Origin of the sequence: Flavobacterium magnesitis (assembly GCF_041729735.1) — a bacterium.
In the GTDB taxonomy this organism is placed as follows: Bacteria; Bacteroidota; Bacteroidia; order Flavobacteriales; family Flavobacteriaceae; genus Flavobacterium; species Flavobacterium magnesitis.
In genome coordinates this window covers 1-57,671 of the sequence record NZ_JBCFQK010000005.1, presented here as the reverse complement: position 1 = coordinate 57,671, position 57,671 = coordinate 1, and the positions used below count along the sequence as shown (strand labels likewise).

Genomic DNA, 57,671 nt, shown 5'->3' with positions numbered 1-57,671 from the left:
TCCTTTGGTTTTTTCAGGAACTTCATCTGATGGCAATTCGCTAATAAAAGCATTGGCAATCAGCATGGAGTTGATCATTTTTCCTTTGGCATAACCAGGATGCACGCTTTTTCCTTTGAAGGTAATTTTGGCTCCAGCCGCATTAAAATTTTCATATTCTAATTCGCCTATTTGGCTTCCGTCCATCGTGTAGGCCCATTGTGCGCCAAATTTCTCTACATCAAAAAAATGTGCTCCGCGACCAATTTCTTCATCAGGAGTAAAACCAACCTGGATTTTTCCGTGTTTAATTTCTGGATTTTTGATAAGGAATTCCATTGCAGTCACAATTTCGGTAATTCCGGCTTTATCATCCGCACCTAGTAGTGTTGTTCCGTCAGTTGTAATCAGGGTTTGTCCTTTGTATTGCAATAAATCTTTGAAATAATTAGGAGATAAAACGATATTTTGTGCTGCATTCAATACAATGTCTTTTCCGTCGTAATCTTTTATGATTTGCGGTTTTACATTGGCTCCCGAAAAATCAGGCGAGGTGTCAAAATGAGAAATAAATCCAATAGTTGGAACTTCGTGTTCTACATTACTAGGCAAAGTTGCCATAATGTAAGCTTTGTCGTCAATGCTAACGTTTTGCATTCCAATTGCTTTTAGTTCTTCGACTAATTTATTGGCCAAAACCCATTGTTTTTCGGTACTTGGAGTAGTTTCTGAATTCGGATTGGATTCGGTATCAATAGTTACATAACTAATAAAACGATCGATGATATGTTGCATAAAGTGGTATTTGTATGGACTGGCAAATATAGAATTAATTTAAAGCTTAATACGCTAAGCTTTATTTCATATTTTCTAACATTTGAATTATTTTGTCTAATTTCTCTGTTTCAATTGAATTGAGTTTTGCTGCTAAAGCTTCAATTTCTAGTTTGGCTTCTTTGTTTGTGGTATAATCTTCCTGTGCCTGAATGCGGTCTCTTTCACTTTGACGGTTTTGAGCCATCATAATTATAGGTGCTGCATAAGCTGCCTGAGTAGAAAACAAAAGATTGAGTAGAATAAAAGGATAAGCATCCCAATGCTTGAAATAAGCAATAAGATTCAATCCCATCCAAACGATCACAAATACGGTTTGAATGATTATAAAGCGCCAAGAGCCCATTCCTTTGGCTACTGAGTCAGCAATTCGGCTTCCGAATTCAAGGCTATCATAATGTTTTTGATGCCAGTTTTTATTAATTTTCATTGTTTTATATTTTTTGTTTAAAAATAGGAAGACTTTGGTTTAAAAAAGAAATTTTCTTTTACCTGTGTCTAAGAATGTAAAATTTTAAATAGGCTTATAAAAAAACCGCAAATTCATCAATTAATAATTCCAATTTTAATGGAATTAATTGATGAATTTACGGTTGAACTTGAGTTGGATTAAATTTAATCTCTCAATTTACTTAATTTTTCTTTTGCTTTGTTGAGGTCTTCATTAAGTTCATTTATTTTAATTTGTTGCTTACTGATTCTAATGTTTTCTTTTTCAATATCAGTAGAACTTAGTTTTCCTCTTAACTTTTTCTTTTCAAACTTTTCTTTTGTGTTAATCAGTCTCTTTTCTTCTTTAGAAATTTTAGTTTTTATTTTATTAACTGATTTTTCTCCAGAAAGGATTTTGTCTTGTTGTTTTCTAAATGCTTTTTGCTCTTTTTCAAACGCTTTTTTTTCTTGTTCTGTTTTTTGAGCTTCTTTAAATGCTTTTTTCTCCTCTTTCATTTTAGCTTTAAGCATTTTAGCTTCTTCTTTTATAGCTTCTTTTTCTGCTGCAGCACTTATTGCTGTTCCAACTCCAGGAGCTACATTAGTGATAGTGTCATTGGTTGTTGTGGATTGTATGCTTTCAGTAGTGTTTTGAGCAAAAAAAAGTTGAAAACTCGAAAGCAATACGGTAGTTAAAATTAATTTTAGTTTCATAATAATGTATTTTAAATTGATGAAAAATGATTTGTAATTAATCATTAATGGTATACAAGTTAAGAAAAATCGTTGTAAAAAAGTAGTCTTTTTTTGAATATAACAGCAAGAAAAGAGGAATAGTTGTATAAGTGGTTGTATTCTAGTTTCTTGTGTTTGGGTTTTAGAGTGTTTTGTAAAATATTTAACTACTGTTTATTAAGCTTATTTCATCATTTGGATATCAAAATCATATTGGAAGTTATAATTTTTTAATAAATATTTAATTATCCATTAGATAATTCTATTTTTGCACCACAAATTAAATTCCTATGTATAAACTGCTTATCCGACCGCTATTTTTTTGTTTTGATCCAGAAAAAATACATCATTTTACATTTTCTTTGGTCCGTATTACGTCTAAAATTCCTGGTTTTTCAGCCATTTATAAATCACTTTATTTAGTAAATGACAAAAGATTAGAAACGGAAGTATTTGGATTGAAATTTAAAAATCCTGTAGGTTTAGCTGCTGGTTTTGATAAGGATGCTAAATTATATAAGGAATTGTCCAATTTTGGTTTTGGTTTCATCGAAATAGGAACTTTAACACCAAAAGGTCAGGAAGGAAATCCAAAAACACGTTTGTTTCGTCTTAGAGAAGATTCGGCAATTATTAACCGAATGGGATTTAATAACGGTGGTGTTCTGGAAGCAGTGGAAAGATTGAAATCAAATCCAGGAGTTTTAATTGGTGGAAACATTGGTAAAAACAAATTAACTCCAAACGAAGAAGCTACTTCAGATTACGAAATCTGTTTTGATGCTTTGTATGATTATGTGGATTATTTTGTAGTGAATGTGAGTTCACCAAATACACCAAACTTACGCGCTTTACAAGATAAAGAACCTTTGACGCAATTGTTGCAAACGCTACAGAATAAAAATGTGGCTAAGCCAAAACAAAAACCAATTTTATTAAAAATTGCTCCCGATTTGACTGATGAGCAGTTATTAGATATTATTGATATTGTAAATGAAACAAAGATTGCAGGTGTAATTGCAACCAATACTACTATTTCCCGCGAAGGTTTACAATCAGAAAACAAATCGGAAATGGGCGGATTGTCAGGAAAACCGTTGACGAAACGTTCTACTGAAGTGATTCGTTTTCTTTCGCAAAAAAGCAATAAGGCTTTCCCAATTATTGGAGTAGGAGGAATTCATTCTGCTGCTGATGCTATCGAAAAATTAGAAGCTGGAGCTAGTTTGGTTCAACTATACACGGGCTTTATTTATGAAGGTCCAGCCTTAGTAAAAGCCATCAATAAAAAGATTTTAAGTCGTTTGTAATTAACGACTGGATTATAACGCAAAGACTCACAAAGAAAATTGTTAAGATTCGCTAAGTTTTTTTGTTTAAAACGGATTGTTTTTTGACTCTGTGAACTTTGCGAAAACTCTTTTTTAAACTTTGCGGTAAAGTTTTTTAAATTTCTTTGTGTAGCTCTGAGGTTTCTTTATGAATCTTTGCGTAATAATTTATCAAAGCGTAATTCTTCAATAGAGTTACGTTTTTTTTGTTGATTCTAAATTTTGCCACTTTGCAAGTTTTAGTATCTTTGAAATCTATGGAGCCAATAAAAATTATAGAATGTCCGCGTGATGCTATGCAAGGTATTAAAAGCTTTATTCCTACAGAGATTAAGGTCGCGTATATTCAGTCTTTATTGCGGGTAGGATTTGATACGATTGATTTTGGAAGTTTTGTTTCGCCAAGAGCTGTTCCACAAATGCAGGATACGGCTGCGGTTTTAGACCAATTGGATTTATCCCAAACCTCCAGTAAATTATTAGCCATTATTGCCAATACTCAGGGTGCTGAAATGGCGGCTCAATTTGAACCCATCCAATATTTAGGTTTTCCATTTTCGATTTCAGAAAATTTCCAAATGCGAAATACCCACAAAACTATCGCTGAATCTATTGTTAGTTTACAGGAAATTCTGGAAATTGCTGATAAGAAAAATAAAGAAGTCGTGGCATATTTGTCTATGGGCTTTGGAAATCCTTATGGAGATCCTTGGAATGTGGATATTGTGGGCGAGTGGACTGAAAAATTGGCAATTATGGGCGTAAAAATACTTTCGCTTTCGGATACTGTGGGAAGTTCTACACCAGAAGTGATTCAATATTTGTTTTCGAATTTAATTCCGAAATATCCTGAAATTGAGTTTGGTGCTCATTTGCATACTACTTATGATAAATGGTTTGAAAAAATAGAAGCAGCACATCAGGCAGGTTGCCGAAGATACGATGGAGCAATTCAGGGTTTTGGTGGTTGTCCAATGGCTAAAGATGAATTGACGGGTAATATGCCTACTGAAAAATTATTGTCTTATTTTACAGCAAACAAAGAAAAACTCAATCTGAATCCATTGAGTTTTGAAAGTGCTTACAATGAAGCTTCAAAATTGTTTAATCACTTTTATTAAATTATACTAACTTATTTTAAATAGCGTTTTAAAGCTAAATCCATTTGAAATCCCCCGATGAAAAAATATCTAAATAGGCTTATTGGTTTTGTTCTCCTTATCGGCTGCAGTTTTTCTTGTTCCAGCGATTTAGATTTTGATCAGGCAAATGATTTGAAATTGAAACCAACTTTTGTAGGTAACTTTAGTTATTTTGATGCTCCTGCTACAGCATTTGTTGCTAATGATGGTTCTGAATACGATTTAGCCTTTGATAATCAGGATTTTGATGTGTTTAGAGATAAATATCTAAATGATTATTTGCAAAGAGCCGATTTTTATTTCGAAATAAACAACACAATTAATAGAGCATACACTTTAACGATTATTTTAATGACTGAAAATGATGAAGCTCTGACTACCATAAGATTTAATGTTCCTGCTTATTCAGGAACTCCTAATACGATTACCAGAACAGAAATTTTTGAAAATGCCAGATTGGATTTGCTAAAAAGTACCAGAAAAATGGGCTTTCAAATTGCTATGGCTCCTGGTCCAGCTTTGGATAAAAACAGCACAGGAAATTTAATATTGCGTTCTAATGCAACAGCTTATTTGGAAATACAATGAGAAAAATACTTTTGATTTTAGGATTATTCCTTGCTATAAATTGTTTTTCTCAGAACAAGCAAATTTTATATAATTTCACTTCCGTTCCGCAGTCGTTGATGACTAATCCGGGTGTCGATTTCAAGTATAAATATTATTTTGGAGTTCCGTTGCTTTCGGGAATGTCTTTTAAAGTAGGTACAACCGGATTTTCTGCTTATGATTTGTTTGCCAATGATGGAGTCGATTTCAATCAGAAATTACGAAATGTAGTCTATTCCACAACCAGACGGGATCATGTTGCGGTAAACGAGCAAATCGAGATTTTTAATGGTGGAATCAAATTAGGAGATTGGCTAGAAAATAAAGGTTATCTGTCGTTTGGTTTGTATCAGGAATTTGATTTATGGAGTTATATGCCGAAGGATTTAGCTATTTTAGCTTTGGATGGAAATCAAAATTACATTGGTAAAACTTTTAATTTATCCGATTTGAATGTAAAAGCCGAAATGCTGTCGGTATTGCATTTAGGTTATCATAAAAATGTTTCCGAAAAATTCATAATAGGAGGAAGAGCTAAAGTTTATTTTAGTGGTTTCAATGCCACTTCTACCAATAACTCAGGTTCGATAACTACAAGACTTTCAAATACTACAATGTACGAGCAAGAAATTAATTCGGATATGAGGTTAAATACTTCGGGGATTTCAAAATATATTGCCGATGATTATGATGGCGATGTAGCAACTGACGTTAGAAAACAAGTTTTATTAGCTGGAGATTTAGGTTTGGGATTTGATCTGGGATTTACTTATTATCCTAAAAAAAATACTCAAATCACAGCAAGTATTCTGGATGTTGGTTTTATAAGACATACCAAAGATGTTGAAAATTTTACCTATAGAGGTTATTATAAATACGAAGGAATCAACCCTAATTTTACCGATATAGATAATCCTGACGGTGTGTATAGCGATTTTAAAAAGGCAGTTAAGTTAGATACTTTATATAATAAATATACCACTTGGCGTCCCATCAAATTGAATGCTTCCTATCAATATTCGTATGGAACTCCTTCTGATGATGATTGCGTTTGTATAACAGGAGATAAGCGTTATAAAAATGCAGTAGGAGCACAACTTTTTGTAATGAGTACACCAAGAGCGCCCATAACAGCGTTGACGGGCTTTTATCAAAGAAATATTTCAAACCAATTTCAGGTAAAAGCAACTTACACACTGGATTCCTATTCTTATACGAATGTGGGATTGGGATTATCGGCTAATCTGGGAAAGTTCAATATGTATTTTATGGCTGATAATTTATTAGAATATCGAGACGTGTCTAAAGCCAATAGTCTTTCGTTTCAATTTGGTTTTAATTTTATTTTCGCAGATAGTAATGAACCTTCATATTGATACTGTTTTTATCATAAAAGAATCTCATACGCTATTGTTACCTAAAAGTTAATGTTAAATTAATTGGATTCTGAATTATAAAAAATCAAAATAATTTGCTATATTTGCACGCAATTCAACTAGAAATTGCAACATGATAGCACACAACTCCAAGATTATCGGCGAAGGTTTAACTTACGATGATGTATTATTAGTTCCTAATTACTCACATGTGCTTCCTCGCGAGGTGAGTATCCAAACAAAATTTTCAAGAAACATAACACTTAACGTTCCTATTGTATCTGCAGCTATGGATACCGTAACCGAAAGTTCTATGGCAATTGCTATGGCACAAGAAGGAGGAATTGGTGTTTTACATAAAAATATGACAATTGAGCAGCAAGCTGCCAAAGTTCGTAAAGTGAAACGTGCCGAATCAGGTATGATCATAGATCCAGTTACTTTACCACTTACTGCTACTGTTGCTGATGCAAAAGCAGCAATGAAAGAATACGGTATTGGTGGAATTCCAGTGGTTGATGAAAATCAAAAATTAAAAGGAATTGTTACTAACCGTGATTTGCGTTTCGAAAAAAACAGTATTCGTCCTATTGTTGAGGTAATGACTAAGGAAAACCTGGTTACAGTTGCTGAAGGAACTTCGTTAGAACAAGCTGAAGTTGTTTTACAAGGACACAAAATCGAAAAACTTCCTGTAATAGATAAAGACAATAAATTAGTGGGTTTAATCACATTTAGAGATATTACTAAATTGAACCAAAGACCAAATGCTAATAAAGATAAATACGGACGTTTGCGTGTAGCTGCGGCTTTGGGAGTTACTGCAGATGCGGTTGAAAGAGCTACAGCTTTAGTAAATGCGGGTGTTGATGCTGTAATTATCGATACAGCTCACGGACACACTAAAGGAGTGGTTGATGTTTTAAAGCTAGTTAAAGCACAATTTCCTGATTTAGATGTAATCGTTGGAAATATCGCTACGCCAGAAGCAGCTCAATATTTAGTTCAAAATGGAGCTGATGGAGTAAAAGTAGGAATTGGACCTGGTTCAATTTGTACTACTCGTATTGTAGCTGGTGTTGGATTTCCTCAGTTTTCAGCGGTTTTAGAAGTAGCTGCTGCAATCAAAGGTTCAGGAGTTCCTGTAATTGCTGATGGTGGAATTCGTTATACAGGAGACATTCCTAAAGCTATTGCTGCAGGTGCTGATTGTGTGATGTTAGGTTCACTTTTAGCTGGAACAAAAGAATCTCCAGGAGAAACTATTATTTTTGAAGGAAGAAAATTCAAATCTTATAGAGGAATGGGATCTGTAGAAGCAATGCAAACAGGTTCTAAAGATCGTTATTTCCAGGATGTAGAAGATGATGTTAAGAAATTAGTTCCAGAAGGAATTGTAGGTCGTGTGCCTTATAAAGGAGAATTGAACGAAAGTATGTTACAATTCGTTGGTGGTCTTCGTGCCGGAATGGGGTACTGTGGTGCTAAAGACATTGCGACTTTGCAGGAAACAGGACGTTTTGTACGTTTAACTTCAAGCGGAATCTCTGAAAGTCATCCTCATAACGTTACAATTACGAAAGAAGCTCCAAATTATTCCAGATAATTTCAAAGCTTAATCCATATAAAAAAGGCTGTTTAAAGTTAAAACTTTGAACAGCCTTTTTATTTTTGGTTTGAGATTTTTAATTTAAGATAATTGTCAGGCGTCATAACACTTAAAGAACTGTTTTTGTAGTCTTTTGTGTTTCTTGTGATTATGATGTCAATTTCTTTATTGAGTTCTGCTGAATAATTTTGTAAGGCATCTTCAAAATCTTTAAATTCTGAATGGAGGGCTTGTATAATAGAGTGTTTATCAATTACAAGAATTTCAGTAATTGAAATAAGTAGCTTTAATTTTTCTATTACTTTTTCATGTTTTGCCGTTTGTCTTAACAGATAATACACATTGCTAATAATTACAGGAGTTACAAATCCGGTAATTTCTTTAGATTCGCAAAGAGACAAAATTTTGGCCGCATTTTCCGAAAAAGGAATTCTGTCAAAAAAGAAATCAAGTATTACATCTGTGTCAATTAAAATTTTCACCATAAATTATAAATACTTTTTATTTAAAATCTTAGCTAAATCTTTTTTGTAATCATTGTTTTCTGGAGTATTGAAAGAGCCTTTTAGTGATTTGACTATAGGTGTCAATTCAATATCGCTTTGGGCTTCATCTTTAGTTAATGCTTTTAGATAATTTTCAATTAAATCAGATAAGCTGCGTTCTTTTTCTTTGGCGTACTTTTTAGCCTTTTCAATTACAGATTGCTCGATTGTTAATGTTAGCTTAGTATTCATGATGCATTATTTTTATTAAACTCAGAATTACAAAGTTAAGTATTTTTTAGCACGTGTAAAAATGTTTTTAATCACACGTGTTAATCATATTTAGGAGAAAAATTAATCTCTTCTTTATCCTTTGTTTTAGTGGAAGTTCGAATCTCTTTTAAGCAAGCTCCTTTTTCATCTTTTGTGATACATTGTATTGCAATTTCGTCTACAGTTTTATCTTTTTTGTCTTTGATAACAATTTTAGAAAGCTCGTTGTTCTTGTAATCATAATATTGAGTGTGGAAAGGAGTAAAGTTATCCACTATTTTAGCAATAGTTCCATTGCGATTGTAATGATAAATAGCTTCATTTTCCTTGTATTGCTTTTTAGTGTAGCAACTAATGCGTTCGCGTTGATTTGGTTTCCAACGGGTTTTACAATAATAAGGTTCTTTGTCAGGATATTTTTCTACTACAAACCATAATTTCTTTTCAGTTTCTTGTATTAGATTACCTGATGCATCTACTGTTTTAGAGTATTTAATGCGGCCGTTTTTTGTAAAAATGATTTCCTTTTTCTGTAAAAGCTTTTTCTTATTGTTTACTATTGAATACTTTTCTTCAATGGCTGATTTTATACCTTTAGGCAGTAATTGTTTGTCAATATATTTTTTTGTAGCACAGGATTGCAATGCTAAAACAACGATAAAAAAGAATAAAGTTCTCATAATCATAAAGCTTAGTTATGACTAATTTAAGGATTTAAACTTTTTAAATCAAAAGTTTATAGCATTTAGGTGTAGGTTTTGGTTAATAGAATTATCAAAAAAACAATTTCAACTAACGAGTTAATTTAAGTAGATTTGGTTTAGAAATTAAATCAATTCAAAATACAATCCTTTAGATACATAAAAACATGAAAAATAGAATAGCTAGCATCTGTATCCTTTTGTTGACAATGGGTTTTAATGGATTTGCACAACAAGCGGTTCCAAAAGTAGAATTAACAGAAAAAGAAAAAACACTAACCACACAATGGCAGGGCAAACGCGTAGCTTTTCTGGGTGATTCGATGACTGACAAACGTCGTGTGGGAACTACTTATGTGTATTGGGAGTATCTAAATGAATTACTAGGAATAGAATCTTTTGTATATGGAATTAGCGGGAATCAATGGGATGCCATTTACAAACAATCCTTGAAGTTGTATGACGAAAAAGCAACGAACATTGATGCAATTCTGATTTTTGCAGGTACAAATGATTATATGCACAATACACCTTTGGGTGAATTTTTCACTGAAACAACAAAGGTAACTAATTTTAACGGCAAGCAAGTAACACGTAAATACCGAACTCGAATTCTGAATGATTCGACTTTTTGTGGACGAATTAATAAAGCCATGTCTTATCTAAAGAACAATTACCCGCAACAACAAATTATTATTATGACACCTATTCATAGAGGATTTGCTAAGTTTAACGATAAGAATGTACAACCTGACGAAAACTTCGCTAACGGACAAGGATTGTATATTGATTCCTATGTTGATATTTTAAAACAAGCGGCTTCTTATTGGGCAGTTCCATTGATTGATTTGTATTCTACAAGTGGATTGTTTCCAATGGCTGAGGCACAATTACAATACTTTCATAAAAAAGATACAGATAGATTACATCCTAATGCATTGGGCGATTATCGTCTGGCAAAAACCATTCAATATCAATTATTAGGATTGCCTTCCGGTTTTGTTAGTGAATAAGGGATATGCTTTTTTTGATTCTGAAATTTTCAAAACGAGATAAATTATTCTAAATTGATAATCGCTGCAAATGAGCAATAGTTTTACTAATTTTTATAACATCGCTTTAGTATGAATTCATTTGATATAATTTTATAAAAACTATATATATGATTGAAGCAAATTATACTCTAAAAATTACTGATATAAAAAGTCAGATTGATACGAAAAATTTAGCCAAAAATTTAGAATTAAAATCGCTCGAAGATTTTTATGATTTATGTATATTTAATTCTATAACCTCATTAGATTTGGATGTTGTAATTGATGGATTTCTAAATTCAAAACATGATTGGCAAAATAAATTTTATGCAAGATCTATGATTTTGATTCTAAATGAGCATTTAGAAAAAATTCATAATCTTATGAATTCTAAATTTTATAAATTTCTTTCATCAAATAGAGTTTTCAATAGTTTGGAAAATGAAATTGTAGAAAGTAAAAAATCTTATAAAGACCTTAATAGACGTAAATCGATGTTAAGTAATTTAAGAAATAACACTATTGGCCATCGAAATGAAAATGGAGAAAGTTTTTATAATTCAATTAATAATTTGGATTTACAAGAAATTTTTAATTTGGTATTAGATACACAAAAAATTCTATCAAAATTTACTGATTTATCTACTCATATAATCAAAATAATTGCTGAGGAATTTCAAGAATTTTATAAAGAAATTAAGTCTAAAAAACTTTAGTCTATTAGACTATATAACATAAAAAGCACACCCTTATATTTCAATTTCAAACCTAAGGGTGTTTTTGATATGATAAAGAATTAAACTTTAGCTTTTTGTTTCAAATTGTTTGGATAAAGTAGGTTCGTTTTTATTCATCATTTTAGTGATGGTAATGTGCATCCAAACCAGACAAATGATAGAAAACAACAATACAAATAACCATGAACTTGACCAAAGTCCGGTGTATTCCAGTAAATAACTAAAGATGATAGGACCAAAGAATCCACCAAGTCCACCAAGTAATCCAACCATTCCACCTACAACACCTACTTCGTTAGGGAAATATTCAGGGATGTGTTTGTAAACGGCAGCTTTACCAATTCCCCAGGAAATACCAATTAAAACTACTAAAATCAGATACACCCACATATTGGCATCAAATTTAATTTTGGTGATTCCTTTGGCGAGTAATTCTTTTTTAGCTACGTTTTGGTTTTGGGTTACAATGACTTCTTGCCAAGAGGTTTTACTTGGAAAAATACCCATTCCATCGCTAGCTATTTCTTCTTTGGCTTTTATAGGAATAGCGGTTTCGCCTATTTTAATATTCGTTGCTGAAACTTCAGTAACTACACCTGCTTTTTTCGACATAATTCCAGCACCAGCTGTAGTGATTTCCATTTTTGGAACCATTAATAAAGCACTAAATAAAACCGATGTTCCCAATACCCAATACATTACTTTTCTAGCACCGTATTTGTCTGATAAGTATCCACCAAAGGCACGAATAACTCCAGATGGCAAACTGAATAAGGTAGCAAACATTCCGCCCATAACTAAGCTGGTTTGATACACATTCATAAAGTTAGGCAACAACCATTGAGAATATGCCACAAAACAACCAAATACTAAGAAGTAGTAGGCTCCAAAACGCCAAACGCGAACATTTTTTAGCGTAGAAAGCATTTGTGGAATTGTTTTAGTTGATTTTTCTAATTTTTTATTTTCGGCAAAAATGATAAAGAAAACGCCAATAATCAATAAGGCGGCTCCGTAGATAACAGGCAATGTTTTCCATCCGTTTTCGGGATCGTCAATAGCAAAATGATTCAATAGGGAAGGAGCAATAAAGGTAGTAATAGCAGCTCCGGCATTTCCCATTCCGAAAATTCCTAAAGCTCTACCTTGCCATTCTTTTGGGTACAAAATAGAAGTATATCCTACGCCCACAGCAAAACTAGTTCCTACCATTCCGAATAAAAAACTTAAAACGGCAAACATTAAAAAACTATCTGCCAGCGGTAAAAGAAAAAGCGGAATAGAACATAAAAGTAATAATGAGGTAAATACGTATTTCCCACCATATTTATCGGTTAGAATACCTATTGGCAAACGCATAATAGCTCCGGTTAAAATAGGAATTCCTAATAACCAGCCTACTTGTACCACGCTCCAGTTAAAAATTCCTTTGTCTACTAAGTAAGTTACTAACACACCATTTAATGTCCAGCAAGCAAAACATACTGTGAAGGCCAATGTATTGAGAAATAACATTCGGTGTGATTTTGATAGGGAGTTTGCGTTTTTCATAAAACTTATATTTTTCAACAAATTTAAGTACTATAAACGGGTAAAAAGCTGCGAAAACGCAGTTTTTATAAAATAATTAAGTATAAATACGTATTTTAATTACGTATTTATTTCAAATTCTCTTTTGCTGTTGATTATACAGATTTTCGCAGATTAAAAAATATTAGATTATTCTTTGAGTGCTTTGCGAAAACTTTGTGCCTTTTGTGTTTAAAATTAGCCACAGATTGACACGGATTTAAAGGATTAGATTATTCTTTAAGTGCTTTGCGAAAGCTTTGTGCTCTTTGTGTTTAAAAAGGCATAAATAAAAAATCCTGTTTTCTAGTAACAACTAAAAAACAGGATTGATATAAAAAGTGTATTATTCGAAACCAATAAAACTTGGATTCTTAAATCAACGAATATTCGGTAGCTTTATTAGAAAGTTCCATCAGGTTTTTTACTTTCAGTTTTTTCATTAGGTTAAAACGGTGTACTTCGGCAGTACGTTTACTGATTTCTAAAGCTTCGGCAATTTCTTTGTTTCCTTTTCCAGATAATAATAAGGTAAGGATTTCTTTTTCTCTTTTAGTAATCGTCAGGTCTTCAGCAAGTGTTGGTTTTGGTTCCAAAGAAGTAGAGCTGCTAGTCAACTGATTGATCAAAATAGACGAAATGTCTCCAGTAAAATATTTACCGCCATTAGCAACAGAATGTAATGCTTTTAAAAATTCTTCTTTACTAGAACCTTTTAGTAAGTAACCATCGGCACCTGCTTTAATAGATTTTAAAACATATTCTTCCGATTCGTGCATCGAAAGCACAATAATCTTTACGGGATTGTTCAGGTTGCGTAATTTTTCAACCACTTCAATACCGGTATGATGTGGCATTCTAATGTCTACAATTAATAAGTCAGGATTTGTTGTTGTAACAATTTCTAAAGCTTCTAATCCATCCGTTGCTTCACCTACCACAACTATGTTTTTCTCGCTTTCTAAAAGTGATTTGATGCCATCTCTAACAAAAAAATGATCATCAGCAAGGACAACTCGAATCGTTTGGTTCATAACTTACTTATTTTTAAGAATATAAAATTTACGTATTTAATCTAAATTAGCGCAATATACGTATTTTTTACGTATTTTATTTCAAAATTAAATGGGAATATTAAAAGTAATTCGGGTTCCTTCGCCAGGAATGGAGTTGATAAATACACGTCCGTTAATGTATTGCACTCTTTCTTTCATGAATAATAATCCCATTCCAGACTCGCTATTTCGCTTTTTTTCTACTGCCGTAACATCAAATCCTTTTCCGTTGTCATCCACCGTAATACTAAGTATTTTGTTGCTGTGGGAAAGTTGTACAATAATATGCGAAGAATTGGCATACTTGATTGCATTATTGATGGCTTCCTGAGTAAGACGGTAAATATTGATTTCGATTAAAGAATCCAGTCTTTGGTCAAAATCCGTTTTATTGTAAAATTGAACATTTTTACCCGTTAGTTTTGCCAGTTCCAAAGTCAGTTTAGCAATCGAAGAAACAATGCCGTGATCGCTCAATTCCGGAGGCATCAGGTTGAAGGTTGCGGTGCGAACGCCTTTTATAATATCTAAAGAAAGTTTCTTTAAATATTCTATTTTTTGAGCTGATTTTTCTTTGTCGTCCAGATTGATGCTTTCCAGACTAAACTTCAATCCCGTTAGCATTTGCCCAATTCCATCATGGATTTCGCGCGCAATTCGGTTTTGTTCGTTTTCCTGGTTCTCAACAATTTTACTCGAAATGACTTTTTGCTGATTTATTCTTTCAATAATGTTTTCTCTATTCAATCTTTCGACTTCTAATTCGGCATTTTTTCGAACCGTAATATTGAAACAAATCACTAATAATTCGGATTCTTCTTTTCTAATTCGAACAGGAATCATCGACATATCCAACCAAAGCATATCGCCATTTCTATCGGTTGTATTTAACTCGCCTTGCCAGCCGCTTCTTTGTTTGTCAGCAATAATTTGGTCTATGGCTAATTGCTCTTTTTCTATAGTTGTTAAGGCTTGAGAAAAACTTTTATCAGTATCAAATGAAGGATTGTATTGTAATAATTTAGAAAATTTTTCACCCATGTGAATGATTTTTCCATGTGGACTAATTCGGCAATACAGCAAGGTGTTTTCCATTGCATAGTTCAAAGACTTTAATTCTTTTACTGAATTTTCTTTGATAATACTGATAGCTTCGGTATCACGAGCCAGTTTGATAGCTCTTCTTTCAGAAGACAATAATTTGAAAATTAGAACTTCAATTTTCTTATTGGTAGGTTTAAAAATAAAAAAGAATTCCAGTAATAAAATCAGTAACGTAAAACTTAAAATTCCGTATTCAATGTTGCGTTGTTTCGTTACTTTTTCTAATGCTTCATACTCGTATTGACTTACAATAAGATTCATTTTAGTAACAAATAGCGCTACATTATCCAGTATAACCTGAACTTCTTGTTGGTTTAAAGTTTGAGAAACTTTTTTTTCTCGATTGTCTAAGTACTTTCTAGTTGCACGCTCAATAGCGTCAACATTAGGTTTTACTGCATTGAAAAGTTTTAAAAGACGCGGACTCTTGGTTTCGGGAAAATTAATACTGTCATTTCCTTTTTCTAATGCAAAATGAGTGAATTTCCAGAGTTCCAGCGTTTTTTTTATGTTCGAAATGGATTCTGCTTCATTTGAATTATCAGTTGAAGCATTTAAGATCAGGATTTCTTTGGCTAATTTTTGACTAAACATTCTTTGTCTCCCCGAAATATTGATTAATCGGGAATCATTAAGTTGGCTGCTGATGTTGTACTGGATAAGCAACTGACTTAGCAGAATGGTAATAGCAATAGTAATTAAAGCAAATAAATACATTTGCTTTAATTTTTTAAAATTAAGATTTTCAGAAAACGCTTTGGCTTCTTTTATCATAATGGAAATGAATTACAATCCAAGAGCGTCTTTTATCAATTGAAGATTTTCGTCAGTATAGCTTATTTTTAAAGCGGCCTGATGTCCTTTTTCAGACATTTTATTCCAGGTTTTTAGAATAATATTTTTGAGCTTTTCGGTATCGTGTTTTTGTACAAATGGCTCAAGATAAAATTCTAGGAACACTAAACAAATTACATCTTCAAGGAGTTGTGTTTCTTCGTCTTTTTTAAGTAATTTTTTTTCGATAAGAAACGAAACCCGATCAATAAATTCTTGGGAATATCCTACTGAAGCTAAGATTTCAGCAGTAGTTTTGGCGTGAAATTTTTTCAATTCTTCACGCCATTTGAGATAACCCACGCGATCCATTGGATAGGATTCTCTGGGCATTTTCCAACGACAAATGTGTTGTGCTTTTGCCGCAATTTGAACTTCTTCTGAAGCGTTTGGATGAAAATCCAACAGCCTTTCATACATTCTATTCGAATACAATAATTCTTTTGGGTAAGATTTCGATTGAAATATCTCACTATTAGGATCTTGTGCATTTTCTGCATCAATCCTTGCGCTGGCGTTTTGGAATGGCGTAAGTATCATTTGGAAAAGTATATTTTCAAAGATACATAATTATTCTAAAAACCCAACGAATACTTCGTTGTCCACCACTTTTACAGGATAAGTTGCAATAGAAAAATCGTCTCCATTTAAGTTAGAACCATCCACCAGAGAAAATGTTTTTTTGTGCATTGGACAAGCAATTTTAGGAACACCATCTGCTGAACCTGTCATTCCTCTTGATAAAACCATTTCCATTTTATGCGGACAAGCGTTTTGACAAGCGTACCATTCGTTTCTTCTTTCGAAATTAAAAACAGCAATTTGTTTGTCTTTGTATTTGATACATCCCCCTCTGTTACTTGGAAAGTCTTTGATATTACCAGCTTTAAACCAAGTGGTTACTTCATTTACAGTAACCGTTTTGTATTTGTCTAAAATATTTTCCATGATTTATCTTTTTTTCTCATTTCCAATTCCTCTCAAAGAAAGAGTAATTGAAATTGAAGTATTATTTTTTTTGTCTTAACTTGAAAATTACCAAGCTTTTGGCATTTTTTGATCTCTTAATCCCACATATTCAATGTTGTCATCTTTCTCATCAGAGTTCACAAAGTGACTGAAACGTTTCATCAATCTTGGTTTTTCTAATACTTGTTTCCATTCGCATTCAAATGTTCCAACTAGTTGTTCCATTTCTGCTTCTAAGGTTTCACAAATTCCAATACGATCATGGATAATTACTTCTTTTAAATAATCTAATCCTCCGTCTAATTTTTCTAACCAGGTAGATGTTCTAACCAATGGTCCAGCCGTACGGATGTAGTACATTAGGAAACGATCCATATATTTGAATACGGTTTCTTTATCGATTTGTTCGGCTAAAAGTACAGCGTGTTTAGGATTTGCTCCACCGTTTCCACAGATGTAAAGATTCCAGCCGCCTTCAACAGCAATTACTCCAAAATCTTTTCCTCTTGCTTCGGCACATTCTCTAATACAAGCAGAAACGCCTCCTTTTAGTTTATGAGGAGAACGAATTCCTCTGTAACGGTTCTCTAATTCGATAGCAAAAGTGGTACTGTCATCCATTCCGTAACGACACCAGGCATTACCCACACAACTTTTTACAGCTCTTAAAGATTTTCCGTAAGCGTGTCCGCTTTCAAAACCATTTTCGATAAGAATTCTCCATATTTCAGGTAAATCGTTTAAGGCAGCGCCAAATAAATCCACACGTTGTGCTCCAGTAATTTTTGTATATAAATCAAATTGTTTCGCTACTTCGCCAATTACAATTAGTTTTTCTGGCGTAATCTCACCACCTGCAATTCTTGGTACAACCGAATAGGTTCCGTTTCTTTGAATATTAGCAAGATACCTGTCATTAGTATCTTGTGTTGTAACGTGTTTGTTTGCTGTATCGTTGTAAATACTAGAGAAAATAGATGCTACTAAAGGTTTACAAACTTCGCAACCATCTCCGTTTCCGTGATGATCAATCACTTCATAGAAATTAGTGTATTTGTTGATTTTTACCAAATCAAATAGTTCTTGTCTGGTATGATTGAAGTGCTCACAAATGCTTTCTTTTACTTCTTTCCCAATTGATTTTTGAGCTGCTTTTACTAAATCAGCAACCATCGGTTTACAACCTCCACAACCTGAAGTGGCTTTGGTTTGTTTTACTACATCACCAAATGTATTTGCAGTTCCGTCAATAATTGAACAACAAATAGCGCCTTTAGTTACATTTTCGCAAGAACAAATTACAGCAGTATCGGGTAAATCAGAAGCACTTCCAAAAGTAGAAGCTTCTCCGCCTCTTGATCCCAAAATCAAATCTTCTGGGTTAGGAGGCAACGCCATTGCATTGCTGTAAATTTGGAATAATCCGTTGTAATCACTTGCATCACCTACCAGAATTCCTCCTAAAAGGGTTTTTCCGTCTTTGGTAACATTGATTCTTTTATATATTCCGCTAAACTTATTTTCATAAACAATAGCAGTAACAGTATCATTTTCGATAAAAGGATCTCCAAAACTCGCTACTTCAACACCAATTAATTTTAATTGAGTTGACATATCGATTACTTCTCTCATTGTTTTGTCTCCGTTCATGATCTGCTCTGCCGCAACATCAGCCATTTCATATCCTGGAGCCACAAGACCATAAATCATGTGATTGTAAAGTGCCACTTCACCAATTGCGAAGATATTAGGATCAGAAGTTTGCATTTTGTTGTCTACAACAACTCCGCCTCTAACGCCTACTTCAAGTCCGCAAACTCTTCCTAGTTCATCACGAGGTTTGATACCTGCCGAAATAACCAGCATGTCTACTTTTAGCAAATCATCGCCTTCAAACATCATTCCTGTGATGGCGTCTTCACCAGCAATGTATTGAGTAGATTTATTCAAATGAATACCAATACCCAATTCTTCAATTTTTGATTGAAGCATATCACTAGCACCTTTATCTAATTGTCTTGGCATCAATCTCGGAGCAAATTCTACAACATGAGGATTTAATCCTAAATCACGAACTGCTTTTGCTGCTTCCAGACCTAATAATCCACCACCAAGAACTGCTGCTTCTGTAGCTCCGCTTTGTTTGATTTTTTTAGCATAAGCCATAATCGCATCCAGATCTTCAATTGTTCTGTAAACGAAAACACCTTCTTTGTCTACACCTTCAATCGGCGGAACAAAAGCTGCTGAACCTGTAGCTAAAACTAAGTAATCATACTCATGCGTTTTACCTAAGTGCGTATGTATGGTTTTAAGTTCTCTACTTATGTCTGTAATTAATTCAGAAGTATTTAGTATGATATTATTTTCTTCATACCAGTTTGAAGTTGATAATGATAAATCTTCAGCAGTCTTACCAGCAAAGTATTCACTCAAGTGAACTCTATCGTAAGCGCGTCTTGGCTCTTCTCCAAATACGGTAATTTGGTAATTTTCATGTCCTTGTTTCGATATGAATTTTTCACAAAATTTATATCCCACCATGCCGTTTCCGACTACTATTACTTTTTTCATAATATCATTATTAAGTATTACGAAGCAAATATACGTATTAATACTTATTTTTAATACTTAATTTTAGTTTTTTGATGTTAATTGAGATATTATGAAAACTACGGGTATAAAATGGATAATGTGTAAAAAACAGTCGAAGTTTTTTTTGTTTTTTAATCAATTTTTAGATAGTTGTTTGGTTTGTCAATGGTTTTTACCGTCTAAAATGAAAAAATAGCAACTAAAATAGCAACTTAATGTTGTGAAATAGAAAAAGCATCAAGAATAAGTACTTTTAGATACTTATTTTGATGCTTCAGTTGAAAAAAATAAAAAAGCTTTTTTTACGTAAGATTACTTAATGGGTTGGAAGTATTTTTTTTGAAACCAAAAGGCAACATTTACTAATGCAATTAAAGCTGGAACTTCAACTAATGGACCAATAACTCCAGCAAAAGCTTGTCCACTATTGATTCCAAAAACACCAATAGCTACAGCAATGGCTAATTCGAAATTGTTTCCTGTAGCTGTAAAAGCAATCGCTGTACTTTTAGAATAGTCAGCGCCAAAATATTTTCCAATAAAGAAACTTATCACAAACATTAGACTGAAATAAATAACCAGTGGAATAGCTATTCGCACTACATCCATTGGAATTTGAACAATAAGTGCTCCTTTTAAACTAAACATAATGATGATTGTAAATAATAACGCAATCAATGTGATAGGAGAAATAATGGGAACAAATTTATTTTGGAACCAATCTTCGCCTTTTAAGGCTATTAAACTGTATCTACTAATTACTCCTAAAGCAAATGGAATTCCTAAATAAATCCCAACACTTTCTGCAATTTGTGCTATGCTAATGTTGACTTCAAATCCGTTATAACCAAAATAGGGAGGAAGTACAGTGATAAAAACATAGGCATACACGCTGTAAAGCAATACCTGAAAAATACTGTTTAAAGCAATAAGTCCAGCGGCATATTCTCTGTTTCCATCGGCAAGGTCATTCCATACGACTACCATAGCGATGCATCGGGCAAGTCCAATAAGAATTAGTCCAATCATGTATTCTGGATAACCATTTAGAAATAATAATGCTAAGGAAAACATTAAAATGGGGCCAATAATCCAATTCAAAATTAATGAAGCACTTAGAACTTTGACGTTTTTAAATACTTCGCCCATTTGTTCATATTTTACTTTAGCTAGTGGAGGATACATCATTAAAATAAGTCCTATAGCAAGCGGAATATTAGTTGTTCCGCTTGAAAAGGAATTGATAAAGTTACTGCTAGACGGAATAAAGTTTCCAATACCAACTCCTATTGCCATGGCTAAAAAGATCCAAAGCGTTAGAAAACGATCGAGAAAGCTCAGCTTTTTTCTAGAAGCAGCGGGTGTGCAATGATTTATTGACATGATTATTTTTGAATTTGTGAAAACACATAAAAAAGTTCTGTACCAATTTGAATGCTTCTTTCTTCATATTTTTCAGCTTGTTGCGGAGTATTATCAAAAGCTTTTGGATCTTCAAAAGTAATTGGAATACGCTTTTCCGCTCCAGCAATAAAAGGACAACCTCCATCGGCTTGTGAACAAGTCATGATGGCTGCAAACTCAGATTGTGGATTAAACTCAGAATCAAAGGTTTTAGAAAATCCAATGATTGGATGTGCGTTTTCAGTATATTTTATTGCATAAATAGGATTGTTTCCTTCAGCAATAGTTTTAATTTGGAATCCTTGTTTGGCTAAAGTTTGAGCCGCCATTGGGAATAAAGCTGTTGCCTCAGTTCCTCCAGAATAGCAAAATACATTTTTGATGTCGTAATAAGTTGCGGCAGTTTGTGCCCAAACTTGAGACAAATGACTTCTTCTGGAATTGTGCGTGCAAATCAGGTTTAGTCTTATTTCTTGTTTGTTATTTGCTTTGGTCTGAATAAAATCAATTAAAGGCTGTAAAACTTGTTTGCGTTCTTCGGATATCGTTTCGAAATTAAAACTATGAATTACTTTTTCAATTTCTGGAAATAGTGCAGTTTGTGTTGAAGTCATGTTTTTAGTTTAAAATTTATTGGATAGATGTTTACTTTTTTTGTTGATGCAATTAACAACAGCTTCCTCCTGGTGCACAGCAGCTGGTTTCAGTATTCTTATCAGGTAATTTTTGTTTGGATGGTGGAATTCCACATTGATCTTCTGCTAAACAAGCGGTTTGTTTGTTTAATAAAGTAAAATCTTTTCCGTTGAATCCTAAATCGTATTTTCCGATGGTTTCAGTTTGGTATTCTACTTCTATTTCGAAATCTTCAATTCCTAAAACTTTTTCAGAAAGTGTAATGATATCCAATAGTTTTTTAGGTTTTAAACGGTGTTCAAAATCATTGGCATTCCATAATTGGAAATTAACAACGGTTTCTTTTCTCACAACTCCGCCGCAATCAATAAAGTTTTTAGAAATTAAGCCGACTTCGGTTACGTGAAAATGTTCAGGAACATAAGTTCCGTTTGGTAATACAAAAGCAACTGTTTCTACGCTGCTCAATTGATTTTTAATTTCTGATAATTTCATTTTGTACTAATTTAAAAATTAACAACATTCATTTTTCTTATTCTCTAAATAGGTATTTACATGATTAAAAAAGAGCTTTATTTTATTAAAACCTTCTTCATTCAAGCAATAACAAATTGCATTTCCTTCAAAGTTTCCTTTAATAAGTCCTGCGTTTTTAAGTTCTTTCAGGTGTTGCGAAATAGTAGGCTGGGAGAGTGGTAACTCATTTACAATATCACCACAAATACAGCTATCTACTTTTATAAGATATTCTATAATGGCAATTCGTGCCGGGTGACCTATGGCTTTTGCTAAAGTCGCCATTTCGTTTTGTACATCGGTAAAGTGTTCGGTTTTAGTCGTTCCCATCGTTATATTTTTATATTGCAATATTACGATATAAAATTTAGTTATCAACTTAATTTTTCAAATAAAAAAACTCCTCTAGAAATTATTTATTTCTAGAGGAGTTTTTTCTGTATCGTTAAGTTAGTTAAGTTATATAAGTGCTTTTGGAATAGCATTAAAACCAGTTGATTTGACAATGTTTTCTATTTCTTCAACACTAATCAATTTATCAGTAAATACGGTAAATTCTTTTGGGAAAACAGAGTGGTTAATTTGTACTTGTGTTATGCCATCCGCTTTTAGAAGTTTGTTTTTTATTTCAGTTAGTTCTGTTTCGTGATTAGCATTAGTCCCAAAAACTTTACCGTGTTCTCTTGGGATAATATTATCTGTCAATAAACTCATGATATATGTTTTTAAATGAATACTATTATTGCTATTTAAATAGCTTTTCCATGTTAAATTTAAACATTTATCTTGGCTATTGATTTAAATACAATCTCAAGCTTTTGTTAATTTTTTTAATAACTGAATACTAATTTAAGTATTGAATCAAAAGTATTAGCTCATAAAATTAAAAAAGCCACAACGGGTTTAATGTTGTGGCTTTAATAGTTTAAAGTATGTAGTTATTAATCATTATAAACATTTGAACCATGTTCGTGAATATCTAATCCGTCAATTTCTTCTTCTTTAGTTACTCTTAATCCCATTAATTTTTTAAGAACAAAAAGTACAATAAAAGAGGTTACGATAGCCCATGCACCAATTGCAACAACTCCTGTAGCTTGAACTCCTAGTTTTTCAAATCCACCTCCGTAAAGTAATCCACCATCAGTAGCAAAAATACCTACTAATAAAGTACCTAAAGCTCCACAAACTCCGTGTACTGAAACTGCTCCAACTGGATCGTCAATTTTAAGTTTTTTATCGATAAATTCGATTGAGAATACTACAGCAATACCACAAATTAATCCTATGAAGAAAGCTCCAACAGTATCTACAGCAGCACAACCTGCAGTTACACCCACTAATCCAGCTAATACACCATTTAATGTCATAGAGATATCTGGTTTTTTGTAGATAATCCAAGTTACAAACATAGCAGCTATTGCTCCAACAGCTCCAGCTAAATTTGTTGTGATAAAGATTCCAGCTACAGCAATTGCATTGTCTCCAGAGATAGCTAATTGAGAACCTGGGTTAAATCCAAACCAACCCATCCATAAAATAAATACCCCTAAAGCTCCTAACATAATGTTGTGACCAGGAATTGCATTTGAAGTTCCGTCAGCATTGTATTTTCCAATTCTAGGACCTACCATTGCAGCAGCAACTAATGAAGCCCATCCACCAACAGAGTGTACTACAGTTGAACCAGCAAAATCAGTAAAGCCCATTTGAGCTAACCAACCTCCACTGTTCCATACCCAGCTTCCTGAGATTGGGTAAATTACTAAAGTCATTAAAAGAGAGAAGAATAAATAAGTAGTAAATTTAGTTCTTTCAGCAATAGCTCCAGAAACAATTGTAGCAGCAGTAGCAGCAAAAACAGTTTGAAAGAATAAACTGTGCATATCAGCAGCAGTGTCAAAAATCAAACTTGGAGTTCCTATGAAACCACTAATTGAATCTCCGTACATTAATGAGTAACCAAGTACCCAGAAGGCAATGCTACCAATACAAAAATCCATTAAGTTTTTCATTATAATGTTTCCTGTGTTTTTTGATCTTGTAAAACCAGCTTCTACAAGAGTAAAACCAGCTTGCATGAAAAACACTAAAATTCCGCAGATTAATACCCACATTAAGTCTAATACAGCATTCGTATCCATAATATATATTTTATAAGTTAATTTTAAAAAATGATTTAGTTAACAGCGTCTGTTCCTTTTTCTTTGGTTCTAATTCGGTAAGTTTCCGTGATATCAGAAACAAATATTTTTCCATCTCCAACCATTCCTGTTTCTGCCGCATTTAAAATAGCGTCAATGGTTCTTTCTAAAAAAGGATCTGAAACTACTATCGAAATATATCTTCTTTGGATATCTGTAGTACTGTAAGTGATTCCTCTGTATACGTGTCCCTCTTTTTCGTTACCAACTCCGGTAACGTCCCAATAGGTAAAAAAGTTAACCTCAATTTGGTGCAATGCTTTTTTTACATCCTCAAATTTAGATTTTCGTATCACTGCTTCGATTTTTTTCATAATAAATGGGTTTTAAATTGATTTATGGTAAAAGTTTTTTATTGTTTCTTCTTTTTAAGTTTTAATATTCAGTTAAATGTTTTTATGGTTTTTGTAAAAGTTATTTCTGTTTTTGAATAATTGTTAGTGATTTTGTTTTTTTGTTATTGATAATGGCGAATTTATTAACTTTTGCTTTAAAAATATCAAAGAATTAGTATTTTTTGCTAAAAAACCGAAAGAATTGTCAATTACCGAAAATCAAATCAAAATAATGTGTAATATTTATTTTCGGCAATTGAATTTTGATATATTCACAAATATATTTTAGTGCATACCCCTTAAAAAATAGGGTTAATTTGTATTTATGTATATTTATTTGTGTTTTTGGTTCAATTTTAACCTTATTTTTTGTTTTAAGGTGTTGAATTGATGGATATTTGTGTTTTGTGTTAAAAAAAATAAAACAAGAGAAGGTTTGAAATAAAAATAACAGAGGCATTATTTTCTATTACTTAAAGTGGAATAGCTTAAAGCTAAAAAGAAAGATAATTAGGTAAGAATAGCATGCTTAAAGCCATTTGTATAAAAAAACAAACCCTTTTAGTCTAAACACTAAAAGGGTTTGTTATAAAAGTATGTTTTTAAGAGGATAGGCTATAATTTAGGCATATTAGAAACAAGGGTTTCGATAAATTTACTAATTGGACCTTTTACCATCATTGCCATCATGGGATTAAAGCTTCCTTCGAAATTTAATTTTACTGAACTTGAATTAGCCGAAACACTTTCAATATTAGTTATTAATGTAAAAGGTACTTTATCACTAGCTGAACCAAATACAATTTTGTTTGGAGCCGATTTCTCAGTTACTTTCAGTTGTATTTCAGGCATTCCTTTTAAACCAAAGAGAAAAGAATCATCTCCAATAACTTCAAACTTAGCAATGTTTTCAGGCATTAATTTCTCGAAATTTTTCATATCGGTTAATAAATTAAATAATTCATCTGCCGATTTTTCAATGTTAACCTTTGGACTTTCTAAGTTCATGATTTTATTTTTTTAATTGCTATCTACTTGTCCCCATGTAGAAGGAGTAACGCTCCATTCTCTTAAAGTGCTTTCTTCCTTTTCCGTAATGTATTTTTTAGCTACAGCTAAATTCAAAAGATTTTGATAATTACTTAAAGTATATAAATCCAGTTTTGCATTTTTAAAGTTTTCTTCGGCCACATCAAAACCATAAGTAAAAATGGCAGCCATACCTTTAATATTAGCTCCTGCAGCACGCAAAGCTTCAACAGCAAGCAAACTACTGTTTCCTGTACTGATTAAATCTTCAACCACAACTACATTTTGTCCTTTTTGCAAGAAACCTTCCACCTGGTTTTGACGACCGTGTTTTTTAGGTTCTGGACGTACATAAACAAAAGGTAATCCCATGCTTTCGGCAACAAGCATACCTATTCCGATAGCTCCAGTTGCAACACCAGCAATAACTTCTGGTTTTCCAAATTGTTTCTCAATATTTTTTGCAAATTCATCTCTTATATAATTTCTTATTGTTGGAAATGAAAGTATTAGGCGGTTATCACAATAAATAGGTGATTTCCACCCTGAAGCCCATGTAAAAGAATTTTCAGGATTCAATTTAATTGCATTTATTTGTAAAAGCAATTCGGCTGTTTTTTCGGCTGTATCTTTATTAAAAATCATAGTACAAATGTATAAAGTTTTTGTGAACGACAAACCACTTTTTTTGACAAATAAAATCTCTAAAGAGACAGATTTTCAGCTGTTTTTATTGGAAAGTATTGATATAAAGCAAATTATAGTCAAAATATTTCAAAATAAAATTCAAAAAGCCTATCTCTACCATCCTGATGAAAAGGAGATTATGAAAACCTTGAAAGCTAAAATCCCAGTGAATAAAGCGGGTGGAGGGTTAGTGTATAACAAAAAAGGGGAGGTTTTGTTTATTTTTCGAAATGGAAAATGGGATTTGCCCAAAGGGGGTGTCGAAAAGAAGGAAGAGATTGAGCAAACTGCTATGCGCGAGGTGGAAGAAGAGACAGGTGTAAATCAATTAAGAATTATTAATAAACTGCAAAAAACCTATCATGTTTTCAAGCGTAACGGGGTTTATAAATTAAAAATAACCCATTGGTTTGAAATGTTTTCAGATTTTGAAGGCATACCTAAAGGACAATTAGAAGAAGGAATTGAAAAAGTAGCCTGGATTCATCCCAATGACATTCCGGAAGTTTTGAAGAACTCTTATGAGAATATTAAATTGTTATTTGAAGAAGATAAACAGTTAAAAATCTAATTATTTTGTTGTAATAATCATTCTTTTTACTGTTCCTGAAATATAATTTTGAGTCAAACTCCTAGTTTTTTTCATACAATTTTGCTTTTTAACTAAATATAGGAATAATTTTTGTTATTTCAAATGGGTAAATTTATTTGATCAAAGTCTTTTTGATATTAGATAATTTTTTAAATATTTTGGTATTAATATTAAAAACAAAAAATTATGAAAACATATAAAATAGCTATTGTATTCTTGCTTTGTTTTAATGTTTTAATTGGATTTTCTCAGGAACAAACAAGAAGACAACTCCGAAATGAAAAAAGAGTAGAGAAACAAAAAGAGGTTGAAAAACTCATTAATGCTAAAGAATTTCAATTTGTTGCTCGAAATTTAAATTCGCAAACTTTTCAAATGATTGATTTAAGTATTATTCCCAATTTTATCCAGTTTAAACCTGATTTTATAAAAAGTGAAATGCCTTTTTTTGGCAGAGGATTTAGTGGATTAGGTTATGGTGGCAGTGATACAGGATTAAAATTTGAAGGAAAACCAGAAAAATTTATAGTAAAAAAGAAGAAAAAAGGATATCAAATTGATGTTGAAGTCAAAGGACAGCAGGATTTTTTTAATATCACACTTTCTGTACTATTTGAAGGAAGTAGCACACTAACCATCATTAGTAATAATAGAGAATCTATTTCTTATTTTGGTGAAATATCGCCATTAGAAGAAGAGAAAAAATGATATGCACAAAAAAACGTCCCGATTTTTCGGGACGTTTTTTATACCTAATTGCAACAAATTATATTAAAAACAATATTTGTTTTCGGCAATAATTTTAGCACTAATAGTTCTTCTAATTTCTACAATGTTGGGCATATTCGTGTACTTAGTATAACGTCTCAATCCCATTAACATCATGCGTTGTTCATCGCCTTCGGCAAAAGAAATGATGCTTTCTTTTCCTTTTTGCGTAATAATATCGACTGCTTTATAAAGATACAATTTAGCCATTGCAATTTGTTCTTTAATATTGGCTTCTCCTTCTTTTTTAGCTAATTTCTCTGTTCTTAAAATAGTAGATTCAGCCATGTAAATTTCGATTAAAATATCAGCCGATGCAATTAACAATTGTTGGTGCTCGTCTAAATCAGGACCGTATTTTTGAACAGCACCACCAGCAACCATTAGAAATGCTTTTTTCAATTTGCTAATCATTTCTTTTTCTTCAGAAAATAATTCAGAATAATCAGGAGTTTCAAATGATGGAATTCCCATTAAATCTTCTTGTACTTTTGAAGCAGGACCTAATAAATCCACATGACCTTTCATGGCTTTTTTAATCAACATTCCTACTGATAGCATTCGGTTGATTTCGTTAGTTCCTTCGTAAATTCGGGTAATTCTGGCATCACGCCAAGCACTTTCCATAGGAGTGTCTTCAGAGAATCCCATTCCTCCAAAAATTTGAATTCCTTCATCAGAACAATTTTGAATGTCTTCAGAAACCGCTACTTTTAAGATAGCACATTCTATAGCAAATTCTTCCACGCCTTTTAATTCGGCTTCCTGTTGTGAAGCACCTTCGCTTTCGCGAATGGAAATCCGTTCTTCGATACTTTTGGCTGCTCTATAAACCGCACTTTCACCTGCGTAACAGCTAGTAGCCATTTCGGCTAATTTGTATCGAATGGCACCAAATTTTGAAATTGGAACATTAAACTGTACTCTTTCATTCGAATATTTAGCTGATCCAGTAATAATTCTTCGTTGTGAATCCAAACAGGCTGCTGCCAATTTAATACGACCCACATTCAGTGCATTCATCGCAATTTTAAAACCATTTCCCCTTTCGGAAAGCATGTTTTCTACAGGAACTTTGGTTTCATTAAAAAACACTTGTCTTGTCGATGAAGCACGAATTCCTAATTTATGTTCTTCTTCATTGGTAGAAATACCATTTTCGGGATTGTTTTCGACAATAAAACCAGTGATGTTTTTATCATCTTCAATTCGGGCAAAAACAATGAAAAGCGAACAAAATCCAGCATTGGTAATCCACATTTTTTGTCCTGTAATTTTGTAATGAGTACCATCTTCAGATAAAACAGCTTTTGTTTTTCCAGAATTGGCATCGCTTCCAGCACCAGGTTCAGTAAGGCAATAAGCACCAAACCATTCGCCTGAAGCTAGTTTTGGAACGTATTTTTGTTTTTGCTCCTCTGTTCCGTATAATGTAATTGGTAACGTTCCAATTCCAGTATGTGCACCAAAAGCACTAGAAAATGATCCTGTTGCACCTGAAATGTAATCACAAACCAAAACCGTATCGACAAATCCCATTCCCATTCCGCCATAGGCTTCCGGAACAGAAATGCTCAAAAGTCCGAGTTCGGCAGCTTTATGCATACATTCAACAGTAAAAGCAAAGTCCTTTTTTTCAAAGCGATCTTTGTTAGGCCAAAGTTCTTTGTCAACAAATTCTTTGACCATGTCGCGCATCATTTTTTGTTCTTCAGAGAAATCTTCCGGAATAAAAATGTCTTCGCATTTTGTCTCTTTAACTAAAAACTGACCACCACGAGTCGCGTTTTTTTCGATTGTATCTGCCATGGTTTCTACTTTTTGTATGTTTTTAATTTATGATTCATTATCTTGTACGTCTAGTATCTTGCTTCTTTCCTCTTTGATCTTCCTAAAGCAATTCAAAAATCCCTGCTGCTCCTTGTCCTGTTCCTACACACATGGTTACCATTCCATATTTATTGCCACGGCGTTTCATTTCGTCGAATAATTGAACGGATAATTTTGCTCCAGTACAACCTAGAGGGTGACCTAATGCAATGGCACCTCCGTTTACATTTACAATATCAGGATTCAAATCTAATTCTCTAATTACAGCTAAGGATTGTGAAGCGAAGGCTTCGTTTAATTCGATTAAATCAATGTCTTTTAATTGCAACCCCGCTTGTTTTAAGGCTTTTGGAATGGCTTTTACAGGACCAATTCCCATGATTCTTGGTTCTACTCCAGCTGAGGCGTAATTAACCAATCGAACTATAGGTGTTAGGTTTAATTCTTTCACCAATTCTTCGCTCATAATTAAAACAAAGGCAGCACCATCACTCATTTGAGAAGAAGTTCCTGCTGTTACACTTCCGTCAGCAGCAAAAACTGGTCGTAATTTAGCTAATGCTTCTAACGAAGTATCGGCTCTAGGCCCTTCGTCTTTATTGACTACATAAGATTTCGTTTCTTTCTTACCATTCGCATTGACAAAAGTTTGTTCAATAGTAATAGGAACAATTTGGTTGTCAAATTTGCCTTCAGCTTGCGCTTTCAATGCTTTTTGATGTGAATGATAACCAAATAAATCCTGGTCTTCTCTAGAAATATTGAATTGTTTTGCAACGGCTTCGGCTGTTAGTCCCATTCCCCAGTAATAATCTTCGTGACCAGCTTTGGCAACGGCATAATCTGGAGTAGGTCGGTAACCTCCCATTGGGATAAAACTCATGCTTTCGGCCCCACCAGCAATAATACAATCTGCCATTCCCGATTGGATTCGAGCAGTTGCCATTCCGATGGTTTCTATACCTGAGGCACAATATCTATTTACGGTAACTCCTGGAACATCATTAATTTCTAATCCCATTAAGGAAATTAATCGTCCAAAATTCAATCCTTGTTCGGCTTCTGGCATAGCGTTTCCTACCATGACATCATCGATTCTTTTTTTGTCGAAATCAGGCAATTCATTCATCATGTGTTGAATGGTTTCTGCTGCCAATTCATCAGGGCGTTTAAAACGGAATACACCTTTTGGAGCTTTTCCAACTGCTGTTCTGTATGCAGAAACAATATATGCTGTTGTGTTTTTCATAATTCTTATTATTTTGATATTTTACAGTTCGCTCCTACGGAGCTAAATTTAATTTCAAATTATATTTTTATAAACAGTAAGCCTCTACGAGGTTTTTTTAGTGCTTTTTCTATTACGGAACTGTTTTGTAAAGATTTTAATTAGTATCATGTTCTTTTTTGCTCCTATTTATTTGCCTCGTAGAGGCACACTGTTTGTAGCATTAAGTTGCGAATTTGTTGATGAGCTCCGTAGGAGCAACCTGTTTATTATTCGATCCATTCAAATAAATATTTTTCCTCATATTCAATTTCAAATTTTTCTAAAAATGCAAGATACTCTTCTTTAAATGTTTGTTTTTTATGATGTTCTTCTTGGTTTAGAATATATTTTATCACATTGTCTAAATGGCTTTTTGAATAAGAGAATGCTCCATATCCTTCTTGCCAATTGAACTTTCCGTTAATCCATTTACTGTCATTAATAAATTTTGATGAACCAGCTTTTATATCTCTCACCAAATCCGATATTGTGATGTTTGGTTTCAAACCAATCAAAATATGAACGTGATCTGGCATTGCAAAAATGGCTAATAACTTTTGTCCTCTATTGGAAACAATACCTGTAATGAATTTATGTAATTCTTCACGGATTTCTTTAGTAATAAGGTTTTCTCTTCCTTTTACTGCAAAAACAATTTGGATATAAATTTGCGAATAGGTGTTTGCCATAAATTCGTTTTTACAGGTCGCTCCTACGGAGCTAAAACTAAAATTATATTGTTTTTCTATAAACAGTTGACCTCTACGAGGTCATTGCTTTTTGCCAAATCTTTAATTTTTCAAATTGATGATTTGATCTTGATACTTAATTCTCAAATCTTAATTCTTAAAAACTAATTTCTCAAAGGTTTCCCAGACTTTAACATATACTGAATACGCTCCATTGTTTTTCTTTCAGTACAAAGAGACAAGAAAGCTTCTCTTTCTAAATCGAGTAAGTATTGTTCAGAAACTAATGTAGGTTCAGATAAATCGCCTCCAGCCATGACATAAGCTAGCTTGTTTGCAATTTTTTTATCGTGTTCTGAAATGTATTTTCCAGCAAGCATTTGGTCGGTTCCTACTAAGAACATTCCCAAAGCTTGTTTTCCTAAAACTTTGATATCATTTCTTTTGATAGGTTGAGTGTAACCCGCTTCAGCCATTAATAGGGCATGTTTTTTTGCTTCGGCAATTTGGCGGTCTTTATTCACTACAATAATGTCTTTTCCATATTGTAATAAACCAGTATCAAAGGCTTCATAAGCGGAAGTTGATACTTTTGCCATAGCAATGGTCAGGAAATATTCCTGTAAAGTATTGAGTTCTACATCGTTTTTGCGGAATAAATCGGCGGCACGTAAAGTCAATTCTTTCGAACCACCGCCACCAGGAATCACACCAACACCAAATTCCACCAATCCCATGTAGGTTTCTGCGGCAGCAACCACTTTATCGGCATGAAGACTCATTTCGCATCCACCACCAAAAGTCATTCCGTGTGGTGCAACCACTACAGGAATCGAAGAGTAGCGCACACGCATCATGGTATCCTGAAACATTTTGATGGCCATATTTAATTCGTCGTATTCCTGTTCTACAGCCATCATGAATATCATTCCGATATTGGCACCAACCGAAAAATTAGCAGCTTGATTTCCTATAACTAATCCGGAATATTCTTTTTCGGCTAAATCAATTCCTTTGTTGATGGCTTGCAATACATCACCACCAATAGTATTCATTTTCGATTTGAATTCAATATTCAAAATTCCGTCGCCCAAATCTTCAATGATAGCACCACTGTTGCTCCAGACTTTTTTGCTTTCACGAATGTTATTCAGAATAATAAAAGCATCTTGTCCCGGAACTTTAGTTTGCGATTTGGTTGTAATATCATAGAAATAAGTAGCACCTTCTTTTACAGAATAAAAACTGTTGCTTCCTGAAGCCAACATCTCATTTACCCATGGAGCAGGAGTATGACCTTCGGCTTTTATTATTTCGATTCCTTTTTCAACCCCAATGGCATCCCAAATTTCGAATGGACCGTTTTCCCAGCCAAAACCAGCTTTCATAGCATCGTCAATTTTATATAATTCATCAGAGATTTCAGGAATTCTATTGGAAACATAAGCCAATAATGCGGCGAAACTTTTTCTGTAAAATTCTCCCGCTTTATCTTGTCCTTTTATTAAAACTTTAAAACGGTCAATAGGTTTATCAATGGTTTTTGTGAGTTCTAAAGTAGCAAACGAAGCTTTTTTAGCTGCACGATATTCTAAAGTATTTAAATCCAATGAAAGAATATCTTTATCTACTTTTTTGTAAAAACCTTGTCCAGTTTTGCTTCCAAACCATTTATTCTCCACCATTTTGGTGATGAATTCAGGAAGTTTAAACAATTCATGTGCTTCGTCTTCAGGACAGTTTTCGTAAATTCCATTGGCAACATGAACCAAAGTATCTAAACCTACTACATCAACAGTTCTAAAAGTAGCCGACTTTGGTCGTCCAATTACAGGCCCAGTTAATTTATCGACTTCTTCAATAGTCAGATTCATTTCTTTTACCAAGTGAAACAAACTTTGGATTCCGAAAACTCCAATACGGTTTCCTATGAAAGCAGGAGTATCTTTGGCAATAACCGAAGTCTTTCCTAAGAATTTTTCTCCATAATTATTCAAAAAATCCAATACTTCAGTCGAAGTTTTTGGTCCTGGAATAATTTCGAATAATTTTAAGTAACGCGCCGGATTAAAAAAGTGTGTTCCGCAAAAGTGTTGCTGAAAATCATCGCTTCGTCCTTCACTCATAAAATGGATTGGAATCCCAGAAGTATTTGAAGTCACTAAGGTTCCTGGAGTTCGGTATTGATCGATTTGTTCGAAAACTAATTTTTTGATGTCCAAACGTTCTACCACAACTTCTATAATCCAGTCTACATTAGCAATTTTTGCCATATCATCCGTGGTATTTCCAGTGGTGATTCTACTAGCAAATTTTGTACTGTAAATAGGGGAGGGTTTTGATTTTAGGGAATTAGCCAAATGCTCATTGACAATTCGGTTTCTAACTACTTTACTTTCCAGAGTGAGTCCTTTTTTGCTCTCGGCTTCAGTAAGTTCTTTTGGAGCAATGTCCAAAAGCAATACTTCGACACCGATGTTTGCAAAATGAGAAGCAATTCCTGAACCCATGATTCCTGAACCGATTACGGCAACTTTTTTAATTGTGCGTTTCATAAGTTGTTACTATTTATTTTTATCTGAATTTGTTATCGTTACTAATGAATTATTTTTTGTCTTTTTCAGTTATAGCGATTCCATTTTCTCTATTTTCAGATGGGTTAAATATTTCTTTATCTTGTATTAATTTGTTGATGGTTTCGGCAACTTCTATGAAGTTTTCCCATTTTTCATCAGAGATATGTTTTTTAATACTTTCATTAAATTGGATAACGGTACTTTTAGATAAGGCTCTTTTTTCTTTTCCTTGATCCGTTAGGTAAATTAAAACACCTCGACCGTCATTTGGATTTTTCTTTTTAATGATTAATCCTTTTTCTTCCATCGATTTTAATATGCGAGTCAGGCTTGTGGATTCCATTCCCATTTTTGGACCTAAAGCAGTAGATGGAGTTCCTTCTTCTTTGTCAATACTTAATAATGTAAAGCCAGTTGCCATTGTAGCTCCATATTTAGTAGCTTCTTCATTGTACATTCTGGAAATAGCTTGCCAAGTCGCTCTTAAAATATAGTCTATCGTTTTGTTTTTCATGTGGCATGCTTATTAAGTTTCTGGCATATAGAAAATCATTTTTTTTTATCATAATCATTTTATTTTAGTCTAAAAATTATGATATTAGCATTGTTGTTGTTTCAAATATAAGAAATAATAGTATGCACGCATAATAAAAAACCGCTATTTTTTTGTTAAATAATGGTTTCGGCGTAAAAAAAAGAGATTGTTTCATACTGTATGAAACAATCTCTTTTTTAGTTAAGAAATAGGTTTTATTTAAACACTATATATTTTTTGATATAAATCCTGGTATTTTTCTAAAACGTTTTTACGTTTCAATTTAAGTGTTGGTGTCAATTGTCCACCATCAATAGACCAAATATCAGGAGTAAGTTCAAAACGTTTTATTTGTTCCCAATGACCAAATTTAGGATTAATAGAATCAATTTCCTGTTGGATTCGGGCAATAACTTTTTCGTTAGAAACGATACCCTTGTGCGATTTATCTAAGTCAATTTTATTCTTTTTAGCCCATTCAATTATAAAATCAAAATTAGGTTGGATAAATGCAGCTGGCATTTTTTGACCTTCGCCAATCACCATTATTTGTTCTATAAAACGTGATTGTTTCATTGTGTTTTCAATAAGCTGAGGAGCAATGTATTTTCCACCCGAAGTTTTAAACATTTCTTTTTTGCGATCGGTAATTTTTAAAAAACCATCTGGATCCATATTTCCTATATCTCCAGTATGGAAATAACCATCGGTAATGACTTCATTAGTCAGTTTTTCGTTTTTGTAATAACCCATCATTACATTAGGTCCTTTGCAAAGAATTTCTCCGTCTTCGGCAATTTTTACTTCAACATTATTAATTACTTTTCCAACAGTTCCAATTCGGAAACCATAATTTCTCATGTCATTTACAGCAATTACAGGCGAAGTTTCGGTTAAACCATAACCTTCCATAACTGGTATTTCAGCGGCGGCAAAAATTCGAGACAAGCGAGTTTGCAAAGCAGCACTTCCAGAAACCATAACTTCTAGTTTGCCTCCAAGTCCTTCCTTCCATTTGCTGAAAATGAGTTTTCTGGCAATTTTAAGTTGGAATTCATACCAGAAACCATTGGCTCCATACGGTTCATATCGTAAGCCTAAATCAATTGCCCAAAAGAATAATTTCTTTTTAATTCCGGTTAGTTCTGCTCCTTTAGCATAAATTTTATCATATACTTTTTCGATTAATCTAGGAACAGCAGTGATTACATTGGGTTGGACTTCTTTTATGTTTTCTCCAATTTTCTCTATGGATTCTCCAAAATAAATGGATACACCATAATATTGGTATAAGTACAGTACCATTCTTTCGAAAATATGACAGATAGGTAAAAAGCTTAAAGCCCTGCTTTTTCCTGCTTGGAAAGGAATTCTAGGAGCACTACCCAAAACATTTGAAACAATATTTTGATGTGAAAGCATCACACCTTTAGGATTTCCAGTTGTTCCAGAAGTATAAATTATAGTAGCTAAATCTTCGGTATTGATGCTGTTTTTTCGGGCTTCAACTTCATCTTGATTATTTTCGTCTTCTCCAAGTATTAATAATTCATTCCAGTTTTTGCAATTGGTAATAGTATTAAAACTGTAAACTTCTTTGAGATGAGGTAACTTGTCTCTAACTAAATTTATTTTTCTTAATACTTCTTCATCAGAAACAAAACAATAATTTGCTTCACAATGGCTAAGAATATATTGATAATCGTGTTCAGAAATAGTAGGATAGATAGGAACAGTTTGTGCTCCAGTTTGCAAAACACCAATATCAACGATGTGCCATTCAGGTCTATTATTAGAGGAGATAATGGCAATTTTATCGTCTTTTTTTATTCCCATTCGCAACAATGCTCTGGAAATACTATTGGACTTAGCAATATATTCTTGCGTAGATATTTTTACCCAAACACCATTTTGCTTTGAAGCTAAGGCATCTGGAATAGAAGTAAACTCATCCTGTTGATGGTACGGAAAGTCAAAAATTCGGGTGATTGAGTTCATGGCTATAGTTTTGGAATGCTATGCAAAATAGGAAAAAAATATTGAAGTTTTATTTTTATATCATAAAAAAATGCCATAAAATAAATTTAATTGTAAGATTATGAAGCTTATTTTTTTAGGCCTTTTTTAATTTGTTAACTATTTGATAGAGAACAGTTATTATTTTTTTTAGTATTTTTATTAATTGAAGGACTGTTTGCAAAAATAGAGTTATAGCTTTTATCTATCAATAATTATTTTTAAATAGATTTATTGTTGGTAGATTAGCATTTCGAAATAAAAAATAAAAAAACAAATAATTATGGAAAACACAAACAATTCAAGCGGTGGTGGAAAATGTCCGTTTTCAGGAAGTGCTCCAAAACAAAGTGCAGGTAATGGAACGCAAAACCAAAATTGGTGGCCTAATCAGTTAAAAGTTGATATTTTACGTCAACATTCATCAAAATCCAATCCAATGGATGAAGAATTTGATTATGCAGAAGCATTCAAATCACTAGACTTAGAAGCGGTAAAAAAGGATCTACATGCTTTGATGACTGATTCTCAGGATTGGTGGCCAGCAGATTTTGGACATTATGGACCGTTTTTTATTCGTATGGCATGGCATAGTGCAGGAACATACCGTGTGCAAGACGGACGAGGTGGTGCAGGTTCAGGCCAACAGCGTTTTGCTCCTTTAAACTCATGGCCTGATAATGTATCTTTAGATAAAGCACGCCGTTTGATTTGGCCAATAAAACAAAAATATGGTAATAAAATTTCCTGGGCTGATTTAATGATCCTTACCGGAAATATCGCTTTAGAGTCTATGGGATTCAAAACATTAGGTTTTGCTGGTGGTCGTGCTGATGTTTGGGAGCCGGACATGGATGTATATTGGGGTTCCGAAAAAACCTGGTTAGGTGGAGATATCCGCTATGCACATGGTTCTCATGGAGTAGGTGGAGACGGTGTGGTTGCTTCTGATGACGATGCAGATGGGAAAGTTCATTCTCGTAAGTTAGAAAATCCTTTAGCTGCTGTTCAAATGGGATTGATTTATGTAAATCCAGAAGGACCAGACGGAAATCCAGATCCTGTTTTAGCTGCCCATGATATTAGAGATACTTTTGGTCGTATGGCAATGAATGATGAGGAAACGGTGGCATTAATTGCTGGTGGTCATACATTTGGTAAAGCACACGGAGCGGCTTCTACTGATCATGTAGGTAAAGAACCTGAAGATTCAGGAATTGAAGAACTAGGTTTTGGTTGGAGTAATAGTTTTGGAACAGGTAAAGGTGCTGATACCATTAGTTCTGGTCTTGAAGTTACCTGGACGAGTAAACCAACAGAATGGACGAACTTATTTTTCGAATACTTATTAGATTTTGATTGGGAATTAACAAAAAGTCCTGCTGGGGCTCATCAATGGGTGGCTACAAATGTTGGCGCAATTACTCCAGATGCACACGATCCAAACAAAATGCATCAACCAACGATGCTGACAACCGATTTATCTTTACGATTTGATCCAGAATATGCTAAAATATCAAAAAGATTTCGCGAAAATCCAGATCAATTTGCTGATGCTTTTGCAAAAGCCTGGTTTAAATTAACACACCGTGATATGGGACCTCTTTCACGATATTTAGGTCCAGATGTTCCTCATGAAGTGTTTACATGGCAAGATCCAATTCCTGCTGCAGATTATGAATTAATAGATGCTAATGATGTTGATGTGTTAAAATCTCAAATTTTAGGATTAGGATTTTCGGTTTCAGAATTAGTGACTACTGCATGGGCTTCGGCATCTACTTTTAGAGGTTCTGATAAACGTGGTGGTGCCAATGGAGCACGTATTCGATTAGAACCACAAAAAAATTGGGAAGTAAATAATCCAGTTCAATTAAGTAAAGTTTTAACTGCTTTAGAAAATATTCAAAGTAAATTTAATGCTACAAACGGATCTAAAAAAGTTTCTATTGCGGATCTAATTGTATTAGCGGGTAATGTTGCTGTAGAAAAAGCGGCAGCTGATGCAGGAACAAGTGTAACAGTACCATTTACTGCTGGTCGTACAGATGCTACTCAGGAACAAACAGACGTTGAATCGGTTGGGTTTTTAGAGCCAATTGCCGATGGTTTTAGAAATTACAGAAAAAATAAAAGTGCTGTTTCTACTGAAGAATTATTAATTGACAAAGCACAATTGTTAACCTTAACTTCTCCTGAATTAACTGTTTTAATAGGTGGTTTGAGAGCTTTAGATACTAATTTTGACGGTTCAAAAAATGGTGTATTAACCAATCGTTCTGGACAATTAACAACAGATTTCTTTGTTAATTTGTTAGACATGGGAACAGCCTGGAAAGCAATGGACGAAAGTAAAGAAATTTATATTGGAACAGACCGTAAAACAGGTCAGCCAAAATGGACAGGAACTCGTGTGGATTTAGTATTTGGTTCTAACTCTGAGTTGAGAGCTATTGCTGAAGTTTACGCCAGTGCCGATGCTCATCATAAATTTGTGAAAGATTTTGTGGCTGCATGGAACAAAGTAATGAATTTAGATCGTTTTGATTTGGTTTAGTTCTTAACGTTTGGTCTAAAAAGCCAACATATAAAAGCTCTCAAAAAGTTAGAAACTATTTGAGAGCTTTTTCTTTTGAGATAATCTTTAATTTTTTGAAGTCAAAGCAATATAGAAAATCAAACTATTTTTAGTTCTTACAATTTCTATTTGATTTATTTTCGAAAAAGATAAAATACTTCTAGCGTAAAATAGAACTAAAAAAGAAAGCTATGAATTTTATAGATGTTTTAGGTTTTTCTGCAGGAATATGTGTTACGATTTCTGTTATTCCACAAATTTGGAAAGTATGGAAAACGAAGAAAGTAAAAGACATTTCGTTGTTAACTTTTAGCATATTGACTTTTGGAATAGCAATGTGGGTGGTATATGGAGTTTTAAAAAATGACCTGCCAATAATTGTTACCAATAGTATTTCGTTGTCATTGAATATTGTAATGGTTTATTTTATTATTTATTATGAAAAAGAGTAATCCTTAAAAATGAATTAAAAATGGAAAATAAAGATAAAAAAGACAGTAAAAGTAGTGTTGCGGGTAAACTTGATTCAGTCAATGAATCGCAACATGTTAAGAAGCCTAATGACCAAACAAATGAAGAAATTGCGGAGCAAGGATTCACAGTTAGAGATGGTCATAATCATCCGTATGAGAAGCCAATTTCTAATGATCGAGATGTAGAAGAAGATGCTAATTTTAGAATTCCAGATGATTATGATTTGATGGAAGGAGATGAACACGAAGAAAATCAACGTGACAAAGATGCTGAGAAATAAAAAAATGCCGATTTATAAATAGCTGTAAATCGGCATCTTTAGTATCATTCGAGAAAGAATTTCTGGTTTAAGATATTTTGTAAATTTTAGTAATATCTTTCAAAATTTCGTCAAAATCTATATTTAGATCAATTAATTCTCCGCTATGAATATCAAAAATCCAACCGTATACTTTTAGATTCCTTTCGGTATTTGCTTTTTGAACTTCGGCAGTTTTAATCACGTTAATACATTGTTCTTGCACGTTTAATTCAACCAGTCTTTTGTATTTTTCTGCTTCGTTAGTAATTGCATCTAATTCTTGTTGGTGAATTCGATACACATCTCTAATGTTTCTTAACCAAGGATTTAAAATTCCTAAATCTGATTGTTGCATAGCAGCCAAAACACCACCACAACCGTAATGACCACAAACTACAATGTGATTTACTTTTAAATGGCTTACTGCGTAATTAATAACCGACATCGAATTCAAATCGGTATTGGGAACCATATTAGCAATGTTTCTGTGTACAAAAACTTCTCCTGGTTGTAAACCCATAACTTCTTCGGCAGTTACACGACTATCAGAACAACCAATATAAAGTATCTCTGGAGCTTGTCCAGCACCTAATTTGTCAAAATAAGTTTCGTCGGTTTGCAGTTGTTTAGCGATCCACTTTTTGTTGTTTTCAAAAATTTGTTTGATATCCATGTTTTGTTTTTTATTTCAAATATAGTATGTAATTCTAATGTAAAAAAGAACAGCACTGTTATCTAACAAAAAAGTCCCAACTTTTTATATTGTTGTGTGGAAGAGTTAAGACTTTACTGTTATTAAAATATATTCAATATAAATTAGCTTTTTGTGTTCTAAAAACAGGAGTACAGTTTGAGCTTTCAGGATATATTTTGCAATCTTTGAAATCAAAAAAAACTATATGAGTAAGACAAAAGTAATAATCAATAATAACGGATCTATAAAAATTGAGGGTGATTTCGAAATTATAGACTGTGATGGAAAAGTTTACGGATTGGAAGGCAGAACAGCTTTAGGGCTTTGCCGTTGTGGATTATCTTCTAATAAGCCTTTTTGTGATGGTGCTCACCGTAATAACTTTGCACATGAACCTAAGGCATTTGATTTGCCGCCAATGAAAAAATAGAATTTTATAACATAAAAAAAGCTGCAAATTCTAAAATAGAAATGCAGCTTTTTTTGTTGAAAATTAAAATGTTTTATCCTTCAATTTTTGCACTCAGTTCAAACCAGCGTTCTTCCTTAGCTTCCATCTTATTAATGATGTTCTCCAGTTCTTTGGCTTTTTTTTCGATGTCAGTATCAGCTATTTTACCTTCTGAGAACAATTGTTCGATCTTACTTTTTTCAATTTCTAAATCTTTAATTTCTTTTTCGATTTTTTGATATTCTTTTTGCTCGTTAAAAGTCAAGTTTCCAGTTGGATTTTTTTGTTTCCATTCCTTTTTCTCGGTTTTATTATCTTCTTTTTGTGCTACATCGCTACTGTCTTCATAACTTCTAAAATCAGAGTAGTTTCCAGGGAAAGTTTCAATTTCACCTTGTCCTCTAAAAACAAATAATTGATCGACAATTTTATCCATGAAATACCTGTCGTGAGAAACTACTAATAAACAACCCGGATAATCCATCAAGAAACTTTCCAGAACGTTTAATGTTACAATATCCAAATCATTTGTAGGTTCATCCAGAATTAAAAAGTTTGGATTCTGAATCAAAACTGTACATAAATACAAGCGTTTTAGTTCACCACCACTCAATCGATCTACAAAATCATATTGTTTTTTAGAGTCAAAAAGAAAACGCTCTAATAATTGGGAAGCCGAAATTAATCGTCCTTTCATTAGCGGAATAAATTCTCCGTATTCTTTAATCACATCAATAACACGTTGTCCTGGTTTTGGGTTAATTCCACTTTGTGTATAATAACCCACTTTTATGGTTTCGCCAATCACAACTCTACCGCTATCAAGAGGTAAAGTTCCTGTAACTAAATTTAAGAAAGTTGATTTTCCAGTTCCGTTTTTACCAATAATTCCAATGCGTTCTCCTGGCTGAAAGTCAAAACTAAATTCATCTAAAATTACATGATCCTTGAATTTCTTAGAAATTTTATGAAGCTCAATAATCTTGCTTCCCATTCGCTCCATGTTGATTTCCAGTTCTACTTTGTTCTCTTTTCGACGACTTTGCGCTTTTTCTTTGATAACGTAAAAATCATCCTGACGCGATTTAGATTTGGTTGTTCTCGCTTTTGGCTGACGACGCATCCATTCTAATTCTTTTACAAATAAGTTTTGTGCTTTGTCTACACTGGCATTTTCAGAAGCAATGCGTTCTTCTTTTTTCTCTAAATAATAAGAGTAATTTCCTTTGTATTGGTATATTTTTCCGTTGTCCAATTCTATGATTTCGTTACACACACGCTCCAAAAAGAAACGGTCGTGCGTAACCATAAATAAGGTAATATTTTCTTTTGCAAAATAACTTTCCAGCCATTCAATCATTTCTAAGTCCAGGTGATTCGTTGGCTCATCCAAAATCAATAAGTCAGGACGATTAATCAAAATAATGGCTAGAGAAAGACGTTTTTTTTGTCCTCCGGAAAGATTTTTTACTTTTAGTTTAAAATCTTCAAGCTTTAATTTGAATAAAATTTGTTTGTATTGGGTTTCAAAATCCCAGGCATTGTGCTGATCCATTCCGTCAAAAGCTTTTTGATAGGCTTCTTCGTCTTCAGGATTTTCTAATGCTTTTTCGTAAGCTTCAATAATCTTTAAAGTTTCATTGTCCGATGCAAAAATGCTTTCTTCAATCGTCAATTCGTCTTGTAAATTATTGTCTTGAGAAAGAAATGCCATTCGGATGCTTTTACGCAAGATAACTTGTCCTGTATCTGGTTCGTCAAAACCATTAATAATGTTCATTATTGTTGTTTTTCCCGAACCATTTTTGGCTATAAAGGCAATTTTTTGGTCTTTGTTAATTCCAAAAGAAATGTTTTCAAAAAGGGTTCTTTCTCCAAAAGATTTGGATATATTTTCGACAGATAAATAATTCACAGTTGTAATTTTTTTGGCAAAAGTAAGCTATTAAATGACTAATTGCGAATTGTTTGTTTTAATCCGTTTTCAAATAATCAAGATATTGGGATAAATAGCTGCTTAAATCGAAATGATGAATTTGCTGCGGATTATTGGCAATAGGTTTTTTAATGAAAGATTCATTTGTTAAATAAAATAATTTTCCATCTTGGGTTGCAATTCCTTCAATTTGATGAAACCAGAGACGAAGTTTAAATTTTCGTTTATTTCCAGATAAAAAATTGTGGTTTTTAAAATCGTATAAAAGATAAATGAACGTTTTTCCTTTTTTAGAATAACCGCAAAGTGCAATTAGTTTTTTATCTTCTAAGTAGGTTGCGCCAGTAACCAATCCTCTCACGTTGAGGGTTTCTTTGTATTGAGCAATATGTTTTCCAGAAGTTTTAGGCAATACATAAATATTGGTTTTCTTTTCCTTCCATTGTTTGCTAAACAAATAAATACTGTCTTTAGAAACTATAAAAGCTTCACAATCAAAGTTGGTTTTATTAGGTTTTGCTTGAGAAAAATCAGTTTGATCTGAATAAGAAAACGAAATCGTATCAATTACAGCTCGATTTGCTAAGAAAGATTTTTTCTCAATTTTTAAAATATGCAAATCGGTGCGATTGCCTCGATAATTATTACCAAAATCGCCAACATATATGTAACTGCTGTCTTGCGAAATCTCCTCCCAATCGGTATTGTTAACTTTTTCAAGTTTGATTTTCTTTTTAATTTCACCTACAGTATCTAATCCGTAAATGTTAGTGTCAGTATCATCATTATGCGTCCATAGCAAATTATTGAATGCAATTAAGCCTGAAGTCTCTACAATATCGCTACTGAGTTTGTTTGAAAAAATAGGTTTTAGTTTTTTATTCTTGTATTTACAACTTCCGTCATTAATGGTTGCTTTTGGATTGTAGTTTTTTGACAAAGGATCCGTACAACCTGAAATTTGAGATTGGATTTGGCTAATTGAAAATAGAAAAAATAATAAGAAAGCTTTTTTCAATGGGATGCAATAATTTAAGAGTTGTTTCTTTATTATACTTCAAAAGTAAGTGATTTTTATGGATTGATTATTTAATGATCACAATACAAGCTTTTTTGTTTTTAAAAAAATGACTATTTTTAGAAGTACAAAAACAAAAAACTACCATTTTATTAGCTTCATTGTATAGCTTTAAGTAAATTTATTGTAAAAAATAATCGGTTAGTGTGTTTGTTTTTTTATCAAATTGGTAAAATACCATGTATTTAGGATTTGATTTTTATTAATAAGTGAATTATTGTTTTGAAAATGAGTTGCTTGTTATAATTAATATAGGAAAGCGGCATTTAATATAATTTATGTTTTAAGAATTTAGTAATTTCGCAAACAGAAATTAAAAAACTACCTTTTGGGTTAACAATATGGCAAGATTCGAATTAAAGCTTCCAAGAATGGGAGAAAGTGTCGCAGAAGCAACCATTACAAACTGGTTGAAACAAGTAGGCGATAAAATTGAAGCCGATGAGGCAGTGCTAGAAGTTGCTACCGACAAAGTGGATAGTGAAGTGCCTAGTGAAGTTTCGGGTGTTTTAGTAGAACAATTGTTTTCAAAAGATGATTTGGTTGCCGTAGGACAAACTATTGCAATCATTGAAACAGAAGGAGAGGATGAAGATGCGGAAGATGAAATTGAAGAAACAATTGCACCAGAAATAATTGAAGAAGTAACAAAAACAATTGAAATTGCAAAAGAAAGTGTTTCAGCTCCAACGATAACAAATAGTAATTCTGAAAAATTCTTTTCGCCATTAGTCAAAAATATTGCTGCTGCCGAAGGCATTGAAATGGACGAGTTAGAACAAATTCCAGGTACAGGAAACGAAGGAAGAGTGACTAAGAATGATATTTTAGATTATCTAAAAAATAGAACCAATGCACCTAAAGTTGAGGTTGTAAAAGAAGTTGCTGATGTTGTACCTTCTAAATCGACAGCACCAGTTTCAGTAAATGGTGGAGACGAAATTATAGAAATGGATAGAATGCGTAAGTTAATTGCGGGTTATATGATTTCTTCTCAACAAACATCAGCTCATGTTTATTCTTTTATAGAAGTGGATGTTACCAATATTGTAAAATGGCGTGACAAACATAAAAATGAATTTGAGAAAAGAGAAGGTGAAAAACTGACTTTTACTCCCATTTTTATGGAAGCCGTTGCCAAAGCACTGAAAGATTATCCGGGAATGAATATCTCAGTTGATGGCGATTATATCATCAAAAAGAAGAATATCAATTTGGGAATGGCAGCTGCTTTGCCAAATGGAAATTTGATTGTTCCCGTAATTAAAAATGCCGATCAGCTGAATTTAGTAGGAATGGCTAAGGCTGTAAACGATTTAGGAAAACGTGCTAAACTAGGGAAGTTAAAACCAGATGATACAAAAGGTGGAACATACACGGTAACCAATGTAGGTTCTTTTGGCAGTGTATTTGGTACTCCTATTTTGAATCAGCCGGAAGTAGGTAGTCTTGCATTGGGAACTATTCGAAAAGTTCCTGCTGTTATTGAAACTCCTGAAGGCGATTTTATTGGAATCAGACAAAAAATGTTTTTAAGTCATGGTTATGATCATCGTGTTATTGACGGTGCTTTAGGAGGGATGTTTGTAAAAAGAGTTGCCGAATATTTAGAGGCTTTTGATATTACGAGAACCGTTTAATTTGAGACTAATAAAGATAAAAATGCCCGAAAGTTTTAAATGACTTTCGGGTTTTCTTTTTTAAACTCTTGTTTAAATTAAACTCAAAACTTTATATTTGTAATTATATATTATAGAAAATGGAATTAAAACTCAATAGACCGATTTGCTTTTTTGATCTTGAAACTACAGGAATTGATATTGGAAAAGATAGAATTGTTGAAATATCAATTTTCAAAGTTTTTCCAAACGGAAACAAAGAAAGCAAAACCTGGTTAGTGAATCCTACGATTCCAATTCCACCACAAACTACCGCCGTTCACGGAATTACTGACGAAAAAGTAGCTAACGAACCTACTTTTAATGAATTGGCAACTCAGGTTTACAATATGATAAAAGACAGCGATTTGGCTGGATTTAATTCAGATCGATTTGATATTCCGCTTTTAGCTGAAGAATTGCTTCGTGCGGGAGTGGATTTTGATATGAAAAATAGAGTTTCTGTTGATGTTCAAACGATTTTTCATAAAAAAGAAGAACGTACTTTGAGTGCTGCTTTAAAGTTTTATTGTGGACAAAGTTTAGAGAATGCCCATTCAGCAGAAGCAGATACCATGGCGACTTACGAGATTTTAAAAGCACAACTAGAGCGTTATCCTGATTTGGAAAACGATATGAAATCGTTATCTGAATTCACGACTAGAAAAAAAATAGCCGATTTTGCAGGAATGATTTCATTTGATAAAGATGGTGATGAGATCTTTACTTTTGGAAAACACAAAGGCGTAAAAGTGGATGTTATTTTAGAAAAAGAACCAGGTTATTTTAGCTGGGTTCAAAATGCTGATTTTCCTTTGTACACTAAAAAAGTATTGACAGCTATTAAATTAAGAAAGTTAAATACGAAATAAGTTGGGAGTAGGAAGCTGGGAGTTGGAAGAGAAAAAAATGTCTTAACTCTCAACTTGGTTCTTTCAGCTTCCAACTTCTAATTTCCAACTCAAAAAAAATGAAAATAATTTGTATTGGTCGCAATTATGCGAATCATATCGAAGAATTACAAAACGAACGTCCAACAGAACCTGTAATTTTTATCAAACCAGATTCGGCTATATTATTGAAACAACATCCTTTTGTAATCCCTGAATTTTCAGAAGATGTGCAGCACGAAATTGAGGTTATTATTAAGATTAATAAAGTAGGGAAGTATATCGATGCCAAATTTGCTCATAAGTATTATGACGAAATAAGCGTAGGAATTGATTTTACGGCAAGAGACCTGCAAAGCAAATTAAAAGAAAAAGGCTTGCCTTGGGAAAAAGCAAAAGCTTTTGATGGTTCGGCTGTGATTGGTGATTTTTTGCCAAAAGAACAGTTTAGTTCATTAGAAAATCTTACTTTTGAATTGAAAAGTAACAACCAAACGGTTCAGGAAGGTAATGTGAATATGATGTTGTGGAAAATAGATGAGTTAATTGCTTCTATTTCACAATATTTCACATTAAAAATTGGAGATATTATTTTTACAGGAACTCCAAAAGGAGTAGCAAAGGTAAATCCAAACGATGTTTTGGAAGGGTATTTAGAAGGACAAAAACTATTTAGAATACAAATAAAATAATGGCTTTACACTATAACTTAGCAAAAGTATATGCAATTTCTGATAATGATACAGAGTTTGTAAACGAAATTCTAACTTTGTTTGTCAACGATGTTCCAGAAGATTTGGCGCAAATTAAAGAAGGAATTAAAAAGAAAGACCATAAACATGCTTATGCCTATGCTCATAAAATTAAGCCCACTCTGGACTTGTTAGGAATGACTGTAGCATTTGAAGAAATTCTTGAAGTAGAAGCCTGGACTAAAGCAGAAGGAAGAAGAAAAGATATCGAGCATACTTTTGATAGTATAAAAACTCAGGTGAAAGAAGCTATTAAAGAGATTAAGAAAGATTTTGATTTATAATAAATCTCATTTTAAATTTAAACAACAATAATAAAAATCAACATTCAACTATTTTTGAATGTTGATTTTATTTTTTAATACACTCAAATGATCAAAATAATATAATGAAAGCAACCATTGTTACTATAGGAGATGAAATTTTAATTGGGCAAATCATTGATACTAATTCGGGTTTTATTGCTAAATCTCTGGATAAAATTGGAGTGGAAATCAATGAGATGATTTCTATTAGCGATGATAAACAACATATTTTAGACACTTTTGTAAAATTGCAAAATAAGGTTGATTTGGTAATCATTACAGGAGGTTTAGGGCCTACAAAAGATGATGTAACTAAAAAAACATTTTGTGATTATTTTGAAGATGAATTAATTGTAGACGAGGCGGTTTTAAAACATGTGACTCAATTGATAGAAGGTTTCTATAAACGTACGATTACCCAAATCAATAAAGATCAAGCATTGGTTCCTTCGCGTTGTACTGTACTTCACAATCAAGTTGGAACCGCTCCGGGAATGTGGATGAGAAAAGAAAATACCGTTTTTGTTTCGTTGCCAGGAGTTCCTTTTGAAATGAAATATTTGGTCGAAAATGAGATCATTCCAAAGGTGGTTAAAGAATACAACCGTCCGTATATTATTCACAAAACGATTCTGACTTACGGACAAGGCGAAAGTATGGTGGCGGAACGTATTGAAGATTGGGAAAACAGTTTGCCTGATTTTATTAAGTTAGCTTATTTACCAAGTCCGGGAAGAGTGCGTTTGCGTCTTTCGGCTAGAGGAAAAGATAAAGAATTGTTAGAACAAGCTATAGAGTCTTATGTGGTTTCCTTAGATGCAATTATTAATGATATTATTGTTGGTTTTGACGAAGATGAAACCATTGAAGGGATAGTTGGCAGAATGCTAAAAAAAGACCAGAAAACCGTGGCAACAGCAGAAAGTTGTACAGGAGGTCAAATTGCGGCAAGTTTAGCTTCGGTGGCAGGAGCTTCAAGTTATTTTAAAGGAAGTGTGGTTTCTTACGCAACTGAAACTAAGATAAATGTATTAGGAATTCCAGAAAAATTAATCGAAGAGTATTCAGTTGTGAGCGCTGAGGTAGCAAAAGCAATGGCGTTGAACGTTAAGAAGCTATTAAACGCAGATTATGCAATTGCAACAACAGGAAATGCCGGACCAACAAAAGGTGATGAAAAAGCCGAATTAGGAAGTGTTTTTATTGCTTTGGCTACTTCAAATGAGGTAATTGTGGAAGAGTTTAATTTTGGTCAACCCCGTGAAAAAGTGATAGATAGAGCAGTGATTAAAAGTTTAGAAATGCTAAAGAAAGAAATTTTTAAAAATGTCTTGTAATTTTTTTGTTTGAACCGTTTATTTTTCTTTTCTTTGCACCCTGATTTTGAATAACGATAAAAGATAAGTATAATGTCAAGAGTTTGTGACCTTACAGGTAAAAGAGCGATGGTAGGAAATAACGTTTCTCACGCTATGAATAAAACTAAGAGAAAGTTTTCTGTAAACTTAGTTAAAAAGCGTTTTTATCTTCCAGAAGAAGATAGATGGATTACTCTTAGAGTAGCAGCATCTACGATAAAAACAATTAATAAAAATGGAATTGACGCTGTTTTGAAAAAAGCACAGTCACAAGGATTTATTAAATAATCTTTATTCCTAAATAAATATATAGCAAGATGGCAAAGAAAGGTAATAGAATCCAAGTAATTTTAGAATGTACAGAGCACAAAACTTCAGGTGTTGCTGGTACTTCAAGATACATAACAACTAAGAACAAAAAGAATACTCCAGACAGATTAGAAATTAAAAAATTCAATCCTGTTTTGAAAAGAGTAACTGTTCACAAAGAAATTAAATAATAATAAGATTTTGATAATAGTCTCAGATGTTTGCATTTAGAGATTTTATTAAAATTCAAATAACATTTGAATCATGGCAAAGAAAACAGTAGCATCGTTACAAACATCTTCTAAGAGATTATCAAAAGCCATCAAAATGGTTAAATCTCCAAAAACTGGCGCATATACTTTCGTAGAAACTATTATTGCTCCTGAATTAGTTGAAGAATTCTTGAAAAAGAAATAATTCATAAAAGAATATATAGAAAAGCTACTTTCATTCGGAAGTAGCTTTTTTATTTTCTATATTTACCCTTAAAAAAACGTAACAGTCGCAGTACTTTACATCATTTTTATACTTCAAATACAATGAGTTTTTTTAAAAAAATATTTTCGTCAGAAAAAAAAGAGTCTTTAGATAAAGGACTAGAAAAAACAAAAACCACTTTCTTCTCTAAGTTAGGTAAAGCCATTGCAGGTAAATCTAAAGTGGATGATGATGTTTTGGATAACTTAGAAGAAATACTTGTTTCTTCTGATGTAGGTGTTGATACTACTTTAAAAATTATAACTCGTATTGAAAAACGTGTTGCGGAAGATAAATATTTAGGTACTGCGGAGCTAAACCAAATTTTACAAGAAGAAATAGCGTCTTTATTATCAGAAACCAATACTGGCGAAGCAACAGAATTTGTTATTCCAATTAACGTTAAGCCTTATGTTTTAATGGTTGTTGGTGTAAATGGTGTTGGAAAAACAACTACTATTGGTAAACTAGCTTATCAATTTAAAAAGCAAGGTTACAATGTTGTTCTTGGAGCTGCAGATACTTTTAGAGCAGCTGCAATTGATCAATTACAAATTTGGGCAGATAGAGTAGGAATTCCTATTGTGAGACAAAATATGGGTTCTGACCCCGCTTCGGTAGCTTTTGATACACTGCAATCTGCGGTAGCTCAGGATGCTGATATTGTAATTATTGATACAGCCGGACGTTTGCACAACAAAGTGAATTTGATGAATGAATTGACAAAAGTGAAACGTGTAATGCAAAAAGTAGTTACCGATGCGCCACATGATGTAATGTTAGTTTTGGACGGATCTACTGGGCAAAATGCTTTTGAGCAAGCCAAACAATTTACTGCTGCAACCGAAGTAACGTCACTTGCTGTTACTAAACTGGACGGAACTGCTAAAGGTGGTGTAGTAATTGGTATTTCAGATCAATTTCAAATTCCTGTAAAATACATTGGTGTAGGCGAAGGTATTGAGGATTTACAGGTTTTCAATAAACACGAATTTGTAGATAGTTTCTTTAAATAAAAAATTAATATGTTTTCTTCATTTAAAAATATTGCTCCTATTTATCTTTATATGATAAGTGTTGTATGTTTTGTTATTGCAAATATTATCCGAGATCAATATATAAACTTATACTATATTTTACTGATTATCGGAATCATTTTTTTTGTTTTAGGTTTTAAAAATAGAATCAGTAAGAAATCCTAATTTTTATTTTTTCGAAAATGTCTCAGCAAACCTGAATGATGGTAATTACTATTATTCAGGTTTGCTTTTTTAATTACTTTCTATAATGAATGAAGTCTAATTACTATTATTTTAGTAATCATTATTTTAAGTTCTAAAACAGAAAAAAGTATAAGTTGACTTTGAATTTTTATAAAAGTTAACTTTAATAAAGCTAACTTTGTTTTTAGTAATCACAGTCGAAATTAATAGTATTTATGATGAAAAATGTTTTAAAAGCTCTTTTTGTATGTTTATTTTTGGTTTCTTGCCAACAAAAAATTAACCCAGAAGATATTAATAAACTCAATGGTTATTGGGAAATTGAAAAGGTAGTTTTTAAAGATGGCGAAGACAAAGAATTCAAGATGAATGAGAATTTTGATTTTTTTAAAATTGCTAATAATAAAGGAATTCGAAGAAAAGTAAGACCACAATTTGACGGAACATTTTTATTCAACGAAGATTATGAAAATGTAAAAGTACGTTTTGAAGAAGAACATGTTTTTTTAGATTATTTTACCGCTTACGCAAAATGGACTGAAGAATTAATAAGTATTTCAGAAGATGAGATGGTAATTAAAAATGATCAAAACAAAGAATACCAATATAAAAAAGCAGCACCAATTAATTTATTAGAAGATGGCAAAAAGACTAAATAATCAAAGTACCGTAGGTGATGTTCTAAAGCAAATTATTCAAGTAAATAAATTGCAGTCAGGAATGGACGGAATCAATGTAAAAGAAGCCTGGCAGAATTTAATGGGGAACGGTGTCAATAGTTATACTAGAAATGTAGTTTTAAAAGGAAGTACTTTGTATGTCGAACTAACATCATCAGTATTGAGAGAAGAACTAAGTCACGGAAAATCGAAGATTGTAGCGATGATAAACGAAGAATTGCGCCGTGATGTAATAAAAGAGGTGGTTCTGAGATAATGATTTTAGATTTTTAATTAACGATTTTTGATTTCAGATATTTAAGATAATAGAAAATCCCATTAGCCTCGGCGAATGGGATTTTCTATTATATAGATTTTAATCTGCTTTCTATAAACTGAAATCTGTTTTCTGAATACTAAAACTGTTCTCTTCCTGAAAAATGAAAAGCACCTTCAATAGCAGCATTTTCATCACTGTCAGCACCGTGAATAGCATTTTCACTTAAAGAAGTAGCGTATAATTTACGGATAGTTCCTTCGGCGGCATCTGCTGGATTGGTAGCGCCAATAAGTGTTCTGAAATCTATAACGGCATTTTCTTTTTCTAATATGGCTGCAACAATAGGTCCGCTTGACATAAATCCTACTAAGTCTGCGTAGAACGGTCTTTCTTTATGAATAGCATAAAAAGCTTGTGCATCGGCTACTGTAAGCTGTGTCAATTTTAATGAAACGATTTTAAATCCTGCATAGTTAATCATTGCAAGTATATTTCCAATGTGTCCATTAGCGACAGCATCGGGTTTGATCATGGTAAAAGTTCTGTTGGTTGTCATTTTATAATTTCTTTTTTATAAAAGTAGGTTTTTTAAAACGTAAAGTCTCTTGATTTAACTATAAATTAAGTCAAAAATTCAGTTCTTTTGTTAAATTTTATAAAGTAATAATATCAAAACGCTGCTCTAGCGGTTCAAGACACTCAATGAGTTTTGTAATAAGGTTGTTTCCGGTTTCAATATAAAATTCAGAAAAATTAGCTTGTCGTTCTTGTAATCCTTGGTTTGGGAATAATTCGTTTTGTAAATCGGCTATGCGTGCTAAAGTGTCTTTTAGTTTTATTTTTTGAGCCTTTAGCAAACGTTTTTCTAGATTTTCAAGTCCTTTTAACTGTTTGACTTCTTGTGCTTTTACTGCTCCTGCAAAAGAAGGATCTGTTTTTGTAGTAATTTCGTGTAGGATGCTAAATTGTGATTGCAGTTGGTTTTTTAGCATCGACAAATCTATATCTATTTCCGAAAGTACTTTTGCTTTGCTATTAATCAAATCGGTTTGTTTCGAAAACAAGTCATTCCAATTGAGATCTAATTTATCCGCTTTTTTTACTTGTTTCTCCGTTGCCAAAAGAACCGAATTACGAACTAGAAGTATTGGAAAACTAACATTTACTGCATCAAAAAAAGATTTTAATTCGAGCCAATACGCAATTTCACCACCGCCACCAATGTAGCAAAGATTAGGCAGAATCACTTCTTGGTACAAAGGACGCATAATTACATTTGGGCTGAACTTCTCAGGATGAGTTTCCAGTAATGTTAGAATTTCACTTTCAGAAAATTCCATTTTAGTATTGTTCACTTTGAATTTTCCATTTTCAAAAACAATACGCTCTCGTAATTGATCTTCGATATAGAATAAATTAATTTCACGTGGATTTACCTGAATGCTGTATTGCGTTAGTTTTTCGGTACTTTCTAATACTTTTTTGTAAGCTGTTTGATGTAATAATTCCTCCTTAATATATGGTGCAAAATTTTGTTTTAAATCAGCATCATCGGCATCAATAATTACTAATCCATGTGCGCTAAACAACGCATTAGCTAAATAACGTGTGGCATCAGCTAAATTATCATGATTCAAATAAGCTTCTTGAAATAGTTTTTTCAGCGTTTCAGCATGAGTGCTAGAACCTAATTCCTGCGTAAATATCTCAAAAAAGTCAGCTAATCCTTCGGTTGAAAGTCTTCCTACAGGACCAGTACTTTCTGTATTCCAACGGAATTTTTTTCCTTTAAAATTAAAATAATTGATTTCTTCAAAATCATGATCCTCCGTTGCCATCCAATAAATAGGTACAAAATTGTAAGCTGGATATTTTACTTTTAATTCTGTTGTTAAATTAATAGTAGAAATGATTTTGTATAGAAAATACAAAGGTCCAGAAAACAGATTCAGTTGATGTCCTGTAGTTACAGTAAAAGTATTGTCAACTTTTAAAGATTCAATGTTTTGCTCAGTTAAATGCGAAATTTCAATTCCTGCATATTGTTTTTGTAAAACCGAAACTAAGTTCGTTCTATGATTGTGATTGAAATTGGCTTGCTTTTCGGCAATTTGAGTTTCGAAGTTTTCAATTGTTGGAAACCGATTATATAAGGATTGTAATTTTGGATTTTGGTCTAAATAATCATTCATCAAAGGAGAAAAATATCCTGATTTTTGATAGCTGATACAGTCGTTGGGCATGTTTGAATTTGTTTTTAGTAAAATTACCAAAAAATATTGGAACTAAATATTTGTAGCTTTCAAAAATAAGGAAGACTTTTGCACGATTTTAAACCTAATTATTTGACGATGAAAGACCAGCCAGCAAAAATAAATTCCTTGAAGCATGTGCTTTTTGGCAGTTTGATTGGAACTACTATAGAGTTTTTTGATTTTTATATTTATGCCAATGCAGCTGTTTTAGTTTTTCCGCAATTGTTTTTTCCTGGAGCTGATAGTACTAATTCTACGTTAGAATCTTTAGCTACTTTTTCGATAGCTTTTTTATCGAGACCTATCGGTTCGGCAGTTTTTGGACATTATGGAGATAAAGTTGGGCGAAAAGTTACTTTAGTCGTTGCTTTATTAACCATGGGAATCTCTACCGTGAGTATTGGTTTTTTACCAACTTACGCGAGTATAGGGATTTTAGCTCCTATTTTATTGATGCTTTGTCGTTTTGGTCAAGGTGTTGGATTAGGAGGCGAATGGGGTGGAGCTGTTTTATTAGCTATTGAAAATGCGCCACCAAATAAACGTGCCTGGTACGGAATGTTTCCACAACTAGGAGCTCCAATAGGATTGTTGCTTTCGGGAGGTACATTTTTACTGCTAACGGATAACATGAGCGCCGAAGATTTTATGGATTATGGATGGAGAATTCCGTTTATTGCCAGTTCACTTTTAGTAATTGTTGGTTTCTATATCCGATTGAAAATTACTGAAACTCCTGCTTTCGAAAATTCAAAACAAGAACAAAAAGAAGTTAAAGTTCCGTTTTTTACATTGTTGAAATCCTATAAAAATCAGTTGATTTTTGGAACATTTGCAGCAATTACTACTTTCTTGGTGTTTTATTTAATGACCGTGTTTACATTGAGTTGGGCCACTTCTGATTTAGGTTTTACCAAAAGAGATGCTCTATTGATTCAATTGTTTTCCGTATTGTTTTTTGCTTTTTTTATTCCGATTTCAGCTGTAGTTGCTGATAAAATTGGAAGAAGAAAAATGCTTATAGCAGCTACAACGGCGATTGCTATTTTTGGGTTTTTCTTTTCGTACTTTTTAAATTCAGGAAGTACAGTCTTAGTTACTGCGTTTATATGTATCGGAATGGCTCTGATGGGATTTACTTATGGCCCGCTAGGAACTTTCTTATCTGAATTGTTTCCTACAACTGTTCGTTATTCGGGAGCTTCGTTGACTTTTAATATGGCAGGAATTTTAGGAGCTGCTTTCGCTCCAATGATTGCTATTTGGTTAGCAACTCATTATAGTTTGACTTATGTTGGTTTTTATTTGACTATTGCTGCATGTGTTTCTTTAATTTCTTTGTTGGTAATTAGTAAGAAAGAGCATAAGTTTTAATTTTTTACCACAAAGTTCACGAAGATTTACACAAAGGGCGCAAAGTTTTAAATTTTGCGTCTTTTGTGTTTTATCGTTTGAGACTAAAATGACCTTTGTATTCTTGACCATTGGCTCTGGTTACAACAAACCAATAATCAGTTGCAGGCAATTCTTGATTGTTGAATTGGCCATTCCAAGAGCTGTTTGGTAATAGTACTTTTAATAACTTACCATAACGATCATAAATTTTGATTCCTGTATTTGGAGCCAAGTATGCGAAATCAATTGCCCAGGTATCATTATATCCGTCATTATTAGGAGTAAAGAATTTTGGAAATGGAAGTTTATCCACAAAATTGATACAATCTCCAGTGGTAGCTTCAAGGATAGTGATTGAAATAGGAATTCTATCGCTTTCGCAACTATTTATAGTTTGTGAAGCATAATAGACAATTCCGTTTTCAAGTAAAGTGGATTCGGATAAATTTATCGAAGACGAAACGCTTTCAAACCAATTTATATTTTGACCAGAGATAGTAATATCGCTAATTTTTGCATTTTCTTGTACGCAGAATATTTGGGGAGAATTAGTAATTGGATTTTGTGTATCCTGAATTTCGACAGTAACAGCTAATCTTTCACTTTCACAATCGTTTAGTGTTTGTGTAGCGTAATAGGTTTTATTATTTTGTAATAAAGAGGTTTCTGCTAAAACTGTTCCATTGGTAGTATCCTCATACCATTTGATATTCGAGCCTGAAATAGAAAGATTGGCAATAGTTGCATTCTCATCCATACAAAATAGTTGATTGTTGTTTGCTGTTGGTAATGGGGTTTCATAAACTCGAATTAAAACAGGAGTTCTGTCGCTTTCGCATCCAATAGTTTGTGAAGCGTAATAGGTTTTATTGTCTTCTAATAAAGTGGTGTTCGGTAAACTGGCTGCAGAGAAATTAGTATCATACCATCTTATGTTTTGTCCTGAAATTTGAACATTGTTTAACGTTGCATTTTCCTTTTTGCAAAAGGATTGATTTCCATTTGCCGTAGGAGTAGAAGGTGTATTAACAACAGAAACGGTAATTGCTAATCTCTCGCTTTCACAATTATTCACCGTTTGCGAAGCATAATAGGTTTTTCCATCAACAAGATTTGTTGTTTCAGTTAACAAAGAGCCATTGTTTAAAGCATCATACCATTTTATATTTTGTCCAGTAACTTGTATTTCTGCAATTCTCGGATTAGATCCAGTACAAAAGGATTGATTTACATCGGCTGTTGCTGGTGGAGTATTTTGAATGCTTATTAAAATAGCAACTCTTTCGCTTTCACAACCATTTATAGTTTGCGAAGCATAATAAGTAGTATTACTTTGTAATAATGTGGTATTGGCTAATAAATTTCCATTGGTCAAAGCATCGTACCATTGTATATTTTGTCCATTAATTACAATATTATCAAGAGTTGCATTTTGTTGAATGCAGAAGGTTTGGGGGGAGTTGGCAGATAGTAAAACTGTTTCAATTATAATGGGGGTAATTTGTACTCTTTCGCTCTCACAACCATTTACAGTTTGTGATGCATAATATGTAATGTTGTTTTCAAGTACTATTGTTTCAGATAATTTTAAGCCATCGGATAAGGAATCATACCAACTTATATTTATACCATTGATAATAATATCAGAAAGCTTTTTGTGTTCATTTTTACAAAAAACAGGAGGAGTAAATGTTGGAGCTTGAGGTGATTGAGTAATGTGTGCTGTCACAGCTAGTCTAGGGCTTTCAGGACAACTTCCAATTTGACGAGCAGCATAGTATATTTGATTATCATTTAATGATATTGTGCTTATTAACTCGTTTGTCGATGATAAAGATTCATACCACTTTATGGAGTTCGAATTTGGGGTTAAATTTCCAATTGTCGGATTTTGATTAGTGCAAAAATATTGGTCTTTATCTCCGATTGGTTCCGTATAATCGCAAGGACCAAGTTTTAAAATAAAACCATCTCTATTGATTGTTACTTGATTTACTGACTCTAAATTGTATACTGAGGTTATTGATGGGTCAAAATCACAACTCCACATAAAATCACCCGTTAAATAATTATTGTTATTAATGATTTTTATATTTTCAATTTTTATA

At 32.9% G+C, this 57,671-nt stretch carries 58 protein-coding genes (1 of these 58 running past the window's edge); 25 read left to right on the top strand and 33 right to left on the bottom strand.

All coding sequences use genetic code 11. From position 1 onward, the window contains the following. The 3 genes from pepT to AAGV33_RS05340 all read right to left on the bottom strand — a co-directional run. Positions 1 to 774, bottom strand: the 5' portion of a protein-coding gene (gene pepT, locus AAGV33_RS05350; protein WP_373390922.1) for a peptidase T. It extends 498 nt beyond the left edge of the window; only the first 774 of its 1,272 coding nucleotides appear in the window; the start codon lies at positions 772 to 774; the stop codon falls past the left edge of the window. Positions 775 to 835: 61 nt separating this feature from the next. Beyond that, a complete protein-coding gene (locus tag AAGV33_RS05345) occupies positions 836 to 1,243 on the bottom strand; it encodes a DUF1003 domain-containing protein (RefSeq protein WP_373390921.1) in 408 nt (135 codons plus the stop codon). 185 nt (positions 1,244 to 1,428) lie between these two features. Further along, positions 1,429 to 1,959, bottom strand: coding sequence for a hypothetical protein (locus AAGV33_RS05340; RefSeq protein ID WP_373390920.1), 531 nt, complete (start codon positions 1,957 to 1,959; stop codon positions 1,429 to 1,431). 311 nt (positions 1,960 to 2,270) lie between these two features. Here AAGV33_RS05340 and AAGV33_RS05335 point away from each other — a divergent pair, with 311 nt between their 5' ends. From AAGV33_RS05335 to guaB, 5 genes are all read left to right on the top strand, one after another. Continuing rightward, positions 2,271 to 3,290 carry a quinone-dependent dihydroorotate dehydrogenase gene (locus AAGV33_RS05335; RefSeq protein ID WP_373390919.1) on the top strand — a complete coding sequence of 340 codons (1,020 nt, stop codon included), beginning with the start codon at positions 2,271 to 2,273 and terminating at the stop codon, positions 3,288 to 3,290. Positions 3,291 to 3,568: 278 nt separating this feature from the next. After that, positions 3,569 to 4,432, top strand: a complete 864-nt coding sequence (locus AAGV33_RS05330; protein WP_373390918.1) for a hydroxymethylglutaryl-CoA lyase — start codon at positions 3,569 to 3,571, stop codon at positions 4,430 to 4,432. 57 nt (positions 4,433 to 4,489) lie between these two features. After that, on the top strand, positions 4,490 to 5,041 hold the full coding sequence (locus AAGV33_RS05325; RefSeq protein ID WP_373390917.1) for a hypothetical protein: 552 nt from the start codon (positions 4,490 to 4,492) through the stop codon (positions 5,039 to 5,041). Next, positions 5,038 to 6,438, top strand: coding sequence for a DUF5723 family protein (locus tag AAGV33_RS05320; RefSeq protein WP_373390916.1), 1,401 nt, complete (start codon positions 5,038 to 5,040; stop codon positions 6,436 to 6,438). The genes AAGV33_RS05325 and AAGV33_RS05320 overlap by 4 nt, the downstream gene beginning before the upstream one ends. 133 nt (positions 6,439 to 6,571) lie before the next feature. After that, the gene (guaB, locus tag AAGV33_RS05315) at positions 6,572 to 8,044 is read left to right on the top strand and encodes an IMP dehydrogenase (protein WP_373390915.1); all 1,473 of its coding nucleotides are present in this window, start codon (positions 6,572 to 6,574) and stop codon (positions 8,042 to 8,044) included. A gap of 59 nt (positions 8,045 to 8,103) precedes the next feature. Here the strand turns inward: guaB and AAGV33_RS05310 are convergent, their stop codons facing one another. The 3 genes from AAGV33_RS05310 to AAGV33_RS05300 form a co-directional block, all read right to left on the bottom strand. After that, on the bottom strand, positions 8,104 to 8,532 hold the full coding sequence (locus AAGV33_RS05310) for a PIN domain-containing protein (protein ID WP_373390914.1): 429 nt from the start codon (positions 8,530 to 8,532) through the stop codon (positions 8,104 to 8,106). A 3-nt stretch (positions 8,533 to 8,535) separates the two neighbouring features. Then, entirely contained in the window at positions 8,536 to 8,784 is a 249-nt protein-coding gene (locus AAGV33_RS05305) for a DUF6364 family protein (RefSeq protein ID WP_373390913.1), read from the bottom strand. 80 nt (positions 8,785 to 8,864) lie between these two features. Then, positions 8,865 to 9,485: a hypothetical protein gene (locus tag AAGV33_RS05300; protein WP_373390912.1), complete on the bottom strand. Its 621-nt coding sequence runs from the start codon at positions 9,483 to 9,485 to the stop codon at positions 8,865 to 8,867. Positions 9,486 to 9,673: 188 nt separating this feature from the next. On the opposite strand from AAGV33_RS05300, the gene AAGV33_RS05295 reads away from it, so the two are divergent. Together AAGV33_RS05295 and AAGV33_RS05290 are read left to right on the top strand one after the other, a co-directional pair. Then, a complete protein-coding gene (locus tag AAGV33_RS05295; protein ID WP_373390911.1) occupies positions 9,674 to 10,519 on the top strand; it encodes an SGNH/GDSL hydrolase family protein in 846 nt (281 codons plus the stop codon). A gap of 149 nt (positions 10,520 to 10,668) precedes the next feature. Next, positions 10,669 to 11,256, top strand: coding sequence for a hypothetical protein (locus AAGV33_RS05290; protein ID WP_373390910.1), 588 nt, complete (start codon positions 10,669 to 10,671; stop codon positions 11,254 to 11,256). An 87-nt stretch (positions 11,257 to 11,343) separates the two neighbouring features. On the opposite strand, the gene AAGV33_RS05285 is transcribed toward AAGV33_RS05290, so the two are convergent. The 15 genes from AAGV33_RS05285 to pyrE form a co-directional block, all read right to left on the bottom strand. After that, complete coding sequence (locus AAGV33_RS05285) at positions 11,344 to 12,828, bottom strand: MFS transporter (RefSeq protein ID WP_373390909.1); 1,485 nt, start codon at positions 12,826 to 12,828, stop codon at positions 11,344 to 11,346. Between the two features lie 392 nt (positions 12,829 to 13,220). Continuing rightward, complete coding sequence (locus AAGV33_RS05280) at positions 13,221 to 13,880, bottom strand: response regulator (RefSeq protein ID WP_373390908.1); 660 nt, start codon at positions 13,878 to 13,880, stop codon at positions 13,221 to 13,223. 87 nt (positions 13,881 to 13,967) lie between these two features. Further along, entirely contained in the window at positions 13,968 to 15,779 is a 1,812-nt protein-coding gene (locus tag AAGV33_RS05275; RefSeq protein WP_373390907.1) for a sensor histidine kinase, read from the bottom strand. 12 nt (positions 15,780 to 15,791) lie between these two features. Beyond that, complete coding sequence (locus AAGV33_RS05270; protein ID WP_373391029.1) at positions 15,792 to 16,376, bottom strand: DUF4202 domain-containing protein; 585 nt, start codon at positions 16,374 to 16,376, stop codon at positions 15,792 to 15,794. A 33-nt stretch (positions 16,377 to 16,409) separates the two neighbouring features. After that, positions 16,410 to 16,787 (bottom strand): nitrite reductase small subunit NirD, encoded by a 378-nt coding sequence (nirD, locus tag AAGV33_RS05265; RefSeq protein WP_373390906.1) that lies wholly within the window; start codon positions 16,785 to 16,787, stop codon positions 16,410 to 16,412. Positions 16,788 to 16,874: 87 nt separating this feature from the next. Continuing rightward, positions 16,875 to 19,382, bottom strand: a complete 2,508-nt coding sequence (nirB, locus tag AAGV33_RS05260) for a nitrite reductase large subunit NirB (RefSeq protein ID WP_373390905.1) — start codon at positions 19,380 to 19,382, stop codon at positions 16,875 to 16,877. 333 nt (positions 19,383 to 19,715) lie between these two features. Beyond that, a complete protein-coding gene (gene arsB, locus AAGV33_RS05255) occupies positions 19,716 to 20,786 on the bottom strand; it encodes an ACR3 family arsenite efflux transporter (RefSeq protein ID WP_373390904.1) in 1,071 nt (356 codons plus the stop codon). 2 nt (positions 20,787 to 20,788) lie between these two features. Continuing rightward, the gene (locus tag AAGV33_RS05250) at positions 20,789 to 21,421 is read right to left on the bottom strand and encodes an arsenate-mycothiol transferase ArsC (protein WP_373390903.1); all 633 of its coding nucleotides are present in this window, start codon (positions 21,419 to 21,421) and stop codon (positions 20,789 to 20,791) included. Positions 21,422 to 21,473: 52 nt separating this feature from the next. Further along, positions 21,474 to 21,938: a DUF6428 family protein gene (locus AAGV33_RS05245; RefSeq protein WP_373390902.1), complete on the bottom strand. Its 465-nt coding sequence runs from the start codon at positions 21,936 to 21,938 to the stop codon at positions 21,474 to 21,476. An 18-nt stretch (positions 21,939 to 21,956) separates the two neighbouring features. Continuing rightward, the gene (locus AAGV33_RS05240; RefSeq protein ID WP_373390901.1) at positions 21,957 to 22,289 is read right to left on the bottom strand and encodes an ArsR/SmtB family transcription factor; all 333 of its coding nucleotides are present in this window, start codon (positions 22,287 to 22,289) and stop codon (positions 21,957 to 21,959) included. A 129-nt stretch (positions 22,290 to 22,418) separates the two neighbouring features. After that, the gene (locus AAGV33_RS05235) at positions 22,419 to 22,673 is read right to left on the bottom strand and encodes a heavy-metal-associated domain-containing protein (RefSeq protein ID WP_373390900.1); all 255 of its coding nucleotides are present in this window, start codon (positions 22,671 to 22,673) and stop codon (positions 22,419 to 22,421) included. Positions 22,674 to 22,900: 227 nt separating this feature from the next. Continuing rightward, a complete protein-coding gene (locus AAGV33_RS05230; protein WP_373390899.1) occupies positions 22,901 to 24,103 on the bottom strand; it encodes an ammonium transporter in 1,203 nt (400 codons plus the stop codon). A 35-nt stretch (positions 24,104 to 24,138) separates the two neighbouring features. Continuing rightward, positions 24,139 to 24,477: a P-II family nitrogen regulator gene (locus AAGV33_RS05225; RefSeq protein ID WP_373390898.1), complete on the bottom strand. Its 339-nt coding sequence runs from the start codon at positions 24,475 to 24,477 to the stop codon at positions 24,139 to 24,141. A 636-nt stretch (positions 24,478 to 25,113) separates the two neighbouring features. Continuing rightward, complete coding sequence (locus AAGV33_RS05220) at positions 25,114 to 25,506, bottom strand: SRPBCC family protein (RefSeq protein WP_373390897.1); 393 nt, start codon at positions 25,504 to 25,506, stop codon at positions 25,114 to 25,116. 12 nt (positions 25,507 to 25,518) lie between these two features. Beyond that, positions 25,519 to 26,172: an orotate phosphoribosyltransferase gene (gene pyrE / locus AAGV33_RS05215; protein WP_373390896.1), complete on the bottom strand. Its 654-nt coding sequence runs from the start codon at positions 26,170 to 26,172 to the stop codon at positions 25,519 to 25,521. A gap of 7 nt (positions 26,173 to 26,179) precedes the next feature. Here pyrE and AAGV33_RS05210 point away from each other — a divergent pair, with 7 nt between their 5' ends. Together AAGV33_RS05210 and AAGV33_RS05205 are read left to right on the top strand one after the other, a co-directional pair. Beyond that, complete coding sequence (locus AAGV33_RS05210) at positions 26,180 to 26,785, top strand: NUDIX hydrolase (RefSeq protein WP_373390895.1); 606 nt, start codon at positions 26,180 to 26,182, stop codon at positions 26,783 to 26,785. A 207-nt stretch (positions 26,786 to 26,992) separates the two neighbouring features. Then, entirely contained in the window at positions 26,993 to 27,514 is a 522-nt protein-coding gene (locus AAGV33_RS05205; protein ID WP_373390894.1) for a DUF4251 domain-containing protein, read from the top strand. A gap of 63 nt (positions 27,515 to 27,577) precedes the next feature. On the opposite strand, the gene AAGV33_RS05200 is transcribed toward AAGV33_RS05205, so the two are convergent. The 6 genes from AAGV33_RS05200 to AAGV33_RS05175 form a co-directional block, all read right to left on the bottom strand. Further along, on the bottom strand, positions 27,578 to 29,383 hold the full coding sequence (locus AAGV33_RS05200) for an acyl-CoA dehydrogenase family protein (protein WP_373390893.1): 1,806 nt from the start codon (positions 29,381 to 29,383) through the stop codon (positions 27,578 to 27,580). Positions 29,384 to 29,465: 82 nt separating this feature from the next. Next, positions 29,466 to 30,653 (bottom strand): acetyl-CoA C-acyltransferase, encoded by a 1,188-nt coding sequence (locus AAGV33_RS05195; protein ID WP_373390892.1) that lies wholly within the window; start codon positions 30,651 to 30,653, stop codon positions 29,466 to 29,468. A gap of 248 nt (positions 30,654 to 30,901) precedes the next feature. Beyond that, positions 30,902 to 31,363, bottom strand: coding sequence for an IS200/IS605 family transposase (tnpA, locus tag AAGV33_RS05190; protein WP_373390891.1), 462 nt, complete (start codon positions 31,361 to 31,363; stop codon positions 30,902 to 30,904). A 164-nt stretch (positions 31,364 to 31,527) separates the two neighbouring features. Then, on the bottom strand, positions 31,528 to 33,918 hold the full coding sequence (locus AAGV33_RS05185) for a 3-hydroxyacyl-CoA dehydrogenase/enoyl-CoA hydratase family protein (RefSeq protein ID WP_373390890.1): 2,391 nt from the start codon (positions 33,916 to 33,918) through the stop codon (positions 31,528 to 31,530). Between the two features lie 49 nt (positions 33,919 to 33,967). Beyond that, complete coding sequence (locus tag AAGV33_RS05180; RefSeq protein ID WP_373390889.1) at positions 33,968 to 34,453, bottom strand: MarR family winged helix-turn-helix transcriptional regulator; 486 nt, start codon at positions 34,451 to 34,453, stop codon at positions 33,968 to 33,970. Between the two features lie 240 nt (positions 34,454 to 34,693). Next, positions 34,694 to 36,472 (bottom strand): AMP-dependent synthetase/ligase, encoded by a 1,779-nt coding sequence (locus AAGV33_RS05175; RefSeq protein ID WP_373390888.1) that lies wholly within the window; start codon positions 36,470 to 36,472, stop codon positions 34,694 to 34,696. A 301-nt stretch (positions 36,473 to 36,773) separates the two neighbouring features. Here AAGV33_RS05175 and katG point away from each other — a divergent pair, with 301 nt between their 5' ends. The 3 genes from katG to AAGV33_RS05160 all read left to right on the top strand — a co-directional run bounded on the left by katG (position 36,774) and on the right by AAGV33_RS05160 (position 39,822). After that, the gene (gene katG, locus AAGV33_RS05170) at positions 36,774 to 39,047 is read left to right on the top strand and encodes a catalase/peroxidase HPI (protein ID WP_373390887.1); all 2,274 of its coding nucleotides are present in this window, start codon (positions 36,774 to 36,776) and stop codon (positions 39,045 to 39,047) included. 212 nt (positions 39,048 to 39,259) lie between these two features. After that, the gene (locus AAGV33_RS05165) at positions 39,260 to 39,520 is read left to right on the top strand and encodes a SemiSWEET family sugar transporter (protein ID WP_373390886.1); all 261 of its coding nucleotides are present in this window, start codon (positions 39,260 to 39,262) and stop codon (positions 39,518 to 39,520) included. Between the two features lie 20 nt (positions 39,521 to 39,540). Beyond that, on the top strand, positions 39,541 to 39,822 hold the full coding sequence (locus AAGV33_RS05160; protein WP_373390885.1) for a hypothetical protein: 282 nt from the start codon (positions 39,541 to 39,543) through the stop codon (positions 39,820 to 39,822). A 67-nt stretch (positions 39,823 to 39,889) separates the two neighbouring features. Here AAGV33_RS05160 and AAGV33_RS05155 read toward each other — a convergent pair whose 3' ends face one another. Further along, positions 39,890 to 40,516 (bottom strand): carbonic anhydrase, encoded by a 627-nt coding sequence (locus AAGV33_RS05155; RefSeq protein ID WP_373390884.1) that lies wholly within the window; start codon positions 40,514 to 40,516, stop codon positions 39,890 to 39,892. Positions 40,517 to 40,742: 226 nt separating this feature from the next. Here AAGV33_RS05155 and AAGV33_RS05150 point away from each other — a divergent pair, with 226 nt between their 5' ends. After that, positions 40,743 to 40,967 carry a CDGSH iron-sulfur domain-containing protein gene (locus AAGV33_RS05150; protein ID WP_373390883.1) on the top strand — a complete coding sequence of 75 codons (225 nt, stop codon included), beginning with the start codon at positions 40,743 to 40,745 and terminating at the stop codon, positions 40,965 to 40,967. Positions 40,968 to 41,040: 73 nt separating this feature from the next. On the opposite strand, the gene AAGV33_RS05145 is transcribed toward AAGV33_RS05150, so the two are convergent. Together AAGV33_RS05145 and AAGV33_RS05140 are read right to left on the bottom strand one after the other, a co-directional pair. Then, a complete protein-coding gene (locus tag AAGV33_RS05145; RefSeq protein WP_373390882.1) occupies positions 41,041 to 42,903 on the bottom strand; it encodes an ABC-F family ATP-binding cassette domain-containing protein in 1,863 nt (620 codons plus the stop codon). A 58-nt stretch (positions 42,904 to 42,961) separates the two neighbouring features. Continuing rightward, the gene (locus AAGV33_RS05140; RefSeq protein ID WP_373390881.1) at positions 42,962 to 43,942 is read right to left on the bottom strand and encodes a T9SS C-terminal target domain-containing protein; all 981 of its coding nucleotides are present in this window, start codon (positions 43,940 to 43,942) and stop codon (positions 42,962 to 42,964) included. Between the two features lie 401 nt (positions 43,943 to 44,343). On the opposite strand from AAGV33_RS05140, the gene AAGV33_RS05135 reads away from it, so the two are divergent. From AAGV33_RS05135 to AAGV33_RS05085, 11 genes are all read left to right on the top strand, one after another. After that, positions 44,344 to 45,642: a dihydrolipoamide acetyltransferase family protein gene (locus AAGV33_RS05135; RefSeq protein WP_373390880.1), complete on the top strand. Its 1,299-nt coding sequence runs from the start codon at positions 44,344 to 44,346 to the stop codon at positions 45,640 to 45,642. A 119-nt stretch (positions 45,643 to 45,761) separates the two neighbouring features. Continuing rightward, entirely contained in the window at positions 45,762 to 46,532 is a 771-nt protein-coding gene (locus AAGV33_RS05130; RefSeq protein WP_373390879.1) for a 3'-5' exonuclease, read from the top strand. Positions 46,533 to 46,630: 98 nt separating this feature from the next. Then, positions 46,631 to 47,242 carry a fumarylacetoacetate hydrolase family protein gene (locus tag AAGV33_RS05125; protein ID WP_373390878.1) on the top strand — a complete coding sequence of 204 codons (612 nt, stop codon included), beginning with the start codon at positions 46,631 to 46,633 and terminating at the stop codon, positions 47,240 to 47,242. Further along, positions 47,242 to 47,586, top strand: a complete 345-nt coding sequence (locus AAGV33_RS05120) for an Hpt domain-containing protein (RefSeq protein WP_373390877.1) — start codon at positions 47,242 to 47,244, stop codon at positions 47,584 to 47,586. Before AAGV33_RS05125 ends, AAGV33_RS05120 begins: the two co-directional genes overlap by 1 nt. Positions 47,587 to 47,690: 104 nt before the next feature. Continuing rightward, positions 47,691 to 48,944: a competence/damage-inducible protein A gene (locus AAGV33_RS05115; protein WP_373390876.1), complete on the top strand. Its 1,254-nt coding sequence runs from the start codon at positions 47,691 to 47,693 to the stop codon at positions 48,942 to 48,944. A gap of 72 nt (positions 48,945 to 49,016) precedes the next feature. After that, complete coding sequence (rpmB, locus tag AAGV33_RS05110) at positions 49,017 to 49,253, top strand: 50S ribosomal protein L28 (RefSeq protein ID WP_035660225.1); 237 nt, start codon at positions 49,017 to 49,019, stop codon at positions 49,251 to 49,253. Positions 49,254 to 49,282: 29 nt separating this feature from the next. Continuing rightward, positions 49,283 to 49,465 carry a 50S ribosomal protein L33 gene (rpmG, locus tag AAGV33_RS05105; protein WP_016988713.1) on the top strand — a complete coding sequence of 61 codons (183 nt, stop codon included), beginning with the start codon at positions 49,283 to 49,285 and terminating at the stop codon, positions 49,463 to 49,465. A 73-nt stretch (positions 49,466 to 49,538) separates the two neighbouring features. Continuing rightward, complete coding sequence (locus AAGV33_RS05100) at positions 49,539 to 49,691, top strand: DUF4295 domain-containing protein (protein ID WP_373390875.1); 153 nt, start codon at positions 49,539 to 49,541, stop codon at positions 49,689 to 49,691. Between the two features lie 122 nt (positions 49,692 to 49,813). Then, positions 49,814 to 50,767: a signal recognition particle-docking protein FtsY gene (ftsY, locus tag AAGV33_RS05095; RefSeq protein ID WP_373390874.1), complete on the top strand. Its 954-nt coding sequence runs from the start codon at positions 49,814 to 49,816 to the stop codon at positions 50,765 to 50,767. Between the two features lie 422 nt (positions 50,768 to 51,189). Further along, complete coding sequence (locus AAGV33_RS05090; RefSeq protein WP_373390873.1) at positions 51,190 to 51,633, top strand: hypothetical protein; 444 nt, start codon at positions 51,190 to 51,192, stop codon at positions 51,631 to 51,633. Then, entirely contained in the window at positions 51,614 to 51,910 is a 297-nt protein-coding gene (locus AAGV33_RS05085; RefSeq protein WP_373390872.1) for a DciA family protein, read from the top strand. Before AAGV33_RS05090 ends, AAGV33_RS05085 begins: the two co-directional genes overlap by 20 nt. A 139-nt stretch (positions 51,911 to 52,049) precedes the next feature. Here the strand turns inward: AAGV33_RS05085 and AAGV33_RS05080 are convergent, their stop codons facing one another. Both AAGV33_RS05080 and bshC read right to left on the bottom strand, forming a co-directional pair. Then, on the bottom strand, positions 52,050 to 52,469 hold the full coding sequence (locus AAGV33_RS05080) for a nucleoside-diphosphate kinase (RefSeq protein ID WP_373390871.1): 420 nt from the start codon (positions 52,467 to 52,469) through the stop codon (positions 52,050 to 52,052). A gap of 97 nt (positions 52,470 to 52,566) precedes the next feature. Beyond that, complete coding sequence (bshC, locus tag AAGV33_RS05075; RefSeq protein ID WP_373390870.1) at positions 52,567 to 54,156, bottom strand: bacillithiol biosynthesis cysteine-adding enzyme BshC; 1,590 nt, start codon at positions 54,154 to 54,156, stop codon at positions 52,567 to 52,569. A 78-nt stretch (positions 54,157 to 54,234) separates the two neighbouring features. Here bshC and AAGV33_RS05070 point away from each other — a divergent pair, with 78 nt between their 5' ends. Next, positions 54,235 to 55,542, top strand: coding sequence for an MFS transporter (locus AAGV33_RS05070; RefSeq protein ID WP_373390869.1), 1,308 nt, complete (start codon positions 54,235 to 54,237; stop codon positions 55,540 to 55,542). Positions 55,543 to 55,612: 70 nt separating this feature from the next. On the opposite strand, the gene AAGV33_RS05065 is transcribed toward AAGV33_RS05070, so the two are convergent. Further along, positions 55,613 to 57,671: T9SS type B sorting domain-containing protein (locus AAGV33_RS05065; RefSeq protein WP_373390868.1), on the bottom strand; the 2,059-nt coding region annotated here is incomplete at its 5' end.

What these genes read in the sequence shown, in the direction of transcription:
- AAGV33_RS05275 (WP_373390907.1), bottom strand. Translation starts at nt 15,779, where the DNA reads ATGATAAAAGAAGCCAAAGCGTTTTCTGAAAATCTTAATTTTAAAAAA.
- AAGV33_RS05285 (WP_373390909.1), bottom strand. Translation starts at nt 12,828, where the DNA reads ATGAAAAACGCAAACTCCCTATCAAAATCACACCGAATGTTATTTCTC.
- AAGV33_RS05180 (WP_373390889.1), bottom strand. Translation starts at nt 34,453, where the DNA reads ATGAAAAACAAAACGATAGACTATATTTTAAGAGCGACTTGGCAAGCT.
- arsB (WP_373390904.1), bottom strand. Translation starts at nt 20,786, where the DNA reads ATGTCAATAAATCATTGCACACCCGCTGCTTCTAGAAAAAAGCTGAGC.
- AAGV33_RS05340 (WP_373390920.1), bottom strand. Translation starts at nt 1,959, where the DNA reads ATGAAACTAAAATTAATTTTAACTACCGTATTGCTTTCGAGTTTTCAA.
- AAGV33_RS05200 (WP_373390893.1), bottom strand. Translation starts at nt 29,383, where the DNA reads ATGGCAGATACAATCGAAAAAAACGCGACTCGTGGTGGTCAGTTTTTA.
- AAGV33_RS05205 (WP_373390894.1), top strand. Translation starts at nt 26,993, where the DNA reads ATGAAAACATATAAAATAGCTATTGTATTCTTGCTTTGTTTTAATGTT.
- ftsY (WP_373390874.1), top strand. Translation starts at nt 49,814, where the DNA reads ATGAGTTTTTTTAAAAAAATATTTTCGTCAGAAAAAAAAGAGTCTTTA.
- AAGV33_RS05120 (WP_373390877.1), top strand. Translation starts at nt 47,242, where the DNA reads ATGGCTTTACACTATAACTTAGCAAAAGTATATGCAATTTCTGATAAT.
- AAGV33_RS05245 (WP_373390902.1), bottom strand. Translation starts at nt 21,938, where the DNA reads ATGAAATTATCAGAAATTAAAAATCAATTGAGCAGCGTAGAAACAGTT.
- AAGV33_RS05325 (WP_373390917.1), top strand. Translation starts at nt 4,490, where the DNA reads ATGAAAAAATATCTAAATAGGCTTATTGGTTTTGTTCTCCTTATCGGC.
- AAGV33_RS05125 (WP_373390878.1), top strand. Translation starts at nt 46,631, where the DNA reads ATGAAAATAATTTGTATTGGTCGCAATTATGCGAATCATATCGAAGAA.
- AAGV33_RS05130 (WP_373390879.1), top strand. Translation starts at nt 45,762, where the DNA reads ATGGAATTAAAACTCAATAGACCGATTTGCTTTTTTGATCTTGAAACT.
- AAGV33_RS05295 (WP_373390911.1), top strand. Translation starts at nt 9,674, where the DNA reads ATGAAAAATAGAATAGCTAGCATCTGTATCCTTTTGTTGACAATGGGT.
- tnpA (WP_373390891.1), bottom strand. Translation starts at nt 31,363, where the DNA reads ATGGCAAACACCTATTCGCAAATTTATATCCAAATTGTTTTTGCAGTA.
- AAGV33_RS05320 (WP_373390916.1), top strand. Translation starts at nt 5,038, where the DNA reads ATGAGAAAAATACTTTTGATTTTAGGATTATTCCTTGCTATAAATTGT.
- AAGV33_RS05330 (WP_373390918.1), top strand. Translation starts at nt 3,569, where the DNA reads ATGGAGCCAATAAAAATTATAGAATGTCCGCGTGATGCTATGCAAGGT.
- AAGV33_RS05310 (WP_373390914.1), bottom strand. Translation starts at nt 8,532, where the DNA reads ATGGTGAAAATTTTAATTGACACAGATGTAATACTTGATTTCTTTTTT.
- AAGV33_RS05175 (WP_373390888.1), bottom strand. Translation starts at nt 36,472, where the DNA reads ATGAACTCAATCACCCGAATTTTTGACTTTCCGTACCATCAACAGGAT.
- AAGV33_RS05240 (WP_373390901.1), bottom strand. Translation starts at nt 22,289, where the DNA reads ATGGGAACGACTAAAACCGAACACTTTACCGATGTACAAAACGAAATG.
- rpmG (WP_016988713.1), top strand. Translation starts at nt 49,283, where the DNA reads ATGGCAAAGAAAGGTAATAGAATCCAAGTAATTTTAGAATGTACAGAG.
- AAGV33_RS05085 (WP_373390872.1), top strand. Translation starts at nt 51,614, where the DNA reads ATGGCAAAAAGACTAAATAATCAAAGTACCGTAGGTGATGTTCTAAAG.
- AAGV33_RS05230 (WP_373390899.1), bottom strand. Translation starts at nt 24,103, where the DNA reads ATGGATACGAATGCTGTATTAGACTTAATGTGGGTATTAATCTGCGGA.
- AAGV33_RS05280 (WP_373390908.1), bottom strand. Translation starts at nt 13,880, where the DNA reads ATGAACCAAACGATTCGAGTTGTCCTTGCTGATGATCATTTTTTTGTT.
- AAGV33_RS05345 (WP_373390921.1), bottom strand. Translation starts at nt 1,243, where the DNA reads ATGAAAATTAATAAAAACTGGCATCAAAAACATTATGATAGCCTTGAA.
- AAGV33_RS05165 (WP_373390886.1), top strand. Translation starts at nt 39,260, where the DNA reads ATGAATTTTATAGATGTTTTAGGTTTTTCTGCAGGAATATGTGTTACG.
- AAGV33_RS05160 (WP_373390885.1), top strand. Translation starts at nt 39,541, where the DNA reads ATGGAAAATAAAGATAAAAAAGACAGTAAAAGTAGTGTTGCGGGTAAA.
- katG (WP_373390887.1), top strand. Translation starts at nt 36,774, where the DNA reads ATGGAAAACACAAACAATTCAAGCGGTGGTGGAAAATGTCCGTTTTCA.
- AAGV33_RS05100 (WP_373390875.1), top strand. Translation starts at nt 49,539, where the DNA reads ATGGCAAAGAAAACAGTAGCATCGTTACAAACATCTTCTAAGAGATTA.
- AAGV33_RS05135 (WP_373390880.1), top strand. Translation starts at nt 44,344, where the DNA reads ATGGCAAGATTCGAATTAAAGCTTCCAAGAATGGGAGAAAGTGTCGCA.
- AAGV33_RS05090 (WP_373390873.1), top strand. Translation starts at nt 51,190, where the DNA reads ATGATGAAAAATGTTTTAAAAGCTCTTTTTGTATGTTTATTTTTGGTT.
- AAGV33_RS05335 (WP_373390919.1), top strand. Translation starts at nt 2,271, where the DNA reads ATGTATAAACTGCTTATCCGACCGCTATTTTTTTGTTTTGATCCAGAA.
- AAGV33_RS05155 (WP_373390884.1), bottom strand. Translation starts at nt 40,516, where the DNA reads ATGGATATCAAACAAATTTTTGAAAACAACAAAAAGTGGATCGCTAAA.
- AAGV33_RS05220 (WP_373390897.1), bottom strand. Translation starts at nt 25,506, where the DNA reads ATGAACTTAGAAAGTCCAAAGGTTAACATTGAAAAATCGGCAGATGAA.
- AAGV33_RS05290 (WP_373390910.1), top strand. Translation starts at nt 10,669, where the DNA reads ATGATTGAAGCAAATTATACTCTAAAAATTACTGATATAAAAAGTCAG.
- AAGV33_RS05250 (WP_373390903.1), bottom strand. Translation starts at nt 21,421, where the DNA reads ATGACTTCAACACAAACTGCACTATTTCCAGAAATTGAAAAAGTAATT.
- AAGV33_RS05300 (WP_373390912.1), bottom strand. Translation starts at nt 9,485, where the DNA reads ATGAGAACTTTATTCTTTTTTATCGTTGTTTTAGCATTGCAATCCTGT.
- AAGV33_RS05185 (WP_373390890.1), bottom strand. Translation starts at nt 33,918, where the DNA reads ATGAAACGCACAATTAAAAAAGTTGCCGTAATCGGTTCAGGAATCATG.
- AAGV33_RS05235 (WP_373390900.1), bottom strand. Translation starts at nt 22,673, where the DNA reads ATGAGTTTATTGACAGATAATATTATCCCAAGAGAACACGGTAAAGTT.
- AAGV33_RS05210 (WP_373390895.1), top strand. Translation starts at nt 26,180, where the DNA reads ATGTATAAAGTTTTTGTGAACGACAAACCACTTTTTTTGACAAATAAA.
- AAGV33_RS05225 (WP_373390898.1), bottom strand. Translation starts at nt 24,477, where the DNA reads ATGAAAAAAATCGAAGCAGTGATACGAAAATCTAAATTTGAGGATGTA.
- AAGV33_RS05150 (WP_373390883.1), top strand. Translation starts at nt 40,743, where the DNA reads ATGAGTAAGACAAAAGTAATAATCAATAATAACGGATCTATAAAAATT.
- AAGV33_RS05195 (WP_373390892.1), bottom strand. Translation starts at nt 30,653, where the DNA reads ATGAAAAACACAACAGCATATATTGTTTCTGCATACAGAACAGCAGTT.
- AAGV33_RS05115 (WP_373390876.1), top strand. Translation starts at nt 47,691, where the DNA reads ATGAAAGCAACCATTGTTACTATAGGAGATGAAATTTTAATTGGGCAA.
- bshC (WP_373390870.1), bottom strand. Translation starts at nt 54,156, where the DNA reads ATGCCCAACGACTGTATCAGCTATCAAAAATCAGGATATTTTTCTCCT.
- rpmB (WP_035660225.1), top strand. Translation starts at nt 49,017, where the DNA reads ATGTCAAGAGTTTGTGACCTTACAGGTAAAAGAGCGATGGTAGGAAAT.
- nirB (WP_373390905.1), bottom strand. Translation starts at nt 19,382, where the DNA reads ATGAAAAAAGTAATAGTAGTCGGAAACGGCATGGTGGGATATAAATTT.
- AAGV33_RS05080 (WP_373390871.1), bottom strand. Translation starts at nt 52,469, where the DNA reads ATGACAACCAACAGAACTTTTACCATGATCAAACCCGATGCTGTCGCT.
- AAGV33_RS05305 (WP_373390913.1), bottom strand. Translation starts at nt 8,784, where the DNA reads ATGAATACTAAGCTAACATTAACAATCGAGCAATCTGTAATTGAAAAG.
- nirD (WP_373390906.1), bottom strand. Translation starts at nt 16,787, where the DNA reads ATGGAAAATATTTTAGACAAATACAAAACGGTTACTGTAAATGAAGTA.
- guaB (WP_373390915.1), top strand. Translation starts at nt 6,572, where the DNA reads ATGATAGCACACAACTCCAAGATTATCGGCGAAGGTTTAACTTACGAT.
- pyrE (WP_373390896.1), bottom strand. Translation starts at nt 26,172, where the DNA reads ATGATTTTTAATAAAGATACAGCCGAAAAAACAGCCGAATTGCTTTTA.